At 69.2% G+C, this 40,397-nt stretch carries 36 protein-coding genes and 1 pseudogene; 18 read left to right on the forward strand and 19 right to left on the reverse strand.

Annotation, left to right across the window (positions count from 1 at the left end; all coding sequences use genetic code 11):
* The first annotated feature begins 624 nt into the window (after positions 1–624).
* Positions 625–2,526: a hypothetical protein gene (locus tag BCD48_RS10105; protein WP_349308008.1), complete on the forward strand. Its 1,902-nt coding sequence runs from the start codon at positions 625–627 to the stop codon at positions 2,524–2,526.
* Here the strand turns inward: BCD48_RS10105 and BCD48_RS53345 are convergent.
* From BCD48_RS53345 to BCD48_RS10140, 9 genes are all read right to left on the reverse strand, one after another.
* Entirely contained in the window at positions 2,478–2,825 is a 348-nt protein-coding gene (locus tag BCD48_RS53345; protein WP_071048094.1) for a hypothetical protein, read from the reverse strand. The genes BCD48_RS10105 and BCD48_RS53345 overlap by 49 nt on opposite strands.
* Before the next feature lie 75 nt (positions 2,826–2,900).
* Complete coding sequence (locus BCD48_RS51155) at positions 2,901–3,482, reverse strand: hypothetical protein (RefSeq protein WP_071048095.1); 582 nt, start codon at positions 3,480–3,482, stop codon at positions 2,901–2,903.
* Between the two features lie 330 nt (positions 3,483–3,812).
* Positions 3,813–4,229, reverse strand: coding sequence for an integrase core domain-containing protein (locus BCD48_RS53350; protein WP_241841627.1), 417 nt, complete (start codon positions 4,227–4,229; stop codon positions 3,813–3,815).
* A gap of 67 nt (positions 4,230–4,296) precedes the next feature.
* Positions 4,297–5,961, reverse strand: a complete 1,665-nt coding sequence (locus tag BCD48_RS10120) for a GGDEF domain-containing protein (RefSeq protein ID WP_071048096.1) — start codon at positions 5,959–5,961, stop codon at positions 4,297–4,299.
* Between the two features lie 92 nt (positions 5,962–6,053).
* Positions 6,054–6,638, reverse strand: coding sequence for a thiopeptide-type bacteriocin biosynthesis protein (locus tag BCD48_RS45905; protein ID WP_083418427.1), 585 nt, complete (start codon positions 6,636–6,638; stop codon positions 6,054–6,056).
* 33 nt (positions 6,639–6,671) lie between these two features.
* Complete coding sequence (locus BCD48_RS45910; RefSeq protein WP_083418428.1) at positions 6,672–6,890, reverse strand: hypothetical protein; 219 nt, start codon at positions 6,888–6,890, stop codon at positions 6,672–6,674.
* A 128-nt stretch (positions 6,891–7,018) separates the two neighbouring features.
* Positions 7,019–7,864, reverse strand: coding sequence for an SAM-dependent methyltransferase (locus tag BCD48_RS10130; RefSeq protein ID WP_071048097.1), 846 nt, complete (start codon positions 7,862–7,864; stop codon positions 7,019–7,021).
* Positions 7,865–8,418: 554 nt separating this feature from the next.
* Entirely contained in the window at positions 8,419–9,516 is a 1,098-nt protein-coding gene (locus BCD48_RS10135) for an ISAs1 family transposase (protein WP_241841629.1), read from the reverse strand.
* A gap of 250 nt (positions 9,517–9,766) precedes the next feature.
* Entirely contained in the window at positions 9,767–10,399 is a 633-nt protein-coding gene (locus tag BCD48_RS10140) for an ATP-binding protein (RefSeq protein ID WP_157910465.1), read from the reverse strand.
* Positions 10,400–10,756: 357 nt separating this feature from the next.
* Between BCD48_RS10140 and BCD48_RS10145 the strand changes: the two genes are divergently transcribed.
* Positions 10,757–11,413, forward strand: a complete 657-nt coding sequence (locus tag BCD48_RS10145) for an HAD family hydrolase (protein WP_071048100.1) — start codon at positions 10,757–10,759, stop codon at positions 11,411–11,413.
* On the opposite strand, the gene BCD48_RS10150 is transcribed toward BCD48_RS10145, so the two are convergent.
* Positions 11,353–12,639, reverse strand: coding sequence for an NsdA family TPR-like regulatory protein (locus tag BCD48_RS10150; RefSeq protein WP_491677127.1), 1,287 nt, complete (start codon positions 12,637–12,639; stop codon positions 11,353–11,355). The genes BCD48_RS10145 and BCD48_RS10150 overlap by 61 nt on opposite strands.
* Before the next feature lie 419 nt (positions 12,640–13,058).
* Here BCD48_RS10150 and BCD48_RS55515 point away from each other — a divergent pair, with 419 nt between their 5' ends.
* From BCD48_RS55515 to BCD48_RS10170, 7 genes and pseudogenes are all read left to right on the forward strand, one after another.
* On the forward strand, positions 13,059–13,460 hold the full coding sequence (locus BCD48_RS55515) for an NAD-dependent epimerase/dehydratase family protein (protein WP_198543188.1): 402 nt from the start codon (positions 13,059–13,061) through the stop codon (positions 13,458–13,460).
* A 24-nt stretch (positions 13,461–13,484) separates the two neighbouring features.
* A pseudogene (locus tag BCD48_RS55520) lies at positions 13,485–14,081 on the forward strand (thymidylate synthase); the annotation flags it as partial.
* Between the two features lie 101 nt (positions 14,082–14,182).
* Positions 14,183–14,494, forward strand: coding sequence for a hypothetical protein (locus tag BCD48_RS52135; RefSeq protein WP_198543189.1), 312 nt, complete (start codon positions 14,183–14,185; stop codon positions 14,492–14,494).
* Positions 14,491–15,012 (forward strand): nucleoside-diphosphate kinase, encoded by a 522-nt coding sequence (locus tag BCD48_RS10160; protein WP_116271476.1) that lies wholly within the window; start codon positions 14,491–14,493, stop codon positions 15,010–15,012. Before BCD48_RS52135 ends, BCD48_RS10160 begins: the two co-directional genes overlap by 4 nt.
* The gene (locus BCD48_RS56480; protein WP_198543191.1) at positions 15,009–15,353 is read left to right on the forward strand and encodes a hypothetical protein; all 345 of its coding nucleotides are present in this window, start codon (positions 15,009–15,011) and stop codon (positions 15,351–15,353) included. Before BCD48_RS10160 ends, BCD48_RS56480 begins: the two co-directional genes overlap by 4 nt.
* A gap of 78 nt (positions 15,354–15,431) precedes the next feature.
* A complete protein-coding gene (locus BCD48_RS10165) occupies positions 15,432–16,253 on the forward strand; it encodes a hypothetical protein (protein ID WP_198543190.1) in 822 nt (273 codons plus the stop codon).
* A gap of 24 nt (positions 16,254–16,277) precedes the next feature.
* Positions 16,278–16,907 carry a 3'-5' exonuclease gene (locus BCD48_RS10170; protein WP_071048101.1) on the forward strand — a complete coding sequence of 210 codons (630 nt, stop codon included), beginning with the start codon at positions 16,278–16,280 and terminating at the stop codon, positions 16,905–16,907.
* Positions 16,908–17,065: 158 nt separating this feature from the next.
* Here BCD48_RS10170 and BCD48_RS10175 read toward each other — a convergent pair whose 3' ends face one another.
* On the reverse strand, positions 17,066–17,287 hold the full coding sequence (locus tag BCD48_RS10175; protein WP_071048102.1) for a hypothetical protein: 222 nt from the start codon (positions 17,285–17,287) through the stop codon (positions 17,066–17,068).
* A 106-nt stretch (positions 17,288–17,393) separates the two neighbouring features.
* Here BCD48_RS10175 and BCD48_RS10180 point away from each other — a divergent pair, with 106 nt between their 5' ends.
* Positions 17,394–17,963, forward strand: a complete 570-nt coding sequence (locus BCD48_RS10180; protein ID WP_241841632.1) for a helix-turn-helix domain-containing protein — start codon at positions 17,394–17,396, stop codon at positions 17,961–17,963.
* Here BCD48_RS10180 and BCD48_RS10185 read toward each other — a convergent pair.
* Positions 17,923–19,566 (reverse strand): GGDEF domain-containing protein, encoded by a 1,644-nt coding sequence (locus tag BCD48_RS10185; RefSeq protein ID WP_071048116.1) that lies wholly within the window; start codon positions 19,564–19,566, stop codon positions 17,923–17,925. The two genes, BCD48_RS10180 and BCD48_RS10185, sit on opposite strands and share 41 nt — an antisense overlap.
* 439 nt (positions 19,567–20,005) lie before the next feature.
* Here BCD48_RS10185 and BCD48_RS10190 point away from each other — a divergent pair, with 439 nt between their 5' ends.
* The 7 genes from BCD48_RS10190 (at position 20,006) to BCD48_RS10220 (ending at position 26,926) form a co-directional block, all read left to right on the forward strand.
* Positions 20,006–20,725, forward strand: coding sequence for a TetR/AcrR family transcriptional regulator (locus tag BCD48_RS10190; protein WP_071048104.1), 720 nt, complete (start codon positions 20,006–20,008; stop codon positions 20,723–20,725).
* Between the two features lie 401 nt (positions 20,726–21,126).
* On the forward strand, positions 21,127–22,086 hold the full coding sequence (locus BCD48_RS10195) for an SDR family NAD(P)-dependent oxidoreductase (protein WP_071048105.1): 960 nt from the start codon (positions 21,127–21,129) through the stop codon (positions 22,084–22,086).
* A gap of 32 nt (positions 22,087–22,118) precedes the next feature.
* Complete coding sequence (locus tag BCD48_RS10200) at positions 22,119–23,312, forward strand: amidohydrolase family protein (protein ID WP_071048106.1); 1,194 nt, start codon at positions 22,119–22,121, stop codon at positions 23,310–23,312.
* On the forward strand, positions 23,312–24,181 hold the full coding sequence (locus BCD48_RS10205; RefSeq protein ID WP_241841633.1) for an SDR family NAD(P)-dependent oxidoreductase: 870 nt from the start codon (positions 23,312–23,314) through the stop codon (positions 24,179–24,181). Before BCD48_RS10200 ends, BCD48_RS10205 begins: the two co-directional genes overlap by 1 nt.
* A 14-nt stretch (positions 24,182–24,195) precedes the next feature.
* Positions 24,196–24,612, forward strand: a complete 417-nt coding sequence (locus tag BCD48_RS10210) for an alcohol dehydrogenase catalytic domain-containing protein (RefSeq protein WP_241841634.1) — start codon at positions 24,196–24,198, stop codon at positions 24,610–24,612.
* Positions 24,613–24,973: 361 nt separating this feature from the next.
* Positions 24,974–26,269: an ABC transporter substrate-binding protein gene (locus BCD48_RS10215; protein ID WP_071048107.1), complete on the forward strand. Its 1,296-nt coding sequence runs from the start codon at positions 24,974–24,976 to the stop codon at positions 26,267–26,269.
* Positions 26,270–26,425: 156 nt separating this feature from the next.
* Positions 26,426–26,926 carry a CoA transferase gene (locus BCD48_RS10220; RefSeq protein ID WP_071048108.1) on the forward strand — a complete coding sequence of 167 codons (501 nt, stop codon included), beginning with the start codon at positions 26,426–26,428 and terminating at the stop codon, positions 26,924–26,926.
* Here the strand turns inward: BCD48_RS10220 and BCD48_RS10225 are convergent.
* The 7 genes from BCD48_RS10225 to BCD48_RS10255 all read right to left on the reverse strand — a co-directional run bounded on the left by BCD48_RS10225 (position 26,862) and on the right by BCD48_RS10255 (position 38,754).
* The gene (locus tag BCD48_RS10225; RefSeq protein ID WP_071048109.1) at positions 26,862–29,201 is read right to left on the reverse strand and encodes a family 78 glycoside hydrolase catalytic domain; all 2,340 of its coding nucleotides are present in this window, start codon (positions 29,199–29,201) and stop codon (positions 26,862–26,864) included. The genes BCD48_RS10220 and BCD48_RS10225 overlap by 65 nt on opposite strands.
* Positions 29,198–30,958, reverse strand: coding sequence for a family 43 glycosylhydrolase (locus BCD48_RS10230; RefSeq protein ID WP_071048110.1), 1,761 nt, complete (start codon positions 30,956–30,958; stop codon positions 29,198–29,200). Before BCD48_RS10230 ends, BCD48_RS10225 begins: the two co-directional genes overlap by 4 nt.
* Complete coding sequence (locus tag BCD48_RS10235) at positions 30,955–31,908, reverse strand: ABC transporter ATP-binding protein (protein WP_083418430.1); 954 nt, start codon at positions 31,906–31,908, stop codon at positions 30,955–30,957. The genes BCD48_RS10230 and BCD48_RS10235 overlap by 4 nt, the downstream gene beginning before the upstream one ends.
* Entirely contained in the window at positions 31,905–33,767 is a 1,863-nt protein-coding gene (locus tag BCD48_RS10240; RefSeq protein WP_083418431.1) for a dipeptide/oligopeptide/nickel ABC transporter permease/ATP-binding protein, read from the reverse strand. The genes BCD48_RS10235 and BCD48_RS10240 overlap by 4 nt, the downstream gene beginning before the upstream one ends.
* Positions 33,764–34,705: an ABC transporter permease gene (locus BCD48_RS10245; protein ID WP_071048111.1), complete on the reverse strand. Its 942-nt coding sequence runs from the start codon at positions 34,703–34,705 to the stop codon at positions 33,764–33,766. The genes BCD48_RS10240 and BCD48_RS10245 overlap by 4 nt, the downstream gene beginning before the upstream one ends.
* A gap of 76 nt (positions 34,706–34,781) precedes the next feature.
* Positions 34,782–36,326 carry an ABC transporter substrate-binding protein gene (locus tag BCD48_RS10250; protein WP_071048112.1) on the reverse strand — a complete coding sequence of 515 codons (1,545 nt, stop codon included), beginning with the start codon at positions 36,324–36,326 and terminating at the stop codon, positions 34,782–34,784.
* Between the two features lie 112 nt (positions 36,327–36,438).
* Entirely contained in the window at positions 36,439–38,754 is a 2,316-nt protein-coding gene (locus BCD48_RS10255) for a glycoside hydrolase family 3 C-terminal domain-containing protein (protein ID WP_241841635.1), read from the reverse strand.
* 415 nt (positions 38,755–39,169) lie between these two features.
* Here BCD48_RS10255 and BCD48_RS10260 point away from each other — a divergent pair, with 415 nt between their 5' ends.
* Complete coding sequence (locus BCD48_RS10260) at positions 39,170–39,886, forward strand: TetR/AcrR family transcriptional regulator C-terminal domain-containing protein (RefSeq protein ID WP_071048113.1); 717 nt, start codon at positions 39,170–39,172, stop codon at positions 39,884–39,886.
* Positions 39,887–40,397 lie beyond the last annotated feature (511 nt).

Genomic DNA, 40,397 nt, shown 5'->3' on the forward strand with positions numbered 1-40,397 from the left:
AGAACCCCGATTCTCCCTGCGCGGCAGGCACCTGTTCTCTTACGACGATCTACAAGACCCCAACATCAACGCCCAACTGGCGGATGTAGGTCAGAGGCTCGGACCACGGATCGCGTTTTGCTGGCGAGGTGCGCCCGTCCGCGCATGGCACATCCCGGGCCGACCGGCCAAACCGCCAGCCGATGAGCAACACAAGGGAGACAGGTGGCGCCAGCCTTACCTGCGGTGCCAGGAAAGCTGTCACCCTCCGTGCACCATGCCGCCAGACGTGACCTCGGCATCGCGGCCGGGTTGCGGCGACGCTATGCATAGCCGAGTGGAGGAAAAATGACCTTGGCCGAGTATCGAAGAGGCCGTGATACGCGCACGGCGCGCGTCAGTGTGTTAGCGGCACGTCATGGGATGCGGCGATTGCTTCCGTCGCTGCCGGCCACTGCCACGCTGCTGGCGGTCGCCCTGGCCGCCTGCGGGTCGAGTGGCAGTTCCAGTGCTGCCTCATCGACGCCTACACCGCAACCTGTCAGGACCGACGTCGGTAAGGCGCTGCAGATCAGCAGCGCGCCTACCGCCGGTCCGGCCTGCGCGACAACCGCGGCCGGCGCCTTGATGGTGACGGCGGACTGTGTGGATCCGAAGCTCAGTCAGCCTTACGTTGACAAGGACGAGCACCGGACCGTCCCCGACCGGGACAACAAGGTCTCGGTCGATGTCCGCTACGTGCACGGCGGTTTCAAGGACACTAACTCGAAGTTTTCGTTCTACTTCCCGGAGAAGTATCAGGGCCGGTTCTTCGAGTTCACCTACCCGACGGTCTCGGTCGAGGACGCCCAGCCGCAGAACGTTGTCTTCGCCGCCCTCAACAACGCCTACGTAGTGTCGACGAACAATGACGGCGGCCTGCCGGGGGCCGGCGAGCTCGGTGGTTACCGGACCGACGCGGCGTCGGCGAAGTTCTCTCGGGTCGTGGCCGCGCAGGTGTACGCCGACTCCAGCCGTCCCCGTGGCTACATCTACGGCCCGAGTGGTGGCGCCTACCAGACGATCGGCGCGATGGAGAACACCGACGGCGTCTGGGACGGCGGCGTGCCGATCGTGCCGGGGACCCCGAACTCGATCCCGTCCAACATGACCAGCGAACTGCTCGCGCTGCGCGTTCTGCGTGACCAGCTTCCGCGGATCGCCGACGCAATGGAGCCCGGCGGCAGCGGGGACCCCTACGCGGGGCTGAACGCCGATCAGCGGGCGGCGCTTCGCGAGGTGACCAGGCTCGGGTTCCCACTGCGCGGGTGGTGGGACTGCGCGGGCCTCGACGGCGGAGCGTTCTTCCAGGTGGGTGGCGGTGTCCGTGCCGTCGACGCGACGTACGCCGACGACTTCTGGAGCAAGCCCGGGTACGCAGGCTCCGACCCATCGGTGCGGGCCGCCCGGGTCCAGGCCGACGCCACCGTCTCGGCGGTCGTGGGCTCACCAGCCAGCGGACTGACGCTCGCCCAGGTGCCGGCCGGCGACCTGACCTACGCAGATCTCATCGTCACCAGCGGCGCCGCCGCCGGAAAGACGCTGTCGATCCTGAGCGCGAAAGGGAACGACGTCACCTTCGTGCGGGGGTCAGACAACGCGGTGACCGCCGAGATCCGTCCCGGGGACCACGTGCGCCTGGACAACTCGTGGACGGTCGCGCTCGAGTACTACCCGCGCTACCAGCTTCCCTCGCCCGACATGTACGGCTGGAACCAATACCGCGACGCCTCCGGCAAGCCCCTCTACCCGCAGCGCCCGACACTCGCCGGCACCATCTTCACCAAGGCCACCGCCGGCTCGATCTCGACCGGCAAGTTCCACGGTAAGATGATCATACTCGGCTCCGTACTGGACGCCGAGGCCTACGGCTGGTCGGCAGACTGGTACCGCGAGCGGGTGCAGGCCGACCGGGGCTCGAAAACGAGCGACAACTACCGCATCTGGTACATGGACAACGCCGGCCACACCGGGCCGCCCACCACGGCATCCCTGGACCACCTCGTCAGCTACGGCGGCGAACTCAACCAGGCGCTGCTCGACCTGGACGCCTGGGTCACGGACGGCACCCCGCCGCCAGCCAGCACCGACTACCACATCGACGCCGACACCCAGGTCCAACTCGCACGCACCGCCACGCAGCGCCACGGCATCCAGCCGCTCGTCACCCTGAACGTCACCAAGCTCGGCGACAAGGGCATCACCCCCGCGGTCACGGCGAACGCGGCACAGGGCCAGCAGGTCACCCTCACCGCACACGCCCAGGCGCCCTCGGGCGTCGGAAAGATCACCAAGGTCGAGTGGGACTTCGACAGCACGGGGAACTTTTCGGAAACCTCCAAGGTCGACAAGCCCGCGGGCGACCTGACGGTGACCACCACGCACACCTTCACCAAGCCAGGCACCTACTTCGCGGTCACCCGGGTCACCGCCCAGCGCAACGGCGACCAGAACACGCCCTACACCCTGATCCAGAACCTCGCCCGGGTCCGCATCGTCGTGAAATAGCGTGAAGGGTGCGGGCCGCGCAGTGTTGGTCGCGGTAGCGCGTGTAGGAGTGCGGTGAGCAGGGGGCTGTCGGCGGGTTGGAACTGGATGCGTTGGCCGTCGGGCTGGCGTTGGACCACGGTGATCTGGTGGCGCAGGGTGAGGATCTCGATGTCCTTGTCCCGGTCGCCGCGGGGTGGCAGGCGCAGTAGCGCGAAGACGTTCGTGACTCCGAGGTAGGTCAGCCGAAGCAGCACGAACCGGCATCCCGGCGTAGCCGGGGGCCGTGCCGGGCGGAGGCCGGACGCTGGATGGGTCACGAGCAGTCCTTACTGCTGCGGCTGCCCTGACCAGCGCGGATGGGATTCTCGGCACGCACTGGGCCGGCGCGTCCGCTACCAGCTGCTGCTGGAGGACGAGCTGTCGGAGCTGCTGCTGCTGGAAGACGAGCTGTCGGAGCCGCTGCTCGACCAGGAGCTGTCCGAGCCGCTAGAGCTCCCGCTGTCGGAGCCGGCGTGGGAGTCCCAGCTATGACTGTGATGGCCGTGGTGGTGGTCACCGTGATGGTGCCCGTGCGGGCCGTGGTGCCAGCCGTGGCTCGGGTGGCCGCTGTGCTCGGCGTGGCGCCGGTGGTGGTCGCCGGGGTCGTGGTCGTCGTGGCCGCCGCCAGCCTCGGCGCCGGCGGCCGGGCCGAACCAGTAGGAGAAGTCATTGTCCAGGCGGCTGCCCCGGCCGGAGGAGGCGGAACCCGACGATCGGTGCCACCCCGGACCGACTGGCAGCCCCAGCTGTTGCAGCCTGGCGCGCATCAGCCGTGGCAGCAGCAGGAAGACCGAGGACATGAGCACGATCATCGACACCGCGATGATCGGCCCCAGCAGGAAGAGCTTGTCGGTCGGGAGCAGGAAGGCGGCGGTGAAGATCCCGCCGATGACGACCAGCACCTCTGTGACCAGAAGCGCGAACAACCGTGGCATGTCCCTGTTGTAGAGCAGGCAGGTGCGCTGACGTCGGCAAACGACGGCCGGGCGACAGTCGCCCGGCCGTCAGGCGACGGCGGGCAGGTGCCGCGGACGCCCCTCGTGGCGGCGAACGAGCCGTCGGGAGGGGACCGGCGGGCGGGGACGAGTGCGCCCGCCGGGCGGGGCCTTGAACATGCAGGTAAATGCTTGGCGTGACCGAGACCGGAGGGGCGGACAGGGCAGGGGCGGACCGGGTCTTCGAGGCTGTGGGGCTCCAATATTCGGGTTTCGGCCTGGGAGCTGGACTTTTGCCCGCGCCTTCGTGACCATCTTTGGGGGGTGCTGTCAGGCAGTGTTGCGGTACTCGTTGATCAGGCCGCGGAGGACGCGAGTGCGCTGGACGGTGGACCCCACGGCCGGCGCGGTTTCGGCCGGCGGGTCAGATGCGTGTTGGCCGAGTGAGCGGTGGGGTCGGTGGGAGTTGAAGTGCTCGGCGTAGGTGTCGAGGACCGATGTCAGGTGCTGGTCGGAGATGATCAGTAGCCGGTCGGTGCATTCGCGGCGGACGGTGCCGACCCAGCGTTCTGGTGGGGCTGTTCCTGCGGCCGGCTCAGCCGGCGGCCGGCGCCGAGCCGGCGGCTCCGCAACTGGCGCCGCGCTGGCGGATCGTTCTGCCCGGCGCCCCAGCGGCGGCGGTGCTGTCCGACCGGGGCGGCCGGTTGAGAGCGTTCCGGGCTGTGGAGACAAGTTCGTTTGCGGCACGGATCCGTCTCATCGTGGAGGGCTGGGCCCAGGTATGTTTCCCGACTCGTTCGACGACCCGGTGCGGCTAGGAACCGCCTGGTTGGTCGGCGTGGATGGGCGGGTCGGGGTGATAGACGACGAGTGTGCCTGCTTGTTCGCGTTTCGCCGTGTACATCGCCAGGTCGGCCTGGTGGAGCAGGATGTCGGGGCTTGCTGGCCGGGCGCCGTCGAGGGTGACAAGACCGAGGCTGGCGCGCGGGATGTAGGTCCGGCCCGCTAGCTGACAGGGCGCCTGGACCGCGGTGGCGAGCCGCTCGGCGATGCGGCGCGGGCCGTCGGGGCCGTCGCCGTCAAGGATGACGGCGAACTCGTCGCCGCCGAGGCGGGCGACGGTGTCGGCCGCGCGGGTTCCGGCCTGCAGCCGCCCGGCGCTGATCCTGAGGAGTTCGTCGCCGGCGGCATGCCCGAACACGTCGTTGACCCGCTTGAAGTGGTCAAGGTCCACGAACAGGACGGAGACGGCAGTCTCCTGGCTGGTGGGCGCACCGCGGCCACCGGACTCTGTGCCCGAACGGTCAGGGCCGGAGCTGACCGCCCGCTGCAGCCGCCGGGTGAACAGCGCCCGGTTCGCCAGGCCGGTCAGCGGGTCGTGAAACGCCTGGTAGTGCAGCTGGCTCTCGCGTTCCTGGACCTCGGCGAGCAGGCGGGTGTTCTCGGCAAGGGTGAGCATCTGCCGGGCGAGTGCCAGCACTAGCAGAGACACCATGCCGTATGCCTCGAACCGGTCGAGCATCGCGCCTGTCGCCAGCTTGCCGAGGATCACCAGGCCGGCCGCGGCGAGCACGGCATAGGGGAGTGCGGCGTGCGCCCACGTTGCTCGCGGACGAGGCGGGGCCGGGCCGTCGCGGTATGCCGGGGCTGGAACGGGCACCAGCGCGGCGAGGGCTATCAGCAGGAAGGCGACGAGGAACATCAGGCTCCACGACGGAAGGTCGTAGCTGCCGTGCGCGACGCGGTAGACGACGACGTTGTTCGTGAGTCCGTGGATCAGCAGGCCCACACCCAGCAACGCCAACGTCGCCGGGGACCATGGCCTGCGGAAACTCGCGATCAGCAGGACAGCCGCCGCCAGGATCAGCACGGCCGTTTGTTGGACTAGGGCGAGTAGGAACTGTGAGATGTCGGGCGCGCTCGCCCGGGTGACCGCGCCCAGCACCGTCGCCCACTCCAGCAGGACGACCGAACCGACGATCAGTACGCAGTCCAGCATGGTGATCGCGTGCCAACGAGCCGGGCCACCCCCCCGCTCGCCCCCGCCTCGGCCTTCCGCCGGGTAGGTGGGCAGGGAGAGCAGGCCCGCCAAGGCCAGCCCGTAGAAGCCAACAAGGATCGGATACGCCGACGTATGGGCGGCCGGCGACCTGCCCCTCAGCAACGTCACCGCGGTGGCGAGGCCGGCGACCGCCGAGCCGGCCGCCATCACACCGATGAGCACCCGCCATCGCCGGTCGCCGACGGCGGCCCACCGAACGCTCCAGAAGGACGCCACCGCGGCAGCGACCTCAGCGACGAAGGTGAGGAACACCGTGGCAGTCAGGCCAGAACGCGGGCCCAAAAGCGCTACGAGCACGCCCGCGACCCCGACAAGCACCACAGAAGCCACCACAGCGCAGAGGAACCGCGGCCTGTGGCCCGAACCGGCCGAACGTCGGCCTGGCACAGCGCCCCCGAGAATGCGAAGTCCTACCATCACTCCCCCACACCAGCCTATCGTAACCATCCAAACTCGGACAGCGACGGCCCGGCTGTGACGCCACGTCGAGCCAAGGCGCTTCACCGTCGTCAGCCCCGTGTGAGGTAGGCGTGGGTCGCGGCGTGGGCGAGGGTGCTCTGGGTGGCGATGGTGAGCCCGAGGCGGTTCCAGTGCGAGTCCACGATGGAGGTGAGGACGTCTGTGAGCTCGCAGGTGAGGTGGCCTGTGGCGGTGGCGTCGGCGAGGCGGCTGCCCGCGGTCGCGTAGCCGTCCCGCCAGGATGCGAACGTCGCGAGGTCGCTGGCCGGCTCGGCCAGGACAGCGAGCAGTTCGGCGCCGAGCCGGCGGGCACTGGTTGGGTCGGGGGTGGGCCGGGTGGCGGCGAGGCGGGTGTACAGGTCGCGGCGGGTGGGCCGGTCGAGTCCGGCGGCTTTGAGCAGGGTGTCCAGCAGCATGGCGGACAGCTCGGGTCGTCGGAGGGGTGGGTCGTCCTGGCGGAGGTGGGCGAGGATCGCTTCGCTGTCGGCGCGGTCGTGCGTGATCTTGGTGCCGGTCAGTCCGCCGAACGGGTGGGGGTCCGGTTCGTAGATCTCGGGCACCGTGGCGGCGAGGTCACCTGTGCGGGCCAGATTGCGGAACAGTCGCCTGACGGCGAGCGGGTCGGCGCGGTGCAGGTAGAGGTTCCAGGCGGGATGTCCCCGGGTAAATCACCAGCCGACCCGGCCGCGGCCGGTGCGTAGCGTGTCGAGTGCCGGTGCCACGAGGGTTGCCATCGTGTGTTCGGCCTGGTGCTGGCCGGCGAAGGTGATGTGGACGGCGCACCAGCGGCTCGCCGACTGCTCTTGTAGCGCGGCTTTCCCGCCCGCGTGGTAGACGCCGAGGGCGGCCTGCAGGTCCGCGGCCGGCAGGCCGCTGCGCGCCGCCACGTCAGGGAGATCCTCACCGGCGAGGACAGCGCGCACGGCATCCACGAGCTGACCCGGCGGTGCCGCAGGCAGGTGATGAGTGGTCATATCTCCCCCGAGAAGAGATCCGGTCGCAACAGGGCGCGAGATCAGAGCGAGCCCCATTCGGGTTTGCGGCCGACGGCGGCGTAGCAGGACACGTCGGCGTCGGTCAGGATGCTGTCCGCTGCCTCGTCGTGGGGGCGCCAGCGGTGCGCGACCTCGACCCCGGGGGAGACCATGTCGAGGCCGGTGAAGAAACGTTCGACCTCGTCGCGGCTGCGGGCTTGGGCGGGGATGCCACGGGCCTGGTAGATCGCTGCGGCCTTGTCGGCCTGCTCGGGGGCGAAGTCGGCGGTGGCGTGGGTGAGCGTCAGGTAGCTGCCGGCGGGCAGCGCGTCGAGCAGCGTCGTGACGATGCCGTAGGGGTCGGCGGTGTCGGGGATGAAGTGCAGGATCGCGATCAGGGACAGCGCAACCGGGCGGCTCAGATCGAGGGTGTTGCGTACCTCCGGGGAGGCGAGGGTCTTCTCCGGGTCGCGTAGGTCGGCATCCAGGTAGGCGGTGGCGCCGCCCGTCCGGCTGGTCAGCAGAGCGCGGGCGTGCGCCAGGACGAGCGGATCGTTGTCGACGTAGACCACCCGGGCATCAGGGGCGACCGACTGGGCGACCTCGTGCAGGTTCGGCGACGTCGGGATGCCAGTACCGACGTCCAGAAACTGGCGGATCCCCGCCTCGGCGGCCAGGAACCGGGTCGCACGGACCAGGAACGCCCGGTTGCACCGGGCCACGGTTGGTGCCTGGGGGAAGTCGTTCAGGACCAGCTCGGCGGCCTCCTGATCGGCGGGATAGCTGTCCTTACCACCCAGGTAGTAGTCGTACATGCGCGCCGAATGGGGCCGGTCCATATACAGTTCCGTGCCCGACGCGTTCGATTCTGGAGAGCCCGATGCCATGGCTTAACTGATCCTTTTCAAGGCGTGTTTTAAGGGTCGATAGAAGTGGTCGAGATCTCGGTTTGTGGCGCTGTTCCTGGCTCTAAGGTTGGCCATCATCACGAATGGGATGCGAATGGCGGGAGGTGGTCCGAGGTGCGCGACGAGTGGCGGATCGTCGAATGTCTACAGTGTTTCGACTGGCGAAGAGAAGGTGGGTTGGCTCGTGATTCTTTGTCGCTGTGGTCACGGCCTGGAGTCGGCCGGGACGGGCGGCGGAGCGTTCCGTATGTGTCCTGACGGGACACGACCTGGGCGCGGGCTGACGCCTGCGAGGAGGCCGTCGCGGGTCCGTCGTAGCAGCGCCAGGTCATGGACGGCCGGAACGTCGCCGACGGTGAGGGCCGTCGGGGTCCGGCGGGGTAGAGGCTGCGATCCGTCGCCGCGGTCGGCATCGGGCCCGTCATGGTCCAACGCGGCCCGCACCACCTTGCCCGGCCCGGTTTCGGTGCTGTAGTAGTCCCAGGTGGCGACCAGGGCTGCGCGAAGATCGCCGAGGGTGGCGGTCGGTCACTCTAGGTGGCTAGGAATTGGAGTGCCCGGTTGCGGTCTGCGGCGATGTGTTCGAGTGCTTCCTTGACTTTTTTGACGCCGTGGAGCCGAAGGAGGCCGAGAGCGAGATTGCGGAGGATGGCGAGGTTTCGTGGGCCGTTGCCGAGGTGAGCGCGGCAGGCGTCCTCTTGCCAGGCGGTGTCGCGGATGTAATGTACGCGGTTCTCTATTCCCCAGTGCAGGCGAACGTGGGTGTGGATTGCGGCTGGGGCGGCGCGGCCCCCGCGCAGGTTGGTGATGATGAAGGCGTACTCCCTGGTGAGACGGTTACCTTCGAGGTCGAATTCGTCGCGGCGGATGACGGCGATCGTCCGAGCAAACGGGAAGCGGATGTCCTCGGCGGTGGTCGTCCAGGTGGTCCACCGCTTGATGCGCCCGTGTGAGCGTTCCTCTTCGTCGTGGCCCGGTGTTTGCTGGAGAAGAGGCAGGCAGCGCTCGAAGACCTGCCGGTAGAGGGTGGGCTGGTTCCTTTTGACGGTTAGGACGTAGTCGATACCGCRTTTGTGGAGCAGGATGGCGGTCCTGAACTGGGTGTGGGCGGCATCGGCGGTGGCGATGGTTCGTCCGCGCTTGTGTTTGAGGATCTTCACCAGGTTCTCGACCTGGGTGGTCTCGTTCGTGTCGTCGGGGACCTGGGTCTGGGCGACGACGACACCTTCTCCGTGGATCATGGCGGCGAACAGCTTGACCTGCTTGTTCCCGGTGGTCCAGGCGCCGCGCAGGACCTTGCCGTCCAGCGAGATCACCAGGTCTCCGTCGTGGTCACGTGTCGCGCATTCGTGCAGCCAGACGCCGACGAGGAGGTCCAGCAGGTCCGCGTCGACATTCGTGAGGACCTCCCGGATAGTGGACTCGCCCGGCGCCACGTATGCCGCGCGGAAGTAGTCGTAGGGTGCACCGATCTGTGCGAGCAGACGTTGTGGAAGGTCGCCTGACCGTCTGCCGATCTGGCGGTAGTTCGCGGCGCCAGCCAGTGTGGCGACGACCGCGACAGCGAGTACGAAATGGAGGTCGTACATCTTTCCGCGGGCCGCACGGAAATCTTTCACCTGACGCAGCATCTCGAGAAGTCGACTGGCTTTGTTCTCGCCGGCCTGGTCATGGCCGCTCGACAGAGCGGCGCCGGTCTGGCATGATGGCATGCGGTGGCCTTCTGGTCAGGGGTTCTGTTTGGTGGAACTTTCATTATCCCGAACAGGAGGCCACTTCTGTAACAACGACATGCCAGGTTTCAGATAATTCGGCGGCCAAGGCTCGCCAATCGCGGTCCAGCAGATTTCCCGGGTCGGCACACGGCATGCCCGGCTCGATCTACTGAGGCGAATCTCGATCGAAGTGCGCGGGGATAGGACTGACGCGCGCTATCCCGTCTACCGCATCCGAATGCTTCCGCGAGGCAGCTACGTGACGTAGCCAATCATAACTCTGGGCGACCTTCGCGCAGCCCTGGGTGGCGACTGCGTCGATGAGGTGAAGTCCGCGTCCCGTCTCGGTCAGCGGGTCGGTGGCACGGTGGGCTGGGACACCGGGCGCCGCGTCGAAGACTTCAATCGTGAGTCGTCGTCCGGTGTCGGTGAGACGGATCGCGATCCAGTCGAGATAGTGGTCCGGACCGCCGGCCCGGGCTGCCTTGCAGGCGTTCACGGCGTTGGCGACCAACTCCCTGTTCACGAGCCGCGCATCGTCCAGAAGCAACAGCAGCCGCCAGCCCGACAGCGTCGCCTGTGCCTGCCGACGGGCGACGGCCTGCGCGGCCTGTGTCGCGGCCAGCCATCGTACGACCGACCGTGTCACCTTCACCTCGTCACGCACCGTCGGCCGTGGCGGCACGCCGACGGGCAGGGCCTTTGTCGCTGCGCTGGCAGTTGATAGCTCCGGTGTGCGAGGCGATCCGGAGGGCAGTCGATTCGGGTCGCGACCCTCGGGAGGTTCGATGCGGGTCATGAAAGGACGCTCCGGGGCGAGGGAAGGGGCCGCAAGTCGATACCGCTTGGCTCGGCGAAGGTGATCGTCTGGGCTCAGGGGGGCGCCTCGTCGCCAGTGCTGCCGCTTGGCGTGCCACCGTTCTTGCTCGACGTGTCCACCACACATCCCTGGTCGCTGTGGCCCGCATCGGCTGTCGCCGGCAGGGCCCGGCGCACGATCCTCGCCGGCCCGATCAGGAAACCCGGCCTCCGGCGCGGGCGGTACCGTCCACGGCCCGTCCAATGGCAACCAGCCGATGACGGAAGGTAGCGGCCTCCGATAGCCTCATCCTGGGGGTTTGAGTCATCCGCAGTCTGATCAGTCCGGAGGGGTTGCGTGCCGATCAGATCGGTGTTCTTCGACGTGGGCGAGACGATCGTGGATGAGTCCCGGGAGTACGGGACGTGGGCGGATTGGCTAGGGGTGCCTCGGCACACGTTCTCGGCGGTGTTCGGTGCCGTGATCGCGCGTGGGCTGGACTACCGGGAGGTATTCCAGGTGTTCCGGCCCGGGTTTGACCTTGGGTTGGAGCGGGAGCGGCGCGCGGCGGCCGGGCAGCCGGAGTCGTTCGGTGAGGAGAACCTGTACACCGATGCGCGGCCCTGCCTGGCAGCGCTGCGCGCGGAGGGTCTGCTGGTCGGCTTGGCGGGCAATCAGACCGCCCGCGCTGAGGGCATCCTGCGGGCATTGGATCTCTCCGTCGATGTGATCGGCACGTCGGACGGCTGGGGTGTGGAGAAGCCATCGGCGGAGTTTTTTCACCGCGTCGTCGTCGAAGCGGGTTGCCTGGCTGGGGAGGTGCTCTATGTCGGTGACCGGCTCGACAATGACATCCGCCCCGCGCAGGCCGTTGGTATGGCGACCGCTCTCATCCGTCGGGGCCCGTGGGGCCACATCCTTGAGGACCCCGCAGTCGCCGACCGCTGCCTGTTTCACCTCGACTCTCTGACCGACCTACCGGATCTGGTGCGCAAGCACAACGAGGCGAACTGACGCTCCGCAGACGGGAGGTCACGATGCTGGTGACAGTGCTCTGATCTGTCGATGTGTCGACCGTGCTTGCTGTCTCCCAGCAGTGGCCGGACCGCGCGTACGCGGTCCATCCCGGTCGCGTACCAGTCGGTGGCGAGCGTTTCGACCGCTTGGCCAAGATAGTCAGCGACGCGGTCGCCATCCCGGCCGTGTGCTCCGGCAAGATCGGCGAGGATGACGCTGCGCTGCTTGCTTCCCCGAGCGCCGAGTTGGTCAGCCGCTGCGGCCAGTCGGCGGGCAGCTTCCCGATGATCACCTGTTGTGAGGGCGGCGTAGCCGGCGAAGGAATCGAGACGGGTCGCGTCGTAGAAGTCGAACCATGCGAGATCGCCGGCGTCGTCGGGCAGCGATGCTTCGGCGAGGTCGATCTGGTGGCGGCTGGTTGCCGGGGCGCCGTTTCTGGCTTCGATCTCGGAGGACACGCAGTGCAGCCAGGATCGGACGATGGGGTGGACGCCGTGCCAGCAGTGCTGGAGCGCGGCGGTGATCAGGTTTCGCGCGCCGTCAGGGTCCTGGGTGAAGCCGGGGATGAAGGCCATGTGGCCGAGGACTGTGGCGGCGAGCGCGTGGTCGCCGGTCTCCTTGCTGGCGGCGAGGGCGACTTCGTAGCAGCGGGTGGCGACGGCGGGCTGGCCGAGGTCAAAGAAGGCGAGGCGTCCGGCGAGCAGCGCCGACTGGACCAGCCCGGCGGCGAGAGCAGCGCGTTGCGTGCCGCGAGTGCCGCGTACCAGTGCGACGCCCAAGTGGGTGTGCGCGAAGGACGCCTCGAAGAGCGGACGCGGAGGGCTGTTCCAGTAGAGCTCTCGCTGACCGTTCGCGATTTTCGTGTAGGTCTCGGGGTCCACCTGGGAAGATCCAGCGTGCGGGTCGCCCTCGGCCGATGTTACGGACAGCAACGGGCTAAGCAGGGGTAGCGCCCCCGCTCCGAGCAGCGCGCGAAGGACGGTGGCCCGGTCCCAGTTCACGTCGCCGGCCGCGCCAGACGGCATACCATCCACCCTCCCCATCGTGACGTCAGGGCGCATCGTTAGCTCGGCTGGCGTGAGCAGGCCGAGTTCGCTCGCGGGCTTTCCGAACACGGTCACCAGGTGTTTGCGGTAACGAGGCTCTGGGCGTCGCTCGCCGGTCTCCCATCGCCTGACCGTGTTGGCGCACAGACCGGTGTACGTCTCACCGGCGTGATCCATCTCTATGCCGACACGGCGGGCGACCTCGTCGTGTGACCAGCCACGTTGGAGTCGTTCCCAGGCCAGATTCCGATTCGGGGGATGACGGTTACTCGCCACGCCGCACCTCCAACGCCTTATCGGGCAGGTGTCGTCGACCAGGATGAAGCTATCGGACGCTGCTACCTTCCGTCATCGGCTGGTTGCCATTGGACGGGCTGTGGCCGGTACCGCCCGCGCCGGTGGCCGGGTTTCCTGATCGGGCCGGCGAGGATCGTGCGCCGGGCCCTGCCGGCGACAGCCGATGCGGGCCACAGCGACCAGGGATGTGTGGTGTACACGTCGAGCAAGAACGGTGGCACGCCAAGCGACAGCGCTGACGGCGATGAACAGGGCTTCCGGCCCGCTGGGCCTGCGGCGGCAGTCCGATGAACCGGGCGATGGTCACCGGCGCGGCCGGCTTCATTGGATCCCATCTCGTCGAGAACCTGGTTGCCCGAGGAGTCACGACCGTCGCCGTCGACTGCTGCAAGGTGGCACGGTCGCGTTTTCCGGTCGAGTCCGTCAGACCTGGCTGTGGCTGGAAGCAATGTGGTGCGGCTGTGGGGCGGTCGCTGACCGGCCTCCTGCCCAGTCTCGGCGTACGTCCGCCTGAGATAGGGAGCACGATGGCTACGGACACCCGAAGAGGACGTCCGTCGCCGGTTCTAGTTGCGGGCAGAAGGTGGCCTGGTCAGAGAGGGGACGGAGTCATCCCCCCCAGGGGGAAATTGATGTCCCCCCTGTCATCAGTCACCTGCGGCGTGTGTCATACATCGAGCTCTCCTCCCACGGCTCCCTGACAGAGAAGCTTCCCAGGAGCTGCCATGATCCGTGGACCGGTGTTTCCGACGTTCCAGAGTGCCTATCTGGCGGTGCTCGCTGAGGTTCGGAACAATCCCGAGTATTCGACGAGCACACGTGGGAAGACGGCGGTGGAGTTCGCGAACGTCAGTTTCACGATCGCTGATCCGGTCGATCGCACACCCTACCTTGCGGCCCGCAGGACCAATGTGGTCTTCAATCACGCGGAGACGCTGTGGTATCTCACCGGCCGCGAAGACCTCGAGATGGTCGCGCACTACGCGCCCGCGCTAGAGAAGGTGTCCGGCGACGGCCGTACCCTCACCGGCACGGCGTACGGGCCGCGTCTGTTCCGTCCGGGCGGTCCGGACAGGCGGAGCCAGTTCGAGCGGGTGCTCGACCTGCTGCACGCGGATCCCGACAGCAAACGCGCCGCGATGCCGATCATGCGTCCGGACGAACTCGTCGACCCCGACAACCCTGACGTGGCCTGCACCATCGCGCTGCAGTTCATGCTTCGGGACGACCGGCTCCACCTGACGGCCTACATGCGGGGCAACGACGCGGTCATCGGCCTGCTCGGCGACACCTTCGCGTTTACCCTCATCCAGGAGCTCGCCGCACGGCGGCTGGGCGTAGGCGTGGGCACCTACACCCATCACGTCGGCTCGATGCATATCAACGTCCGTTCAACGTCCGTGATCTGCCTCGGGTCGACGCGATGCTGGCCGAGCCGTCGAGTCCGACGTTCGAGGCCGCGGCGATGCCGCCCACGAGCGACGCGGCGCTCGGTCAGGTCGCCCGCTGGGAGCAACGCCTCCGCACGAACGAAGCCGCGTTCACCCCAGGCGACGGCGGCGAGATGGATCTCTACTGGCGTCAGGTGGTGGCGCTGTTCGAGGTCCACCGGCAGATCACCTATGGCGAAGGTCGGGCGATCGCCGCCGAGACGTTGGCCATGCTGCGGCCTGGGCATCGGTGGCTGGTCGAACAGCGCTGGCCCTCGCTGGTTCCGTCCTCGGCCGACCGGTGACCGCCGTCGACTGGACGGCCTGGTCGGTTGTCCTGCTCAAGCCGGACTGTGTGGCCCGGGACCTCGTGGAGGAGGTGCTGGGCTGGATTGCCGCCGAGGCGACGATCGTCGACCAGCGGATCGTCCTCCCGTCCGAAGATCAGATATTCGCGCACTACGCCGACCTGCTCACGACCCGCCGTGCCTACTTCACCTGGGTCGACGTGCCGGCCGACCTGCGCCGCACCTACGTAGGCCAGAGCGTCGGCATCGCGCTCGCGCATGGGCCCGACGTCGCGCGCCGGCTTCGCGAGCTGATCGGCTCCTTCGACCCGTCCCGCGCCGGCGACCAGACCGTCCGCGGCTACTTCGGAACCGACTCGTTCCGCCAGGCCAAGTCCGAAGGCCGCCTGATCGCGAACATCATTCACACCTCCGACGACCCCGCCGGCGCCGAACGCGAGTTCCAGATCTGGTACGGCGCCACCAACGTCCACCTGCTGGACCCCACCGCGCTGGAAGGAAGGACCCAGCCATGACCCTCGGGCCGCTAGACCTCGCCGCTGGACCTCGCCACCTGCCCCACATGCCGGACGCCGACCGGGCATCCCTCGATCCGTACATGGCACTGATCGTCGGCTACCGAAAGTCAGGCCTGTCGCTCAACCACATCATCGGGTGCCCGCTCGACTGCGGGTACTGCGTCCGCCACTTCTGGGGCAACTTCGAGGCCAAGACGCCCCAGCTGCTCTGCTCCACCGACGAGGCCATCGAGCAGCTGGTCGGCCACCCGGCCTTCCGACCGGGCGTCACACCCCTGCAGCTGTTCAACAAGGCGACCGACCCGTTCCTACCTGGCGTCAAGCCTCACCTGTTCTAGGTCCTGGAGGCGCTCGACGACCTCGGCTACACCAACCACGTCCTCGTCATCACCCGGTTCCACGTCGGCGAAGACGACATGGCCAGGTTGGAGAACCTGAAGCATGCCCGGGTCACGCTGCTATTCACGTACTCCGGCATCACCGACGGCCGCGTCGAACCGATCTCCAAGAGCGACATCACCGTCCGCTCCATCCGGATCGCCGCCGAGCACAAGCGCCGTACCGGCGTCCTCCTCTACTGGCGGCCCATCGTGCCTGGCTGGAACGACAGCCCCGACACCATGGCCCAGGTCCTCGACGTCGCCCGCGACGTGGACGCCATCGTGTTCACCGGCTACTACCACAAAGAGCAGAACGCCCACTACCTCCGCGAACTCGGCGTCGACGTGCCATACGCCGACGGCTACGCGCGCCGCAAGGTCATGCCCGACGGGCTTGACGCCCGCGTCGTCGCGGCCTGGCAAGCTAGCGGGACGACCACGCCGCTGTTCCGTAAGACCTCCTGCGGGGTCGCCTACGCTCACAGCGCCCCGGACTACAACGGTCACCGGGGCGTCCGGGAGCTGTGTGACATCTGCCCGGCAGCCCAGGTGCGGCGCTGTGTCGAGGACTACTCCGAGCCCACCGTCGAGCAGGTCGACACCGTGCTCGCGCAGCTCGGGTACGAGTCTGACTACGTGATCGAACCGGGACACATGTGGACCCACGGCCTTGGAGAACAGTGGCGTTACGCTGTGCAGCACACCTTGCGCCATCAGATCTGGGAACTCGACCAGCCGCACCACCTGCACGCCCACGGCCGGTCGCTGCTCGGGCATACCGTCGACCCGGCCCAGAGCGAGGCTTTCCGGACCGTTCGGGCTCAGTTCGAACGAGCCGCACGGTACGAGGATGACTAGCCACCCCCGGAGAGGTCCGGCCCGATGACCGCCCAGCCCTGGCACCAGACGCTCCTCGTCGCGCTCGACCTTGAGGGCACCGGAGCCCAGGACCGCGACGACGAGGCGATCCTTGAGGTGGCAGCGGTGCCGCTGCACGACGGCCATCCAGCTCTCCCGGAAGCGTTCGCGACGCTGGTCAACCCCGGGCGCCCGGTTCCGCGGCGGCCGTGGATCTCCCCCGGGATCAACGACGAGACCCTGCGTACCGCGCCACCCTTCGACCGCATCGCGGCCGAGCTAGCCGCGCGGATCGACGGCCGGTGGATCGTCGGCCACAACGTCGGCGTCGACTGGCGGCTCCTCCGCCGGTACCTCCCGAGTGTCCGGCCGGCGGGACTGCTGGACACGCTCGCGCTCGCCCGGGCCGCCGGCATCGACGGCGGCAGATCACTTACCGCTCTGATCAACCAGGCGGGCCTCGACGGCGGGCTGCGCCTCGCGCTGCCTACCGGACAGCCGCACCGGGCGCTCTGGGACGCGACCGCCGCGGCGTGCCTCCTGGCTTGGCTCGTGGCGAGGTGCTGGCCGCAGCGCTGCCCCACGGTCGACGACCTGCGCATGCTCGCCGGGATCGAGGTCGCTCCGCCGTCGGAGCAGACCAGCCTGTTCTGAGCCCTCGGGACCGCTGAACGACTCGATGACGCATCCCCTCGGACGCGGTACCCGCTCAGTTCGAGCGGGCCGTCAGGCAGCCTTGGGTTCGGGGCCTGGATGGGGGACGCCGGCCACGCGACCCCATGTGTCCAGCATCCGGACGATCTGCCCAGTGACTAGGTCGATGTCCCAGCCAACGTGGGGAACAACGACTCGACCATGCAGACCGCGGCGAGCGGCGCCGCCATCAGCCGCTGCGCCGCACCCTCGGCCCTGAGACCCGGCAGCACCTCCGTCATGTTCCCGTCTCCGGGGCGGGTGTCGACGAGGTGCTGGGCCAGGCCGTGGGGGCGGCTGTGGGCAACGGCCGACAGCGACTTGTAGTACACGTCACCCATGGCCGAGTTGTCCCGTCCCAGCGCATGTGGGGTGCAATTGGACGGTCAGGGGCGCTGAGCTGCGCGGACGAGCACGTCGGGGATCATGACGGGCATGGTGTCGACCGTGGTGTTCTTGCTGGTGCGCAGGCTTCTCGGCGTCGTCGGGCTGGGTTTCCGGCCTGACGAGAAGGACGTCGAGATCGCCGTCCTGCGCCACCAACTGACCGTGCTGGGTCGTCAGGTCGCTCGGCCGCGGTACACCCCGTCCGATCGGATGCTGCTGGCCACCCTCGCCCGGCTCTTGCCCCGCCCGTGCTGGTCGGCCTTCCTGGTCACACCCGTAGCCCTGCTGCGCTGGCATCGAGACCTCGTCCGGCGCCACTGGACATACCCGCAGCGCCGTCGTGGTCGCTGTCTCGAGGATGCGACCGTGCACCTGGTGCTCCGGCTCGCCCGGGAGAATCCTCGGTGGGGCTATCTGCGGATCGTCGGGGAGTGCCGCAAGCTCCAGGTCCGGGTCTCGGCTACCTCCGTGCGCAACATCCTGCGCCGTCACGGCCTTGGCCCGGCCCTCGCCGCGGCGGCGGTCCGAGCTGGTCGCAGTTCCTGCGCGCCCAAGCCCGAGGCGTGTTGGCCTGCGACTTCCTCGTTCTTTAGGTTGGTGGTGGTCCGGCCATGTCTGGCTGGTAGATGACCAGTCTGCCCGCCCGCTCCTGCTTTGCCGCATACATGGCCAGGTCGGCTTGGTGGAGCAGGAGGTCCGGGCTGGCCGGCGCGGCGGCGGGGTCGAGGGTGGCCAGGCCGAGGCTGGCTCGGGGCGTGTAGGGCCGCCCTGCCAGCAGGCAGGGCGCCTGGACCGCGGCTGCGAGCCGCTCACCGACCCCGCGGGGACTGCCGGGGCCGCCGCCGTCGTCGAGGATGACGGCGAACTCGTCCCCCCCGAGCCGGGCGACGGTATCCGCCAGCCGCGTGCCCGCCCGCAGCCGCTCCGCGCTGATCTTGAGAAGCTCGTCCCCGGCGGCGTGCCCGAAGGTGTCGTTCACCTGCTTGAACTCATCCAGGTCCAGGAACAGGACGGACAGCGGCTGGGCGTCACCGACGTAGCCCGTGTCATGAACATCGTGCCCGAGTGCCTGCTGCAACTGCCGGGTGAACAGCGCCCGGTTCGCCAGTCCGGTCAACGAATCATGGAAGGCCTGGTGATTCAGCTGCCGTTCCCGTTCCCGGACCGTGGCCAGCAGCCGGGTGTTCTCGGCCAACGTGAGCATCTGCCGGACCAGCGCCAGCAGCAGCAGCCCGGTCATGCCGTACGTTTCGAGCCGGTCGAGCCGGTCGCCGGTTACCAGCTTGGCGAGAACCAGCAGCCCAGCCGCGCCGAGCACGGCATAGGGCAGGGCCGCGTGTACCCACATCGCCCGCGGGCCCGGCGAAGCAGCAGGGGGGTCGAGCCGCGCGGAGGGCCGGATCGGAACGAGTGCGGCAAGGAAGATCAGCAACCAGGCGACGAGGAACCCGATCAGGATCCCCGGCGGAAGATCGAGCCTGCCCTGCGCGACGTGGTAGACGTGGGCGTTGCTGGTGAGCGCATAGGCCAGCAGGCCCCCGCTGAGCAACGCCAACACCGCCGGGGAGCGCGGCTGGCGGAAGCTCGCGATCAGCAGGACCGCCGCGGCCAGGATCAGACTGGCGACGAGGTGGGCTAGTGCGAGCAGGAACTGCATGAGGTTAAGTCCGCCGGTGTGGACAAGCACGCCGAGCACCGTTCCCCACTCCAGCAGGACGATCGAACCGACGATCAGGAGGCAGTCCAGCAGGGTGATCGCATGCCCGCGGTACGGCCTGCCCACACTCCCACCCCGGCCCTCCACCGGGTGGGTGGGCAAGGACAGCAGACCCGCCAGCGCCGCCGCATAGGTAGCGAAGAGGACGGCATACCCCGAGGACGCTTGGGAAGCGGGAGAGCCACCGTCCAGCAATATCACCGCCGTTCCGGCGCTGGCGAGCATCGCGCCGCCAGCGGTCAAGCCAATGAGCACCCGCCAGCAGCGCTCCGCCCCGCGAACCCGCCGAACGGTCCAGAAGCAGGCGACCGCGGCGGCGCCTTGGACGGCGGCGTTGACGAGAACGACGGCGATTCGGGCAGGCTGCGCGTCCAGCAGCACCACGAACGCGCTGCCCAGCCCAAGGAGCACCAAAGAGGCGCCGACGGCACACCGGAACAACCGTGGCGTCAACCCCACGGCGGTCGAACGCCACGGACTCGACAAAGCGCTGACGACACTGCGGAGTCCGAACATCACTCGAATCCCCTGGCAAGAGCTTAGCGCAGCCATCCGGACTCGCGCAGTGAGAGCCGGGTGCGAAGGCTGAGGTCGGCTCAGGCCACGGGGTCAGGGTGGCCCGGCCGGTTCAGGCGGTTTGGGTAGAGCCCTCCCGGGAGAACAAGTCGACGATGCGGTCATCGATGCCGGGTAGCTCGGCGAGCAGGTGCCGTTCGTGGTCGGGATCGTGCTGCGTCGCGGCGCGCAGCGGGCGTAGGTCACCCTGTGAAGGCCCGGCGGGCTGGCCTTGAGTCGGCGGGGGAGGAGCTGGGCGAGGCTGGCCAGCAGCATCCGGTCGGACGGCAAAGCCGAACAGTCGACAGTGGCGATGCGCGGCGAGCCAGCCGGGCGGAGGTGGCCAGACCCACGAGTCCCAACCCATGAGCGGTCGTAGTCGGCGCACTAGCCTGCGTCTATGCAACTACAAGGCGCGGACGCCGAGGACGACCTCTCCGCGGCCCGCACCGGTACGGCCACGCGCCAGGCGTTGCTGGTGACGGCGGAGCGGATGTTCGGCGACCTCGGTATCGACGCCGTGTCTCTGCTGGCCATCGTCAGAGAGGCCGGACTGGGTAACAAGAACGCGATCCAGTACCACTTCGGCAGCAAGGAAGGGTTGATCAAGGCGATCATCCGCTCCAGGGCCGAGCGGATCGAGCAGCGCAGGGCCGAGCTCTTGGTGGACGCCGCGGCGGCGGGACGGCTGTCTGACGTCGGGACGCTCGTCGAAGCGATGTTCCTGCCGGTCGCCGACCAGGTCGACGCGGCCGGCCAGTACACGTTTGCCCGGTTCCTGCTGCAGTTCCTCAACCATCCTGGTTTCCCGGAGGCGATCCCCGGGCCGATGGAGGTTCTCGAGAACCAGCCGGTCACCAGCCAGCTGAAGGTGCTGCTGCATCGGGTCCTGCCGCATCTGACTCCGGAGTTGATCGACTGGCGGGTGATGATGGAGCTTCGCCTGCTCGTCAGCTGCCTGGTCGGGCACGAGAAGGCGAACGAACATCTGGGCGTGTCGTTCACCCGAGAGCAGCTCGTCCAGGAAAGCCTGAACATGGTGGCGGCCGGACTTGCCGCCCCCGCCTACGCCGACGGCGCCGACCTCGCTCGCGCCCGATCGGGTGCGGCCGGGTCCTAACGACGGAATCGCCGCGGAGCGAGGCGGCGTACCCGACGGATGACGACTTGTCGGCGTGGACGGCTCCGCGCACTTTGAAGTCTGCCCGTCGCGTTCTCCGGCCCGGCGCGGTCCTCGCCACGCTGGTGATCGGCCTCGGCGTGACAGCTCCCGCCTACCCCCGCCGGAGGCCCTGCTCGGCGCGCGGCGATCGACCTGAGTCTGGTCGACGTCTGAGCCGTCGCGACCTCCGAGCGCGAGCGGCGAGCCGAAGCGACTGGCGGTCCATGGCTGGACGCCCAAAGGGCCAGATCAGCGGGCCAGCTCGACAGGTTTCCCTTGATGAGTCGAGCAACCCTATGTTTAAGTAGCACGACTGACCAAAACGGTCGTTCTACTGAAAACCTGGGGAGATCGTCTTCATGGCCACACGCTTCACCACGCCCTTCGGCCGCGAGAGCACCAGCGACGATGTCCTCGCGGGCGTCGATCTGTCCGGTCAGCGGGCGGTCGTGACGGGGGCTACGTCCGGCATCGGCACGGAGACCGCGCGGGCTCTGGCCGCGGCCGGTGCCGAGGTAACCGTGGCGGTGCGAAACGTCGAAGCCGGCAAGCAGGTCGCCGCCCAGATCGCGGCCTCGACCGGAGGCGCCACGGTGAACGTCGCTCCGCTGGATCTCGCCGACCGCTCGACCATCGACGAGTTCACGAGCAGCTGGCGGGGCCCGCTGCACATGCTCGTCAACAACGCCGGCGTGATGATGCTGCCCACCCGGCAGCTCACGCGAGAAGGCGTGGAGTACCACTTCGGCGCCAACCACCTTGGCCATGTGGCGTTGACGCTCGGGCTCTATGCTCCGCTCGCCGCCGCCGGGGGCCGGGTAGTCAGCGTCACTTCCGACGCGCACGCGCACGCCCGCGGCGTCGTGGACTTCGACGACATCAACTTCGACCGCCGCGACTACAACGGCGGTCTCGCCTACGCCCAGTCGAAGACGGCCAACGTGCTGTTCGCCGTCGAGCTGAACCGCCGTTGGGCCGAGGACGGCGTGACCGCCAACGCCGTGCATCCCGGCCAGATCCGGACCAAGCTGCAGCGCCACGTCGAGGCCATGGACCTCCCCGCCGAGGTCAGGGCCGGCATGGACCGGCTGCCCTGGCGCAGCACCGAGCAGGGCGCGGCCACGTCGGTGCTGCTCGCGGCCTCGCCGCTGCTCGAGGGCATCGGCGGTCTGTACTTCGAGAACTGCAACCAGGCGATCGACTTTGACACCGAGAACCCGCCCGCCGAGTTCGACGCTCCCGGCGTCGGGAGCTGGGCGATCGACCCCGAGACCGCGACACGCCTGTGGCGGGTGTCGCTCAAGCTGCTCGCCGGCTGAGCCGCGCCTCCAACGATCCCGAGCAGGTACTCATGCAGCCGCTTTTCTCCGTCAACTCCCACATCGTCGACCCGCCTGATCTCTTCGAGGGGCGGATGCCGGCGAAGTTCGCCGACCAGGCTCCGCGCTACCAGGACAGCGACTTCGGCGGGTTCTGGAAGTTCGAAGACCACATGTCGTTCCTGCACCGGACGTGCTGCATGGCGGGCGCCAAGGACGAGGCGAGCTGGCGCGCCGACGTCGAGGGCTTCAACACCCTCGCCAGGCGCGATCAGCTCCGGCCTGGCTGCTACGACGCCACCCAGCGGGTCGCGGACATGGACATCGACGGCGTGGCCGTCGCGGCCAGCACCTCCGACCCGGCGGGGATGGGGTTCGGCGGCGACCTGTTCGCCAAGACCACGGACCAGGAACTGGGCTTCGCGGCCCTGCAGGCCTGGAACGACTGGTACCACGAGGAGTGGATCTCGGCCGCGCCCGATCGGCTCGTCCCGGTGGGCTACACCTGGTACCGCGACCCGGAACTCGCCGCCCGCGAAGTCGAACGCAACGCCGCGCGCGGGTTCCGGGCAGTCGCCATCCGCAACCCGGCCGATCTCGACGAGCCATGGTTCGGCACCGGCCACTGGGATCCGCTGTTCCGCGCGTGCGAGGAGACCGGGACGGTCGTCGTGCACCACACCGACTCGTTGCCGTGGTGGCCGAAGCGGGGCGGGCCGGCCGGGAACGCCTACCCGTACGGCATGGGCCTGACCATCTACCAATCAGGTGCGACCGACTTCTGCGCCCAGATCCTCTGGGGTGGTGTGGCCACCCGGTTCCCGGGCCTGAAGATCCTGGTCGCCGAGTCCGGCGGGTCGTGGCTGCCGCACTTCGTTCGCCGGCTCGACTGGAACCTCGGCCACTCGCCGCTCACCCGCGCCGGCTGGCCCGACCCGAACGCGACGCCACTGGAGCTCGTGGCGCGGTCGTTCGCGTTCGGCACTCAGGAGTACGACCTCATCGGTCCGTACACCGAGGAGTTCGGCCTGTCCCGGTGGCTCTTCGAGGACGACTACCCACACATCGAGTCGGTGTGGCCCAACACGCGGGCTGACTTCGCCGCCGGCACCGCCTACCTCGACGAAGCGGTCCGCCAGCAGGTCGCCTGGAAGCAGGCGGCCGAGCTGTTCCGGTTCCCACTACCGGCGAAGCTCCTCGCCGACACGACCGCACGGGGAGCCTGATGAGCGAGGCCGGGCGGCTGAAAACCGTGGGAGTCGTGACGGGAGCCGGCCGGGGCATCGGGCTGGCGTGCGCCGAGCGCATGCTCGACACGGTCGACTTACTTCTGCTCGTCGACATCGACGAACAGAACGTGACAGCCGCGGCGGCGGCTCTGTCGGCCCGAGGGGGGAGCGCGGTCGAGGCGTTCGCGCTTGACGTCACGGACGTCACGGGCCTCGATCGGCTGGCCGCTCGCGCGGCCGAGTCCGGTGAGCTCCGGGCCGTCGTGTCCGCGGCGGGGATCTCGCCGGTGATGGGGGACTGGAAGCGCGTGCTCGACGTCAACCTGGTGGCGAGCGCGCAGCTCAACCGGGTGCTGAGCCGTCATGCCACCCGTCGCACGGTGTTCGTGCACTTTGCCTCGTTGATCCCGTGGATCGGGATCGCGGCGTCCGACCCGGCGACCGACGCGGCGCTCGACGCCGCGATCGAGGACGACTTCCTCGAACGCATCCGCGCCGCACTCGGGCCCGACATCGAAAACGCCGGCCTCGCCTACGCCTGGGCGAAGCGAGGCATTGTCCGCCTGGTCAGACGCGAGGCGGTCCGGCTGGGTCCGGTCGGCGCCCGGGTCTGCTCGGTGTCGCCCGGCACGATCGAGACCCCGATGGTGGCCGCCGAGGAGGCCCAGGACATCAAGGTCGACGCCTTGGTCGAACGCACGCCGCTGGGCCGGCGGGGCCGGCCCGAGGAGGTGGCCGCGGTGGTGGCGTTCCTCGTCTCGGACGAGGCCAGCTTCGTCAACGGGACCGACGTGCTGATTGACGGCGGGGTCTGCGCCTCTTACGCCGAGCCTTCCCTGTTCGCCCGGGCAGTGAAGCAGCATTAGGGGGGAGGAGAGTAATGAAGGCGGTTCGAGGGCATGAGGGCCGGCCGGTGGTCGTCGACGTCGACGACGCGCCCGGCTGGGACGATGGCGAGCTGCTGACCATGGCCGTGGCCGGGATCTGCGCCTCCGACCTCAACTACCTGCGGCTCGGGACCCGGTTCATCCTCGGCCACGAACTCGCTGGGCGGAAGGCGGACGGGACGCCCGTGCTGGTGGAGGGCCTGTTCGGCTGTGGGGAGTGCGGCTTCTGCCGGGAGGGCCGGAACAACCTCTGCGACCAGTCCACCAGGAAGGCGCTCGGCATCATGCAGAACGGCGGCATGGTGGAGCAGTTCCGGGTGCCGGCCCACAAGGTCCTCGACCTGCCCAAGGGGCTCGACGTCTCGAACGCGTCGCTGGCCGAGCCCGACGTCACCAACGCACCCACGTAAACCGGCTGGCGAGTGACCGCCGGTAGTTCGGCCATGGTTGGGCGAACTCGGCGTCCTGCCCGACGCCATCCCGACGGAAATATCCTTCTGAATATCGTGACGTCACGGTGATGGTTCGACCGAATGTCCTGACCCATTCACGTCCCATCGGTTTATCGTGCGCACATTTCATCGTAACCACACCCCACCGAATCGAGTCGGGTTCGGTGAATGTGTCGGCCGAATTGCCGACCGTCGTGTCCTTGCGCGGCATTGTTCTTGAGCTGCGCCGTCGGCAGGAACAGGACCAGCATTTCCACGGAGCCGGGCCGTCGCCCGGCAGCTCACCTTTCTACGAAACATGACCATGAGATGAGGGAACATGCAGCATCTGATGACCCCGTCAGGCAGAGCGACGGGGAGTCGGTGGCCGCGGCGGCAGATCGGCGCGTTCTTAGCCATTCCGCTTGCCCTGCTCGTTTTTGTCGCCGCGTGCGGGTCCGACGATTCCGACACCCCCGCGACCGGGGACACGGGCGCGAACGCAGACGTGCTCGGTCCGGTGCACAGGGCGGCCGGCGAACCGGTGAAGATCGGGATCATCTCGGACGGTAAGTCGGCCGCGGTCGACAACTCGGTCCAGTTCGACGTGGCCGCCGCCACGGCCAAATGGCTGAACGAGCGCAAGGGCGGTATCGGCGGCCGGCCGATCGAGCTGGTCAAGTGCGAGACCCAGTCGGACCCCGGCAAGGGCGCCGACTGCGGCAACCAGATGATCGAGGCCGACGTCGTGGCCGTGGCCATCGCGGAGTCGTCGGTCGCCGAGAGCGTCGCGCGGCCGCTCGCCGATGCGAACATCCCCGCGATGTTCTTCGGCGTCGGAAACCCGTCGATCCTGCAGGACACCGAGTCGATGTACACCCTGGGCGACCCGACCTACACGACGCTGCAGCTGCCGATCAACCTCGCGAAGGAACAGGGCACGGACAAGGTCGCGTCGGTCGTCATCGACGTGCCCGCCGCGCTGGACCAGCAGAAGATCGCGCCGGGGGTGTACGCGGACGCGGGACTCGGCTACCAGCTCGTGACCGTGCCGCCGGGCACGGCCGACATGACACCGCAGATGCAGCGGATCGTGGACGGCAAGGCGGGCCTCGTGTTCGTCGTGGGTAACGACTCGTTCTGCATCAGCGCGTTCAACGGGCTGAAGGCCGTCGGGTACGACGGAACGGTCAGCGCGATCTCACAGTGCATCACCGACGCCACCCGCAAGGCGGTGCCGGCCGACGTCCTGCGCGGGATGGTCGTCGCGGCCGTCACACCAGCCGGTGGGAACGACCCGACCAGCGTCCTGTTCACCACCGTCATGAAGGCCTACGGCAAGGACATCGACCTCACCGCGACCAGCCCCAGGACCATGTTCATCACACTCTCGGGCCTCCAGACGGCGCTGGAAGGAATCTCCGGCGATATCACCCCGGCAACCGTCAACGCCACCATCAAGGCGATGCCGGAAAAGGCGCTCCCGGGCGCCGCCGGGCTGCGATTCCGCTGCAACGGCAAGGCCGTCGCCGGCTCACCGGCCGCCTGCGTGCGCGGCGGGCTGTCCACGACCCTGGACACCCAGGGAAAGCCCACCACGTACCAGGTCCTCGGATACTCCCCGATCACGGACTGACCAGCGGCGACCGAACGGCCGAGCTCCCGATCGGATAAGCGGCTCCTCTTCTGACCAGATGGCCCGGCGGACGGCCGACGCGACCGCGTCTCGACGAGGTCGCGTCGTGCCCGTTCTCCCCTAAGACGCCGCCATACAACAGCAAGGAGAGCGCTGATGAGCGCACCAGCGGGACCCAAAGGCCCGCTCGACGGTTTACGCGTCATCGACTGGACGGTCTGGCAGCAGGGGCCGGTCGCCGCCATGATGCTCGGCGACCTCGGTGCCGACGTCATCAAGATCGAGGAACGGCGGGTCGGCGACGGTGGGCGGTCAATCTACGCCCTGGCCGGAACCGCGACCAGTTCCTACTTCGAGACCAACAACCGCAACAAGCGCAGCGTCGCGGTCGATCTGAAGACACCGCGAGGCGTCGAGATCGTCCGCTCCCTGGTCGCGGACGCCGACGTGTTCCTGCACAACTTCCGGCCCGGCGTGCCCGAGAAGCTCGGCCTCGACTACGACGCCCTGCGCGCCGTGAACCCACGCCTCATCTACGGGGAGGCCAGCGCCTTCGGCTCGGCGGGGCCCGACCTGTCCGTGAGGCGGGCCGTCAGCTTGGTGTGTGGAGTCGCGGCGCGGTTTGGAGGGGAACTTCCGGGGCGATGCGGCCGGTGAAGGTGTGGGTACCTGCCCCGACGGTGGCCTCCTTGGCGCCGGGGACGCGGACCAGTGCAGTGGTTCCGGGTGGCACCGTGGCGTCAAGGGTGAGGTCGTTGCCGTCTCGCCGCCAGTGCACGGACGCGCGGCCGTGGGGGGTGTCGAGTTCGGTCTTTGCCCAGGTGAGCCCGCCGCCGGGCTGTGGGGCGATGAGGAGTGTGCGATAGCCGGGCTCGAGTGCCGAGATGCCTCCGACGACGCGGTGCATCCAGTCGCCCACGGCTCCGAACGCGTAGTGGTTGAAGCTGGTCATCTCGCCGGGATTGATCGAGCCGTCCGGCAGCATCGAATCCCACCGCTCCCAGATGGTGGTGGCGCCCATCGTCACGGGGTAGAGCCAGGACGGGCACTCGCGTTGCAGGAGTAATTGGTAGGCGTCGTCGAGATGGCCGGTCCGGGACAGCGCGTGAGTGAGGAAGGGCGTGCCGGCGAAGCCGGTGGTCACGTGGTGGCCGGCCTCGGTGACGAGCTCGGCGAGGCGGGCACCGGCGCGGGCTTCGTCCTCAGGCGTGAGGAGGCCGAAGGCGATGGCCAGGGCGTAGACGGCGCTGGCGTCGCTCTGTAGGCGGCCGTCCGCGCTCACATAGTGCCGGTTGAAGGCCGTCCCCAGGTCGGCCGCCATCGTCTCGAACTCCTGCTCCTCGGCGGGCAGCCCGAGTGCCGCGGCGGCTCGCGAGACGAGGACGGCACTGCGGTAGGCGCAGGCGGTGGCGACGACGTAGGGATCGGACTTCCCCTGCAGGGGATTGTCCGGCGGCGCTGTCGGATCCAGCCAGTCCCCGAGCTGCAGGCCGCCCTCGAGCAGGCCGCGTTCGGACAGCTGGGAGCGCACCAGTCTGGCGTGGGCGGTCATCGACTCGAACTGGTCGGCCAGTACGCGGCGATCCCCGTAGGCCTCCCACACCGCCCAGGGCACCCAGACAGCGGCGTCGCTCCACAGCGCGAGGACGGTGATCGCGGGACAACCGTCCGCTGCTGGCGGTTCGGCCAGACTGGCGAGGTTCTCGTACTTGAAGTTGTCAGGCACGACGATGGGGACCTGTCCGGCGGCTGCCTGTTCGACGGCGAGGTCGGCCAGCCAGTCGCGCAGGAAGTCGTTGACGTCGAAGAGGTAGGTGGCGGTCGGGGCGAAGGCGGCCAGGTCGCCGGTCCAGCCGAGGCGTTCGTCGCGCTGCGGGCAGTCGGTGGGTACGTCGACGAAGTTGCCGCGCATCGACCAGACGATGTTGTCGTGCAGCTGGTTGAGCAGCGGTTCGGAGCATGCGAAGTGTCCGGTGCGCCGTAGCCGCGAGCCGACCACCACCGCGGTGATGTTCGCGGCGAGGTCGTCGGTGGTTCCCGGCCAGTCGGCGACCTCGGCGTACCGGAAGCCGTGGAAGGTGAAGGTCGGCTCGAAGAGGTCGTCGCCGCCGCTGCACACGAACCGGTCGGTGGCCTGCGCGGTCCGCAGCGGGCGGGTTCCGAGCTCGTCGTGTTCGAGCACCTCGGCGTGGCGGATCGTGATGCGCCGTCCGGCGGCGCCGGTGACCCGCAGCCGCGTCCAGCCGACGAGGTTCTGGCCGAAGTCGACCAGCGTTCTTCCGCTGGGTGAGATCCAGACCTGCTTCGGTGCGCATTCCTGCTGGCGGCGGATCGGGGGGCCGATGTAGGGGACGAGTCGTTTCTCGTCGAATCCTTCCAGGACGCGGACGCCGCCCCAGCCGTCTGATCCGGCCTCCGGTGTCGACCAGGCGGGGTCGAGCCGGCGGGCGTCGATGGTCTGGCCGTCGTACAGGTCGTCGTCGACGATCGCGCTCGGCCCGGACTGCCATCGGGTGTCGGTGGCCACGGTCTGGGTGAATCCGTCGGCATAGGAGAGGTGGAGTTCGGCGAGCGCGCCCCGCTGGTCGCCGTACAGAGCCCGGCCGCCGGCGAATCCAAGCCTGCCGCGGTACCAGCCGTTGCCCAGCGCTATCCCGAGGACGCAGGACGGCGCGACGAGCCTGGTGACATCCCATTCGGCGTACCGCAGGCGCCACTCGTAGGCGCTCCAGCCGGGGGTCAGCACGTCCTCGGAAGCGCGGACGCCGTTGATCCATGCCTCGCACACGCCGAGCGCCGTGATGCGCAGGACCGCCGAGGTCAGGCCCCCATGGCCTGTTTCCAGAGTGAAGGTTCGGCGTAAGAGCGGCGCGCTGGCCAGCTCTCGGTCTGGCGTGATCATTTTCGCGGTCCACCCGCGGGTGATGCTCATCGTGGTTCCTGTCCTCCTGGCCCGACGACGGGGACCGGCTCACCGCGCGTGATGCCGCTCCCGTTGAAGGCGTCGACGGCCACCCAGTAGTCCTCGCCAGCCGTGAGTGCGGAGAGATCGAGTTCGGTGCGGCCGTGAACCTGCCAGCAGTGGTACAGCCGCTTGGAGCTAGGCCCGAACCGGACGTTCGCGCCGTCGGCGTCATCCGCGCCGGTCCAGACGACGCGCGCGTCGCGGTCGGTCATCCGGGTCGCGCGCGCGATCGCGGGACAGGGCGGCGGGCCGTCGCGGTGCCCGAACACCCGCAGGCCGCTGACCGCGATCGGGCCGTCCCACGGCTGGGCGTGCGAGGTGAGCCGGAGGTAGCGGGCCTGGGTCGGCCGATCGGTCACGACGAACGCGTGCGGGCTGTCCAGCTCCTCGCCGCGGCGGTCCGTGAGCAGGGTCCAGAAGGATCCGTCGGTGGAGCACTCGAGGACGAACTGATTGGGCTGGGGGCGGATCTCGATCGCCCGGGAGATGCCCATGGTGGTGGTCGACTGGCCGCGCCTGGGCCGCGGCTTGTGCCGGCCGGCTTCGTGGTCGGCGAAGTTGACCTGGACGGCGTGGACGGTGGCGCCGTCGCCCAGGTCGACGGTCAGCCGGTGGCCGGGGGCCCGGTCGGCGGCGACCCACCAGGTCCGCACGTTCTCGTCGACCGCGAGCTCAGGGCCGTGGCCGGGCAGCGCGGACGTGGCCGTTACGGGCCTGCCGTTGGACAGCAGCATCCAGCCGGGTGACGCCTCGGTCCAGGGGTCGAACGGTCGGTCGTGGACCAGGATCGGGTGGTCGGCCAGTTCCTGGTTCGTGAACAGGGTGCCGTCCTCGTCGAACCCGGCGGGGAACAGGCCGATCCGCCGCTCGAACGCGTGGTTGACCGACACGCGCATCGTCGAGGCGTGCCACCAGTTTCCGTGCCTGTCCTGGAACGTGCTTCCGTGGCCCGCTCCGGTGATGAAGCCTCCGGGCTTGAACGAGAAGGGACTGTCCGGGGCGTAGGCGAACGGACCGAGCGGCGACGAGGACGTGTAGTAGCCGTCGGCGTAGGTGTTCGCCTCCGTGGCGGGGGCCGCGTACTGGAGGTAGTAGATATCCTGGTGCCTCGTCATCCACGCGCCCTCGATGAAAGGCGCGGGGCCGATCAGCTTCGCCCGCGGGCCGGTACGGGTCCGCGGGTCGTGGTTCTCGCCCGTGCGCTCCCAGCCGTGTCGCCCGGGGTCGCCGCCGAAAAGCCGGACGGGTTCACTGACCGGGGTCAGCGTACGGCGGTCGAGTTCGACTCCCCGCAGCGGCGCCCGGTTGGAGCAGCCCCAGTACAGGTAGACGCGCCCGTCGTCGTCCTGGAACAGGTTCGGGTCCCAGAAGGCGAACGTTCCCGGCACCTCCTCGAAATGTCCGGACAGCGGGTCGTCGGTGCGCCAGAAGGAACACCGGCCGCGCATCCGCGAGGCCGTGAACACCAGTTTCCCGTCGATCTCCCGCACGTCGGGGGCGTAGTCGTGGACCGGGAGGCCGGCGGTCTCCTGGAACTGCCAGGCGGTGAGATCGTCGGAGTGCCAGAACCCGCCCGACATGGATGCGAACAGGTAGAAACGGTCGCGGAAGAGCACGATTCTGGGATCCGCGGCCTCTCGAAAGACCTTCCGGCCGAAGCCGGCCGTTCGTACGTCCTGATAACGGTAGGGCAGATCGATCGGGTTGCAGATCGCTGTGGTCATGCGCGTTCTCCCGGGACACCGGCGGCCGCGGCCGTGGCCGGCCCGTCCGTGGCCGGCCCGCCCGTGATGCCGACGCCTGTCATCGTGGGCGGGCGGTTCGTCGGGCCGGTTTGAGACCGCGTGACCTGCTCGGCCAGGCGCCGGCGGGCGGCGCGTCGCTCGGCCTGCAGCCGCGGGTCGGGAACTGGCGCGGCGAGCAGGAGGCGCTGCGTGTAGAGGTGCGTGGGCTCGGTGGTGACCTGGCGGGCGTCGCCGATCTCGACGATGTCCCCCCGGCGCAGCACGGCCACCCGGTGGCTGATGCGGCGCACCACGGCGAGGTCGTGGGTGATGAACAGGTAGGCGACGCCGGTGCGTTCCTGGATCTCGATGAACAGGTCCAGCACGCGGGTCTGGTTGGTCAGGTCGAGAGCGCTGACGGGCTCGTCGCAGACGACGAGACGGGGGGAGCGGGACAGCGCCCTGGCGATGGCGATGCGCTGGCGCTGACCGCCGGAGAACTCGCGCGGCAGCCGTCGGGCGGCGTCGGCCGGCAGGTGGACCTGGTCGAGCAGGTCGCGGATCCGCTGGTCTGCCTGGCTTCTGCTCACCCCGGCGACCAGGAGCGGCTCGGTGAGGATGTCGCCGACGGTCCGTGCCGGGTTGAGGGAGCTGTACGGGTCCTGGAAGACGACCTGGATGGCGGCGGAGAGGTCTCTGCGTTCCTGGCGGCCGAGGCGCGTGATGTCCCGTCCGGCGAAGACGACGGTGCCCCCGCTGACCGGGACGAGGCCGAGGATCGCGCGGCCGAGGGTGGTCTTGCCGGAGCCGGACTCGCCCACCAGGCCGAGCGTCTCCCCCTGCCGTACCGACAGCGAGACCTCGTGCAGGACACGCTGGGGCCTGGCGCGGAACCCGGTCCCGGGATACTCGACGACGACGTCCCGGCAGGACAGCAGCGGCTCGGTCATGGCGCGCTTCCGTCGACGGCCGCGGCGGCGGGGTAGGGCCCGCGCGGGGGAGCGTTCTCGAGGGTGGAGCCCAGCAGCGACCTGGTGTACAGGTGCCGCGGACTGGCGAACAGCTCGGTCGCGGCCGCGGTCTCGACGATCCGGCCCTGGTGCATGACGGCGACGGTGTCGCAGATGTCGGCGACGACGCCGAAGTTGTGGGTCACCAGGACCACTCCCATGTTCCGCTCCTTCTGCAGGGAGCGGATGAGGTCGAGCACCTCCGCCTGGATGGTCACGTCGAGGGCGGTGGTGGGCTCGTCGGCGATGAGCAGGTCGGGATTGCAGGAGACCGCGCCGGCGATGAGCACGCGCTGGGCCATTCCGCCGGAGATCTGGTGGGGGTAGGCGTCGAGGACGCGCCGCGGGTCGACGATGCCCACCCGGTCGAGCAGGTCCAGCGCGGTCCGCGTCGCCGCCCTGCGGGACAGGCCGAGGTGGCGACGCAACGGCTCGGCGAGCTGGCTGCCGACGCGGAACGACGGGTCGAGGTTGCTCATCGGCTCCTGCGGGACGTAGGCGATGCGCCGGCCGCGCAGGTCGTTGAGGTGCCGCTCGTCCAGCGCCCGCAGGTCGGTGCCGTCGAAGTGGATGCCGGTGGCGGTGACGATGGCCGTGGTGGGCAGCAGTCCGAGCACGGCGAACGCCGTCTGTGTCTTGCCGGACCCGGACTCGCCGACCAGGCCGAGCACCTCACCCCGGCGCACCGACAGGGTGACCCCGTCCACGACCGTCGACGTCCCGGCCGGTGCCGGGTAGGCGACCCGAAGGTCCCGCACGACGAGAAGCCGGCCGCCTTCCGGTTCCGGCGCGGGGGCCCGCGTGGCCGTGGCCACGGCGCCGCTCTCGCCGCCGGTGGCGCCGTCGCCGGCCCGGCCGTCGCCCGTGGCCGGCCCGCCCGTGGCGCGACGGCCGGTGAGCGTCGCGCGGGACGGGTCGAGGGCGTCGCGCAGGGCGTTGCCGAGCATGGCGAACGCCGCGGTCGTTACGGCGAGCGCGACACCCGGCCAGAGGATGAGCGCGGGCCTGTCGTAGATGCGGGTGAACGCGTCGTTGAGCATCGCGCCCCAGCTGGGCTGGGTGGGCGAGCCCAGGCCGAGGAACTCCAGGCCGGCCTGCAGGGCGATGCCCACGCCGAGCATGTAGGCGGCTTGGATGATCGTCGGTGCCTGTACCACCGGAAGGATGTGCCTGCGGATGATCCGGGCGTCCGAGAGCCCGGCCACCCGGGCCGCGTCGACGTAGGCCTCCGTGCGGACGGCGCTCGTCGAGGCCCGGACGAGATGGAACACCCCGGGGGCCAGGAGCACGCCGAAGATCGCCATCGCGAGGTAGGTGTTGGGCCCGGCGACGGCCAGGACGACGAGCAGGATGATGATCGCCGGCAGGGCCATGACCAGGTTGACCAGCCAGCTGGCAACGCTGTCGAACCAGCCCGCGAGGTAACCGGCCGTCAGGCCGGTCGGGACGCCCACGGTCAGCGCCACGGCGGTGGCCAGGAGTGTGCCGAGCAGGCTCGTCCGTCCGCCGTACAGCAGGCGGGCGAGTACGTCCCGCCCCACCCCGTCACCGCCGAGCGGGTGCTTGGCGCTGATCGGCGCCAGCGTGTCGGCGATGTCCGCGGACGACGGGTCGGCCGAGGTGAGCAGGGGAGCCGCCGCGCTGGCGACGACCACCAGCCCGAGCACGACGAGGCAGACGACCGCCGTGCGGTCCCGCAGGAGCCGGCGCCACAGTCCCACCCGCGCCGCCGGCCCGTCGGGGGCGGCAGGGGCCGGCGTCGGCGTCGGAACGACGGGTTCGACGCTGGACACGCTCATCGCACACGCACCTTCGGGTCGAGCAGCCCGCGCGCGATGTCGAGAAGGATATTGACGACCACGACCAGCACAACCGTCACCACGACGACACCCAGCACGATGGGCTGGTCCCCCTGGGAGGCCGCCGTCGTGGCCTGGCTGCCCAGGCCGGACAGGCCGAACACCCGCTCGACCACGACGGAGCCGCCCAGCAGGCCGATGAACAGCAGCGCCAGCACGGTCAGGGCCGGCGGTGCGGCGTTGCGCAGCGCATGTCGAAACAGCAGGCTGCGCGAGCTCAGGCCGCGGCTGCGCAGCGTGCGGATGAAGTCCTTCTCCAGCACGTCGAGCATCGAGCCGCGGATCTGCAGGGCCATCGAGGCGGTCGCCAGGATCGCCAGGGCCACCGCCGGCATGGTGACCGAGCGCAGCCAGTCGAGCGGCGCCTCGGTGAGGGGCACGTAGCCCGTCGCCGGGAGCAGCTTCCACCTGACACCGACGAACAGGGCCAGCACCAGCGCCACGAGGAAGCTCGGTATCGCCGCGCCCACGACCGCCGTCAGCTGCACGGCCTTGTCGAGCCAGCCACCCCGGACCGCCGCGGCGACCCCTGCCACGGCGCTCACCACCGCGGCGAGGACGAGGCCCACGAGGACCACCGACAGGGTGACCGGCAGCTCGTTGCCGAGCAGCGTGCCGACCTGGTCCCCCGTAAACCACGAGGTGCCGAAGTCCCCCCGCACCGCATGGGACAGCCAGTCGCCGTACTGGGTGACCAGCGGCCGGTCCAGGCCGAGCTCCCGCGACTTCTCGGCGACCTGTTCGGCGGTGGCCTGCTGGCCTGCGGCGGCGCGGGCAGGGTCACTGCCGGTGATCCGCAGCAACAGGAAGGTCACCGTCACGACGACGAGGACCAGCACGATGCCGGCGACCGCGCGGCGGATCAGAAAGGACAGCATCGTTCCTCCTCGCGGCCAGGGAGGGCGGCACGGGATGCGGTCGCTCGTCGATCCCGTGCCGCGCCGCGGTTCCTTCTCATCCCGCCGGGGAGATGCGGTACAGGGGCGGGTTGGACATGAACGCCTCCGGCGTCACGGACAGGGACTTCTTGAGCGCGTAGGCGGTCTGCGGAACGCTCCAGGTGGCGCTCCAGGCCTGGTCGACGAGGTATTTGTTCAGGCTCTTGAACGCCTTGTCCTGCTCACCGCCGGTCAGCCGCTGGGTGTCGGCGATCAGGCGGTCCACCTCCGGGTCGCTGTAGTGGTACGGATTCCACGCCGCGTCCTTGGCGATGGTGGACCGGACGGTGTCCCACGGCCGTCGCGCGCTCAGCCGGAAGTAGCTGAGCGGGACCTCGGCGCTCTGCAGGGACGTGAGGATCTGGGCGACCGGGATGCTCTTGGGGGTGAGGGTGATCCCTACCGCGGACAGGTACTGGGTGATCGCGGCCTGGGCCGCCGGGAACAGGGTGGAGAAGTCGAGCTCGTCGCAGCTGAAACCGTTCGCGTACCCGGCCTGCGCCAGCAACTGCTTCGCCTTCGCCGGGTCGTACGGGTACCTCTTGTCCAGGGACTTGTCGTAGGCCGAGCTGTCGGGGTGGAACAGCTGCTCCGTGGGGGTGGAGAAACCTCCGCCGAGCTGCTTGGCGATCGTGGCCCGGTCGAAGGCGTAGTTGATGGCCTGCCGGACCCGGACATCACCGAGCGGCTTGCAGACCGTGCCTCCGCGGTCCCACAGGTAGAGGCCCTCGATGTCCCCGGTGAGGACCGGCGAGGCGTTGAAGCCCGCGCCGCGGAGGCTTTCCATCCGGCCTGGCGCGACCTCGGCGGCGTCCACCTGCCCGCTGCGCAGCGCGTTCTCCCGGGCGGTCTGGTCGGCCAGGACCTTGATGACGACCTTGTCGAACGGGAATGCCTTGGCGTTCCAGTACTTGGGATTGCGTATGAAGGTGTACTGACTGCCCACGGTGGTACCAGGCCCGCTGAGCGTGTACGGGCCGGACCCGACAGGCTTCGTCTTGATCGACCCGTCGGAGATCGCCCTGGGACTCGCGATCATTCCAGGGCTCTGTCCCAGGTTCCCGAGGAAGGACGGGTCGGGCTCGGAGAGCGTGATTCGCACCGTGCCGGCATCGACGGCCTCGGCCTTCCGCACGTCCCGCAGCGCCGCGGCGGCCTCGCCCGTGCCGTCCTTGGTATGCAGGAGGTTTGTCACCACCGCCGCGGCGTCGAGCGGGGAGCCGTCGGTGAAGGTCACTCCCGAGCGCAGCGACAAGGTGAGCACCGTGTTGGTGGCGTCCCATTCCCAGCGCGTGGCCAGGTTGGCCGTCGGGTTCGCGTTCGGGTCCAGCCGGATGAGCGAATCGTAGACAGCCTCGTAGTACTGGAGTTCGGCGCCGTTGAGACCGGCGCCCCGCAGATCCCACGGATTCGGGGCGATCGTCGCCCCGAGAGTGAGCGTGCCACCGGACGCCCTGCCGCCCGATGACGTGCCGCCGCCGCTGCTGCCGCCGCCGCAGGCGCCGGCCGTCAGCGCCAGCGCCGCGACCAGTGCCACCGGTAAGAGTCTCAGCCTTCGCATGTGATCTCCCTCGAAGAGTCTCGGTGCCGTGCGACGTGGGTGGGCGATGCGGGGCCGCGGTCCCGGCGGGGCGGTGGGGCTGGGCCCCCGCCCCAGCAGGGAGCCGACGGGTTCACCCCGGCACCGCCGTCAGGTGGCCCTGCGCGATGCGGCGGATGTTCTCGACGCTGCTTGCCGGCAGAACGGAGCCGAGCGTCTCGATGAACTGGCGCAGCGGCATTCCGTGCAGGCCCTTCGATCCCTCGGCCTGCGCGGTCATGCCCATCTCGGCCAGCAGCGGCGCGAGCGCTGTCGCCAGCGCTTCGTCGAGCTGTGGGCCGACGTCGGGATGCGCCGCCCATTCCCCGATCAGCGAGTCGATGGACAGGTCGGGGACGAACCGGTCGCCCTCGAGCGTGATGCGGCGTTCCACCAGCACGTTCTCCGCGTCCCGGCAGACCTGGATCCAGTGGTCGCCGGGGGCCACCACCCACTGGCCGTGCCGCACGTCCCAGTAGGCGAAGGCCCGTCGGTCCAGCTCGAACGAGACGACGCCGCTCTCGCCAGGGGCCAGCCCGATCCGGCGGAAGGCACGCAGCTCACGGGTAGGGCGGCGGACCGGTCCGGCCTGCGTGGCGACGTAGACCTGGACGACGTGGGAGGTTTGCCGCTCGCCGGTGTTGCGCACCTGGACCTCGACGCGGGCCCCGTCGATGGCCAGCGGTTCGACGGTGAGGCCGATCGTCTCGACCCGTCCATACCCCAGCCCGTGGCCGAACGGATAGCGGGCTGGAACGTCGGCGGTGATGTGGTAGCGGTAGCCGACCATGACACCCTCGCCGTAGCGGACAGCCCCCTGTTCCCCGGGATAGTTGAGGAACGCCGCGGTGTCCTGGACCCGCCGCGGAACGGACTCGGCGAGCCGGCCCGACGGCTCGGCCACGCCCACTAGGACGTCCGCGATCGCCCCGCCGCCGGCCTGTCCCAGCAGGAACGCGTCGAGGATCGCGTCGACGTCGTCGTGCCAGCCCTCCAGGCTCACCACACCACCGTGCGAGAGCACGACCACCGTCCGCGGGGCGGCCGCGGCGACGGCCCGGATGAGTTCCACCTGCTCCGCCGGAAGGTCCAGGGTCTTCCGGTCGAACCCCTCCGACTCCGCGCCCTCGGTGAGCCCGGCCATGACCACCGCGACATCCGCGCCGCCCGCCACCGCGACGGCTTCGGCGCGCAGCGCCTCGGCTCCGGTGGTGTCGTTCCGCGACGCGAACCCCCGCGCATGGAGCACCTGACCACCCCGGGCTGACACCGCCGCGGTGATCTCGTCCAGCGGCACGTCCACCCGGGACGGGTTGACCTTGGAACTGCCGCCGCCCTGAAGCCGCGGCTCGGTCGCGAACGCGCCGACGACGGCGACGGTCAGCCCGCCGGCCAGGGGGAGCACGGCACCGTCGTTCTTCACCAGCACCATGCATCGGGGGCCCAGCCTGCGCGCGAGGTCGTGGTGGGCGTCCAGGCCCGCCGTCACCTCGCGCCGGTCGCCCTGAGCGGGCCGCCGCCGCAGGCCGGGCCGGCCTGGCCTGCGCACCAGTCTCAGCAGGCGGGTGATCGCCGTGTCCACCAGCGCCTCGTCGCAGTCGCCGCGGCGCACCGCGTCGAGCACCGCCTCGTCGCCTCGCCCGCCGTCGTAGGGCATCTGCAGGTCGAGCCCGGCGGCCAGGGCGGCCACCCGGTCGTGCACCGCCCCCCAGTCCGAGATGACGACGCCCTCGAACCCCCACTCCTGCCGCAGCACCTGCGTGAGCAGCCAGCGGTTCTCGGAGGCGTAGACGCCGTTGACCCTGTTGTAGGCGCACATGACCGTGGAAGGCCGGCCCTGCTTCACCACCCGTTCGAAGGCGGGCAGGTAGATCTCGCGCAGCGTCCGTTCGTCGACCTCGGCACTCACCTGCATCCGGTCGGTCTCCTGGTTGTTCACCGCGAAGTGCTTGACCGACGCGCCGACGCCGTTGTCCTCGAGCCCTCGCACATGGGCCGCGCCAAGCTCGCCGGACACCAACGGATCCTCGGAGTAGTACTCGAAGTTCCGCCCGCACAGCGGGCTGCGCTTGATGTTCACGCCAGGACCGAGGACCACGTCGACGCCCTGCACGGACGCCTCAGCCGCCAGCGCGGCACCGACCGCCCGAGCGACCTGCGGGTCCCAACTCGCACCGACCGCCACCGCCGGGGGAAAACAGGTCGCGGGGACCGAGTAGAGCAGCCCCAGATGATCCCCGTCGTCGCCCTGGTGGCGCAGCCCGTGCGGGCCGTCCGCCACCGTGACGGGGGCGAGGCCCGCCGCTGGCAGTGCCTTCGTCTGCCACAGGCCCTCACCGGACAGCAGCGACACCTTGTCCGCGAGGGGGAGAACCGGCGGACCGGCTTCCTCCACCACGTCTTCCGTCAACACGCCCTCCGTCTTTCTCCACGAACGGTCCAAGGCCCACCCCGCGACAGCGACCGACAGCCGGTGGTCGACGTCGTTGTCCGCTCTCGTCGGGACGGTGATCTCACGGTCCTGGTGGTCCTCAAATCCCCTTCCTCGCGCCTGCTCGCCGCGGTCGAGAGGCGCGACGCGCCTACGGTCAACAAGATCATCATTGCTCGCATCTGCCGTGAGTTCGGCTGGCGCGTGCGTCCAGTCGGGTCGGCGCGCAGGGGCGACGGCGGCCGGAATGTCGGGTGTGACCCTGACGGCTCGACGCGCGCCGCGCCCGGAGGGTCAATTACGATCAAGCTAGTTTCTGTCGGCCGTCAGAAAATATGGCAGGTTCAGGGGATGGTCAAGCGCGTAACCTTCAGGCGGAGGCGTAAGGGGTGGGATGAGCGCAGGGGACGGCAAGGCTGGCCAGCGAAGACGGCCCGGCCGGCCGGCCCGGATCGGCCGGGCGCAGATCGTCGCCGTGGCCCGGAGCCTCGATCCGGCCAAGCTGACCATTCAGGCGGTGGCCGACCAGCTCCAGGTCGAGCGGTCGGCCGTGCACTACCACGTGAGCGACCGCGAGCAGTTGCTGGCGCTCGTGGCCAGCGACATCTTCCAGTCGGAGGTGGAGCTGCACGAGCTCCCGGTCTCCGACAACTGGAGGACCGTGCTGCGGGACCTCGCGTTCGCGACACGAGACGCCGTGGTCAAGGTGGGCGTCCTGCTCCCCTACTTCCACATGCAGCGGGTCGACGGGAACACGATCATCCGGTCGCTGGAGCAGACGCTCGGCGTGCTGCGAGAGGCCGGGCTCACGGAGGTGGAGTCCGTGCGGGCCATGGTGTTCGTGAGCCAGATCGCCTTCGCCTCCGCGCGTGACACGCTCCTGATGTCACCAGACGCCACGCATCCACAGATCCAGGAGCTCAAAGACGTGCTGGCTGAAATGGAGCCGGCCGAGGCTCCCCACGTCGCCAACCTGCTGCAGATCTGGGACGCACAGTCCGACACGCAACTCGATTTCAGCCTCGCCGTCTTCATCGAGGGCATGGAGGCGCGGCTGGCATCACGAGACATCGGAGTGGCGGACGGGGACGCTGCTCTGCCACCTGACTAGGGACCGAAGCGGACAGCATGTCTTCCGCGGCCCACCGACCGCGCGGTCACTACGCCCGGACGGCCACCCGGCGGCCGGCTCGTAGGCCCGGCGCCTGGGGACAGGCTTCCGAGGGGTTATGCGCGGGTCGAAGCGGCGGCGGCATATCGCTGGGTCTCCCGCTGACGTTTCGCGGGCCGGTTCGGAAATGGCCTTCGGGCCGGCCTTTGACGCGTCGCCGCCCCTACTTTGACGGAACCTCGCACACGCGTTGTGACGGAAGTGGCCTCCTGCTCGGACAATGAAAGCGCCAACCCACATTGTCCAAAAAAACAGAAGGCCACCGCGTGCCATCATGCCAGCCTGCCCCCGGCGTGTCCAAGGCCCTGTTCGACTGCGAGCAGTGTGACATCTCCAGCCTGCTCGCGATGCTGGGTCAGCTTCCTCATCCCCGAGACCAGCGTGGACAGATCTACAGCATGTCGTTCGTGCTGGCTGCGACGCTCGTTGCGACGCTGACGGGCGCGAAATG

Source organism: Pseudofrankia coriaricola (genome assembly GCF_001854805.1).
Lineage (GTDB): Bacteria > Actinomycetota > Actinomycetes > Frankiales > Frankiaceae > Pseudofrankia.

Bases quoted from the DNA above. Each gene is read 5' to 3' on its own strand.
- BCD48_RS51155 (WP_071048095.1), bottom strand. From the start codon at position 3,482: ATGCCACGGTTGTTCGCGCTTCTGGTCACAGAGGTGCTGGTCGTCATC.
- BCD48_RS10120 (WP_071048096.1), bottom strand. From the start codon at position 5,961: ATGGTAGGACTTCGCATTCTCGGGGGCGCTGTGCCAGGCCGACGTTCG.
- BCD48_RS10130 (WP_071048097.1), bottom strand. From the start codon at position 7,864: ATGGCATCGGGCTCTCCAGAATCGAACGCGTCGGGCACGGAACTGTAT.
- BCD48_RS10140 (WP_157910465.1), bottom strand. From the start codon at position 10,399: ATGACCCGCATCGAACCTCCCGAGGGTCGCGACCCGAATCGACTGCCC.
- BCD48_RS10150 (WP_491677127.1), bottom strand. From the start codon at position 12,639: ATGGATCACGCCGGTGAGACGTACACCGGTCTGTGCGCCAACACGGTC.
- BCD48_RS55515 (WP_198543188.1), top strand. From the start codon at position 13,059: ATGGTCACCGGCGCGGCCGGCTTCATTGGATCCCATCTCGTCGAGAAC.
- BCD48_RS52135 (WP_198543189.1), top strand. From the start codon at position 14,183: ATGCTGGCCGAGCCGTCGAGTCCGACGTTCGAGGCCGCGGCGATGCCG.
- BCD48_RS56480 (WP_198543191.1), top strand. From the start codon at position 15,009: ATGACCCTCGGGCCGCTAGACCTCGCCGCTGGACCTCGCCACCTGCCC.
- BCD48_RS10165 (WP_198543190.1), top strand. From the start codon at position 15,432: ATGGCCAGGTTGGAGAACCTGAAGCATGCCCGGGTCACGCTGCTATTC.
- BCD48_RS10170 (WP_071048101.1), top strand. From the start codon at position 16,278: ATGACCGCCCAGCCCTGGCACCAGACGCTCCTCGTCGCGCTCGACCTT.
- BCD48_RS10175 (WP_071048102.1), bottom strand. From the start codon at position 17,287: ATGGGTGACGTGTACTACAAGTCGCTGTCGGCCGTTGCCCACAGCCGC.
- BCD48_RS10185 (WP_071048116.1), bottom strand. From the start codon at position 19,566: ATGTTCGGACTCCGCAGTGTCGTCAGCGCTTTGTCGAGTCCGTGGCGT.
- BCD48_RS10190 (WP_071048104.1), top strand. From the start codon at position 20,006: ATGCAACTACAAGGCGCGGACGCCGAGGACGACCTCTCCGCGGCCCGC.
- BCD48_RS10195 (WP_071048105.1), top strand. From the start codon at position 21,127: ATGGCCACACGCTTCACCACGCCCTTCGGCCGCGAGAGCACCAGCGAC.
- BCD48_RS10200 (WP_071048106.1), top strand. From the start codon at position 22,119: ATGCAGCCGCTTTTCTCCGTCAACTCCCACATCGTCGACCCGCCTGAT.
- BCD48_RS10205 (WP_241841633.1), top strand. From the start codon at position 23,312: ATGAGCGAGGCCGGGCGGCTGAAAACCGTGGGAGTCGTGACGGGAGCC.
- BCD48_RS10210 (WP_241841634.1), top strand. From the start codon at position 24,196: ATGAAGGCGGTTCGAGGGCATGAGGGCCGGCCGGTGGTCGTCGACGTC.
- BCD48_RS10215 (WP_071048107.1), top strand. From the start codon at position 24,974: ATGCAGCATCTGATGACCCCGTCAGGCAGAGCGACGGGGAGTCGGTGG.
- BCD48_RS10220 (WP_071048108.1), top strand. From the start codon at position 26,426: ATGAGCGCACCAGCGGGACCCAAAGGCCCGCTCGACGGTTTACGCGTC.
- BCD48_RS10225 (WP_071048109.1), bottom strand. From the start codon at position 29,201: ATGAGCATCACCCGCGGGTGGACCGCGAAAATGATCACGCCAGACCGA.
- BCD48_RS10230 (WP_071048110.1), bottom strand. From the start codon at position 30,958: ATGACCACAGCGATCTGCAACCCGATCGATCTGCCCTACCGTTATCAG.
- BCD48_RS10235 (WP_083418430.1), bottom strand. From the start codon at position 31,908: ATGACCGAGCCGCTGCTGTCCTGCCGGGACGTCGTCGTCGAGTATCCC.
- BCD48_RS10240 (WP_083418431.1), bottom strand. From the start codon at position 33,767: ATGAGCGTGTCCAGCGTCGAACCCGTCGTTCCGACGCCGACGCCGGCC.
- BCD48_RS10245 (WP_071048111.1), bottom strand. From the start codon at position 34,705: ATGCTGTCCTTTCTGATCCGCCGCGCGGTCGCCGGCATCGTGCTGGTC.
- BCD48_RS10250 (WP_071048112.1), bottom strand. From the start codon at position 36,326: ATGCGAAGGCTGAGACTCTTACCGGTGGCACTGGTCGCGGCGCTGGCG.
- BCD48_RS10260 (WP_071048113.1), top strand. From the start codon at position 39,170: ATGAGCGCAGGGGACGGCAAGGCTGGCCAGCGAAGACGGCCCGGCCGG.